The sequence below is a fragment of the Streptomyces mutabilis genome (assembly GCF_046628145.1).
Taxonomy (GTDB): Bacteria; Actinomycetota; Actinomycetes; order Streptomycetales; family Streptomycetaceae; genus Streptomyces; species Streptomyces mutabilis.
This window is the reverse complement of the sequence record NZ_CP176874.1, coordinates 1681084-1736074: the sequence shown is the minus strand read 5'-3', so window position 1 is coordinate 1736074 and position 54991 is coordinate 1681084. Positions and strand designations below refer to the sequence as shown.

Genomic DNA, 54991 nt, shown 5'->3' with positions numbered 1-54991 from the left:
CTGGAAGGGACATGAATGGTGAAGGTCGTGTGTGCACGCTGAAGTTGTCGTGCGCACGTCCTGAAGTCGACCTTGTGTGCCCACTGTGAGGTTGGAAGAGTTAGCGCTCGTCAACCAGCCTTCCGGCCCGCGAGGTCCCCACAACCTCTCGGGTCGACCCCCCACAGGAGGACGTGAGTTGAAGCACCGACGCATACCCAGGCGGCGGGCCGCCGTGGTTGGTGCGGGTATCACCGCACTGGTCGCCGCGGGAGTCACCTTCCAGAGTGCGAACGCCAGCGAGGCCCCGAAGGCCTCCGCCCCCGAGACCCTGTCGGTCACGGCGGCCGGAAAGCTCGCCTCCACGCTGCTCGGCGACCTCGGCGCCGACGCGGCGGGCACGTACTACGACGCACAGGCGAAGAGCCTCGTCGTCAACGTGCTCGACGAGGGCGCCGCGCAGACCGTCGAGGAGGCCGGCGCCAAGGCGAGAATCGTCGAGAACTCGCTCGCCGACCTGAAGAGCGCGCGCACCACCCTCACCGAGGACGCCACCATCCCGGGCACCTCCTGGGCGACCGACCCGACCACCAACAAGGTCGTCGTCACCGCCGACCGCACGGTCTCGAAGGCCGAGTGGGCCAAGCTGGCCAAGGTCGTCGACGGGCTGGGCGCCAAGGCCGAGCTCAAGCGGACCAAGGGCGAGTACAAGCCCTTCGTCGCGGGTGGCGACGCCATCACCGGCAACGGCGGGCGCTGCTCCCTCGGCTTCAACGTGACCAAGGGCGGGGAGCCGTACTTCCTCACCGCCGGTCACTGCACCGAGGGCATCACCACCTGGTCGGACTCCTCCGGGAACGTCATCGGCGAGAACGCGGCGTCCAGCTTCCCGGACGACGACTACGGTCTGGTCAAGTACACCGCCGACGTGGACCACCCGAGCGAGGTGAACCTCTACGACGGCTCCTCCCAGGCCATCTCGGGCGCCGCCGAGGCCACCGTCGGCATGGAGGTGACCCGCAGCGGCTCCACCACCCAGGTGCACTCGGGCACGGTCACCGGCCTGGACGCCACCGTGAACTACGGCAACGGCGACATCGTCAACGGCCTGATCCAGACCGACGTCTGCGCCGAGCCCGGCGACAGCGGTGGCTCGCTCTTCTCGGGCGACCAGGCCATCGGCCTCACCTCCGGCGGCAGCGGCGACTGCACCTCGGGCGGCGAGACCTTCTTCCAGCCGGTGACGGAGGCCCTGTCGGCCACCGGTACGCAGATCGGCTGAGCTGCGCCCGCACCTGTGAAGTACCTCTGAGGTGCCGCTGAAGTCCCGTCCCGCGCGCGAGGGGCGGGACTTCCGCGCGTCCGCGGCGGGTCAGCCGGCCTGCGTGGGCAGTTCCGTCTCCTGCCGCCGGCCGCGCAGCACCGCCGCCAGCAGCGTGATCACCGTCCCCGCGACCGCCCACGCCCACAGCACCAGCAGGGACACGGTCTCGGCGCTGCCCTTGAAGTAGGCGATCGAGCGGGCCGCCCAGGTGCCCGCGCCCGGCGGCAGCCACGGGCCGATCTCCTTCCAGAACGGCGGCAGCATCGGCAGCGGGAAGGCGCCGCCCGCGCTCGGGTTGCCGGCGATCACCACCAGCAGGATCGCCAGCCCGATGCCGACGACCCCGAAGACGCCCTGGAGGGCGAGTGTGGCGGCGCCCACCGCGAAGGTGATCAGCGCGCCGAGCCCCCACAGGTCCACCACGCTGCCGGGCAGCGCGCCCAGGATCGGCCCGATGATCACCGCGCCGCCCAGTCCGCCGACGATCGACACCAGCGCCATGGCGATGATCCGGATCGCCGCGCGGACCGGGTTGGCCGGCCGGGCCCCGGTGCTGATCGCCAGGATCGAGGCGCACAGGTAGCCGCCGACGCACCACCCCACGACCAGGTAGAAGGACGACAGCCCGTCGAAGTCCCGGGCCGAGGCGGGGGCCACGTCGACGGTCCGCACCGTGCGGTCCTCGGCCCGCTCCACCTCGGAGACGAGCCCTTCCAGGGTGGTGGCGAGGACGGTGCCGCCGCCGGAGGCGACCAGCAGGGTGTCCCTGGTGCCGTCCGGGTCCACGATCAGGGCGCCGTCGATCTCCCGGTCCGTGATCTGCCGCCGGGCGCTCTCCTCGTCGGCCACCTTGCGCGGGTCCAGCGGCGACCCGGGCAGTCGCTCCAGCCTGTCCACCGTCTGCCCGGCGGCCGCCGCCGGAGCTACCACCCCGAAGGGGACGTCCCTCGGCTTCGGGTCGTGCAGTGCGCCCACGTAGGAGGCGATGAACAGCAGCTGGAGCGCGATCACGCCGAGCACGAGCAGGGTGGCCCGCGGGGTGACGGCGTCCTTCACCTCACCGAGGAAGGAGCTTTTCCGGGGGCCGGCGACAGGGGTGTGCGACATGTCCCCACGGTCCGGGCCGACCGGCGTTTGCGCAGGTGGGGCGGGGCCGAACGGATGTCGCACACACATTCGAAAATTGGTCTATGGTGGGGGTGAGGCTGTTGGGAACAGACGTTCGATAGGGCGTCGGTTCATGAGATCGGGAGGTGCGTGTGCCGGGTTTCACGCATCTGCACACCGTCTCCGGGTTCTCCGCCCGCTACGGCGCCTCCCACCCGGAGCGGCTGGCCGAGCGCGCCTTCGAGCGGGGCATGGACGCCCTCGCGCTCACCGACCGCGACACCCTCGCGGGCACGGTCCGCTTCGCCAAGGCCTGCGCGAAGGCGGGCGTCCGTCCGCTGTTCGGCGCGGAGCTGGCGGTGGCCGCCCCCGAGCCGGAGGCGGAACGCACGGAGACCTCCGTGCGCCGGGACCGGCGCCGCGCCCCCGTGCGCGGAGGTGCCTTCGTCGACGAGTCGGCCCCGCGGGTGACCTTCCTCGCCCGCGACGGCGCCCGCGGCTGGGCCGGCCTGTGCCGCCTGGTCTCCGCCGCCCACACGGCCGAGGACACCCCGCTGCTGTCCTGGTCCGACAACCACGCCGACGGCCTGACCGTCCTGCTCGGTCCGGACTCCGACGTCGGCCGCGCGCTCGCCGCCGGCCGTCCCGACCGCGCGGCCCGCCTCCTCGCCCCCTGGCGGGAGGTCTACGGCGACGCCCTGCGCCTGGAGGCCGTCTGGCACGGCCGCACGGGCACCGGCCCCGGCTCCCTGCGCCTGGCCGCCCGCACCGTCGGCTTCGCCGCCGAACAGGGCATCCGGCCGGTGCTCTCCAACGCCGTCCGCTACGCCGACCCCGGCCAGGGCCAGGTCGCCGACGTCCTGGACGCCGCCCGCCGCCTCGTCCCGATCGACGCCACCAAGGAGCTGGACTCCGGCGAGGCCTGGCTCAAGGACGCCGGCGCCATGCGGCACGCCGCCGAGCGGATCGTCGAGGCCGCCGGCTTCCGGCGCGACACTGCCCACCGCCTGCTGGAGCAGACGCAGGCGACCGCCGCCGAGTGCCTGGTCGACCCCGAGGACGACCTCGGCATGGGCGCCGTCCACTTCCCCGAGCCGCACCTCGTCGGAGCCGGCCGCCGCACCGCCCAGCGCGCGCTCGCCTCCCGGGCGGCGGCGGGCATGGTGCTGCGCGGCTACGACCGGCGGCGCCACTACTGGGAGCGGATGCACCACGAGCTGGACATCATCGCCCACCACGGCTTCGCCTCGTACTTCCTCACCGTCGCCCAGGTCGTGGACGACGTACGGCACATGGGCATCCGGGTCGCCGCGCGCGGCTCCGGCGCGGGCTCGCTCGTCAACCACCTCCTCGGCATCGCGCACGCCGACCCGGTCGAGCACGGGCTGCTGATGGAGCGCTTCCTGTCCAAGGAACGGGTCGTGCTGCCCGACATCGACATCGACGTGGAGTCCGCGCGCCGCCTGGAGGTCTACCGCGCGATCATCGGCCGGTTCGGCACAGAGCGGGTCGCCGCGGTCGCCATGCCGGAGACGTACCGGGTGCGCCACGCCATCCGCGATGTCGGCGCCGCCCTGTCCATGGACCCGGCCGAGATCGACCGCGTCGCCAAGTCCTTCCCGCACATCCGCGCCCGCGACGCCCGCGCGGCGCTGGAGGAACTGCCCGAGCTGAAGGAGCTGGCGGGGGAGCGGGAGAGGTACGGCAGGCTCTGGGAGCTGGTCGAGGGCCTCGACGCCCTCCCGCGCGGTGTCGCCATGCACCCCTGCGGCGTCCTCCTGTCCGACGCCTCCCTGCTCTCCCGCACGCCGGTCATGCCGACCAGCGGCGAGGGCTTCCCGATGGCCCAGTTCGACAAGGACGACGTGGAGGACCTGGGGCTGCTCAAGCTGGACGTGCTCGGCGTGCGGATGCAGTCGGCGATGGCGCACGCGGTCGCCGAGGTGAAGCGGGCGTCGGGCGCCGAGGTCGACCTGGACGCCGTACCGGAGGGCGATCCGGCGACGTACCGGATGATCCGGTCCGCCGAGACGCTGGGCTGCTTCCAGATCGAGTCGCCGGGCCAGCGGGACCTGGTCGGACGGCTCCAGCCGTCGACCTTCCACGACCTCGTGGTCGACATCTCGCTCTTCCGGCCGGGGCCGGTCGCCGCCGACATGGTGCGGCCGTTCATCGAGGCCCGGCACGGGCGGGCGCCGGTGCGCTACCCGCACGAGGACCTGGCGGAGCCGCTGGCGGGGACGTACGGGGTCGTCGTCTTCCACGAGCAGATCATCGACATCGTGGCCATCATGACCGGCTGCGGGCGCGGCGAGGCCGACCGGGTGCGGCGCGGGCTGTCCGACCCGGAGTCGCAGGGGCGGATCAAGGTGTGGTTCGCCCAGCACGCGACGGCGAACGGGTACGACGCGGAAACGATCCAGCGGACCTGGGAGATCGTCGAGGCCTTCGGCAGCTACGGCTTCTGCAAGGCACACGCGGTCGCCTTCGCCGTGCCGACCTACCAGTCGGCGTGGTTGAAGGCCCATCACCCGGCCGCCTTCTACGCGGGGTTGCTCACGCACGACCCCGGCATGTACCCGAAGCGGCTGCTGCTGGCGGACGCGCGGCGGCGCGGGGTGCCGATCCTGCCGTTGGACGTCAACAAGTCGGGGGTCGCACACAGGATCGAACTGGTGTCTGAATCACGGAGGGAGAAGGTGTGGGGCCTGCGCCTCGCCCTCTCGGACGTGCACGGCATCAGCGAGGCCGAGGCGGAACGCATCGCCGAGGGGCAGCCCTACGCCTCCCTGCTCGACTTCTGGGAACGGGCCCGCCCCAGCAGGCCGCTGGCCGGACGGCTCGCCCAGGTCGGCGCGCTGGACGCGTTCGGCGCCAACCGCCGCGACCTGCAACTGCATCTGACCGAGCTGCACCGCGGCGCCCGGGGCGGACGCGGCGACCAGCTCCCCCTGTCCGGCGGCCGCAGGACCGCCTCCGCCGGACTGCCCGACCTCACCTCCGCGGAGAAGCTCAGCGCCGAACTGGGCGTGCTCTCCATGGACGCCTCGCGCAACCTGATGGACGACCACCGCACCTTCCTGCGCGAACTGGGCGTGGTGTCGGCCAAGCGGCTGCGCGAGGCCCGGCACGGGGAGACGGTGCTGGTCGCGGGCGCCAAGGCGGCCACCCAGACCCCGCCGGTCCGCTCCGGCCGCCGGGTCATCTTCTCCACCCTCGACGACGGCTCCGGCCTGGTCGACCTCGCCTTCTTCGACGACTCGCACGACGCCTGCGCGCACACCGTCTTCCACTCCTGGCTGCTGCTGGTGCGCGGGGTGGTGCAGCGGCGCGGCCCGCGCAGCCTCAGCGTGGTCGGCTCCGCCGCCTGGAACCTCGCCGACCTGCTGGAGGTGCGCCGGGAGGAGGGGCTGGAGGGCGTCGCCGCCCGGCTGGCGGGAACGGGCGGGAAAGGACAGGACGACGCCCCCGAGGGCGGCCCGGCACGCCGCCGTCTCGCCGGTTCGGACGGACGACCCGCGCCGGCCGGCTCCGCGGCCCAGGACCCGATGGAGCGGCGGAAGATCCGCATGTCCACCGGGTACGAGATGCACCCCTGGGCCGATCTGCGCCCCGCGGGCGAAGGGCCCGCGGTCGGAAGGAAGTTGTGGCACCAGAGCCCGGGGAGTGCGGGATGACCATCCTCTGCGTACGTTTCCAGCTGCCGCCGATGTACGAGGCGGCCCTGCCCCAGCTGCTCGGGTTGCTGGAGGAGTTCACGCCGGTCGTCGAGGCGCTGCCGCCCGACGGCGCGCTGGCCGACCTGCGCGGCGCCGAGCGCTACTTCGGGCGCGACGCCGTGGAACTGGCCTCCGTGATCCGCGTCCGCGCCCTCGCGCTGTACGGCGTCGACTGCGTGATCGGCGCCGGTCCGGGCCCGATGCTCGCCCGCATGGCCCTGCGGGACGCCCGGCCGGGACTGACCTGCGCGGTGCCGGAGGGCGAGGAGCGGGACTTCCTCGCCGGCAAGCCCGTCGCCGCGCTGCCCGGCGTCGGCACCGCGACAGCCCGCACCCTGTGCGAGTACGGCCTGGACACCCTCGGCCGCCTCGCCGCCGCGCCCCCTTCCACGCTCCAGCGCCTGGTCGGCGCGAAGGCCGGCCGCGAGCTGCACGAGAAGGCGCAGGGCGTCGACCGGGGCCGGGTGGTCCCCAACGGCGTCTCCCGGTCGCTGGCCGCGGACCGCCCCTTCGACCGGGACGAACTCGACCCCGGCCGCCACCGCCGCGCCCTGCTGTCGGCCGCCGAGGAGCTGGGCGCCCGGCTGCGCGCCGTGGACAAGGTCTGCCGCACCCTCACCCTCACCGTGCGCTATGCCGACAGGTCGGCGACCACCCGCAGCCGCACCCTGCCCGAACCGACCGCGCACTCGGCGGCGCTGACGCGGACCGCGTACGACATGTACCAGGCGCTCGGTCTCCAGCGCGCCCGGGTCCGCTCGATCGCCCTGCGCGCCGAGGGGCTGGCCCCCGCCGAGCAGGCCTCCCACCAGCTCACCTTCGACCCCGTGGACGAGAAGGTCCGCCGGATCGAGGAGGTCGCGGACCGCGCGCGGGCGAAGTTCGGGCCGCGGGCGGTGATGCCGGGGTCCCTGGCGGCGTGACCCCTGCGCGGGTCAGTTGGCCCACGGGGGAGTGAGCAGGGTGCCGTCGGCCAGCTCCGCCTCCAGGCCGACGGAGGTGGTGACCCAGGAGGTCGCGGTCCGGTCGGTGGGGTTCTCGACGGCGAGGGTCGCCCCCCGGTTGATGATCACGGTGTCGCCCGCGGTGACGTGCTCGGTGCGGCCGTCGAGGGTGATCAGGAGTTCGCCGGTGAGGAGGTGGAAGATCTCCTCCCGGCTGACGGTGTGCGCGGGTGCCTTCGTGCCCGCCGGTATCTCGCCCCGCCAGGCGCACAGCTCCTTGCTGCCGGTGCGGGGGGTGGCGTACGAGACGAAACGGGCGCCGTGGATCTCGTGGGTCACGGCCTCGGACGAGCGGACGATGGGCATGACTGTCTCCCCGGTCGATTATGGTCAAGCAGCTTGACCAAGCTGCACGGAGATATGGTCAATCTCCTTGACCGATTCGTCAAGGATGTTTCAATGCCCCCGTGCAGAACTCCGACGCCATGGCCCTGTCCGCCGCTCTGCTGGCCGCCGCCGGCGGGCTCACACAGCGGATTCACGAGGGTGTCGTCGCCCGGGGTTTCGAAGGGCTGCGGCCCGCGCACGGTTTCGCGTTCGCCCGGCTGGCCCCGGACGGCGCGACGGTCACCGACCTCGCCGTCCACCTCGGAATGACCAAGCAGGCCGCGAGTCAGCTCGTCGACGAGCTGGTCCGCAAGGGGTACGTCGAGCGCCGGCCGCATCCCGCCGACGCGCGGGCCCGGCTGGTCGTGCTGACCGAGACGGGGTGGGCCTGCACGCGGGCCGCGGAGGAGGCGGCGGCGGAGGCCGTGGGTGCGTGGGCCGACGTGCTCGGCGAGGGCGGGGCCGCGGAGCTGCGGGAGCGTCTGCTGCGGATCGCGCCGGGCGGGCCGATCCGGCCCGCTTGGTGAACCGCGCCGTCTGGTCCGCGTGGTGAACCGCGCTCGCGTGGCGACCGGACCCCGCATGCCGAGCGGGGCTCGTCCGGCCTGAGCCGCCGGACGAGCCCCGCGTTCCCCCCGCGTTCCCCCCGCGTTCTCCCGCGTTCCGGGTCAGCGGCCGTGCCGGCCACCCGTCAGCGCCCGCCGGCGCACGGACGCGAACAGCACGGCCGCGCCGAGGGCCAGGGCGGCGGCGCCACCGACCGCGAGGTAGGGCGTGCTGCTGTCCCCGCCGGTCTCGGCGAGGTTCCCGGTACCCGCGCCGGCGGCCCTGACCTCGTTGGGCTCACCGGCCGCGGCGGCTTCGGGGGCCGCGTCGGACGCCTCGTCCGGTGCCGCCGGGTCGGTCGGGTCCGTCGTCGTCGCCGCGTCCTGGTCGCCGTGGCCGTTGTGCTCGATCGTCGACCTGTCGGCCGCGGCCGCGATCTGCTCCTCGGAGGGAGCGGAGGCCTCGGGGGCCGGTGCGGCGGCGTCCGAGGAGTCACCGCCGGCGGAGTCGCCGGCCGCCGTGCCGTCGCCGCCACCGCTTCCGCCGGCGCCGCCGCCGAAGGAGACGTCGGAGCAGGAGTAGAACGCCTCCGGGCTGTCCGAGCGCTGCCACACCGCGTACAGCAGGTGCTTGCCGGAACGCTCGGGCAGCGTGCCGGAGAAGGTGTAGAAGCCGCCCGAGGCCGCCGGGTCGGTGGCCGTCGCCACCGGGGCGGACAGATCCAGGTCGCCCCAGCCCAGCGGTTTCGCCGGGTCGTAGCCGGGCTTGGTGATGTACACCTTGAAGGTGCCCTTGTGCGGGGCCGTCACGCGGTACTTGAAGGTGTACGAGCCGCTGCTCACGCCGGTCGCGGGCCAGTCGGCGCGCGCCAGGTCCATGCCCTTGAAGGCCGGGTCGTTCGCGCTGCACAGCTTGCCGTCCGGGATCAGCTCCTGGTGCTTGCCGGCGGCGTTGCCGATGCGGATGCCGTTCCAGTCGTACAGCGCCTGGGTGCCGCCGGCCGCGACGGCCGCCTTGCACGCGTCCGACTTCGGGTTCTCGGGGCCCTCGGCGTGGCACTGCGACACCCGGCTGACCGGGTCGCCCATCGAACCGTGCGCGGACGCGGGCGCGGCGGCCAGGGTGGTCAGGGCGAGCGGGGCGAGGCCGGCGACGGCGACGGCTGCGACCCTGCGGGGCGCGGAGGGTGCGGGCATGGGGAACTCCTCGAAACGGTCACTGGGGAAGCGCGGGGATGCGCGAACTCGGGCCGGAACCCGTGGGGTTGACCAGCAAGCTAGCCCCGGGAAACCGTGAAATCGCCTGTCGGAGGCGGGTGACGGAGATCCTTATGGTCGCGTTAAGGGAGTGCTCAGGCTGGGCTGAGGTAGCTACCGTTCGCGGCATGGAACGAGAGCAGATCCGGCAGGCGGTCACCGCGGACGTACCCGCGGTGAAGGCCGTCACCGACGCCGCCTACCGCCCGTACATCGAGCGCATCGGCGTGGTGCCGCAGCCGATGGAGGCGGATCACGCGGCGAACGTGGCCGCGGAGAAGGTGTTCGTCACGGGCGGGCCCGGTACGGAGGTCGCGGGCCTCGTCGTCGTGGAGGCGTACGCGGACCACCTGTTCCTCGACAGCATCGCCGTCCACCCCGACGCGCACGGCAGGGGCGTGGGGCGGCGGCTGCTGCGGTTCGTGGACGCGCACGCGCGTGCGCTGGGCCTGTCCGAGGTCAGGCTCTACACGAACGCCATGATGTGGGAGAACCAGGAGATCTACCCGAAGTACGGGTACGAGGCCGTGGAGCGCCGGGTGGACGGACCCTACGACCGTGTCCACTACCGCAAGCGGCTGCTCTGACGCGTCTCATGACGTGACCGGCCCGGTCAGCTGTCCGGCCACCACGTGCGTGCGATGTCCTTGCGGACCTCCGGGCGCCCCGAGGGGCGCTCGTCGGCCTCCTCGCGGACACGGCGGGCGTCGGTCTTCTTCAGGGGCTTGTGCACGGTCAGACGGCGCATGGCTGCCTCCTTACGGATCCACCGGGTTCCGCGTTCTCACGGAGGTAGACCCATTCCCCGAGACTTGCTCATCGAAGCGTCCCTGTCAGTGGCGGTTGTCACGTTCCCGCGCCCCGACCGCGTTGTCAGTGCCGGGTGTCACCCTGGGCGCATGGGCAATGACAGTGACGGCGCGAGCACGTTGAGCAGCGCACCGGACGTCGACTGGGACGCGCGGGCCGCCGGTTTCGACGACGAGCCGGACCACGGCCTGCGGGACCCCGAGGTGCGCCGGGCCTGGGCCGCGCGGTTGAGGTCCTGGCTGCCGGAGCGGCCCGGCGACCTCCTCGACCTGGGCTGCGGCACCGGCAGCCTGTCGCTCCTCGCGTCCGAGCAGGGACACCGCGTCACCGGTGTCGACCTGTCCCCGGCCATGCTGAGGCAGGCCAGGGCCAAACTGGCCGGGCGTGACGCGGTGTTCCTCACCGGTGACGCCGCGGCGCCCCCGGTGGGCGGGCAGCGTTTCGACGCCGTGCTCGTCCGGCACGTGCTGTGGGCGCTGCCCGACCCCGCCCGGGCCCTGCGGCACTGGCGGGAGTTGCTGCGTCCGGGAGGGCGGCTGGTCCTGGTCGAGGGCGTGTGGGGGGCCGTCGCCCCGGTCGGCATACCCGCCGCCCGGCTCACCTCCCTCCTCGCACCCCTCGCCGGACGGGTGCGCGTGGAGCGGCTGTCGGACGACCCGGTGCTGTGGGGGAGGGAGGTGGCGGACGAGCGGTACGCGGTGGTGGCGACACCCGGGTGAGCCGGGCCGCCGCTATGCCAGCAGGTCCTCGAAGTGCTCCCCGCGTGCCAGGCGTTCCAGTTCGTCCAGCGCGGCCACGGCGGCGGCAGCGGACTCCGGGTCGCGTTCCGCCAGGCCGCTCTCGGCGAACTCGTCCTCGTCCAGGCGCCGTACGTCCGTGCCGTCCGCCGAGCGCCACAGGTCCAGGTCGAGGTCCTCGACGGCCAGTTCGGTGCCCGTGAGCACGGCGGGGCGGGTGATGTCGCAGTACCAGCCCTTGAGCGCACCGGCCGCCGTCCGGACCTCCTTCACCGAGTACCACCGGTCGCGCCAGTAGTACTCGGTGAAGACGTCGCCGGCCTCGAAGCGCACGAAGCCGAAGTCGCGGACGCCGGCACCGGCCCAGGGGGCGCGGACGGCGAGGCGGGTGCCGTCGTCGTGCAGCAGCTCGCCCGCGTACCGGATCTTCGTGGCGCCCGCCTTGACCAGGACGACGTCCACCGACGCCGGTGCCTCAGCCGAGTTCGCGGACATGGCGCACCTCCGTCCCGCAGATCTCGTACCCGAGCCACTTGTTGACGGCGAGCATCGGGCCGTTGTCCGTGTCGTTGCCGGTGAGGGCCTCCGTGTACCCGGCGGCGCGGGCCCGGCGCAGGGAGTCGGTCTTGGTGAGCTTGGCCAGGCCCCGGCCGCGGTGGGCGCGGACGGTACCGGTCATCGCGGTGGAGTAGCGGGTGCCGTCCGTGTAGGCCACGCTGAAGGCGACGGGGCGGCCGTCGGCCACCGCGACCGAGGTCAGCTCACGGTTGAGCAGCGGGTGCCGCCAGGTCTCCGCGAGCCAGGCCTCGTAGTCCGTGAACTCGATGTCGACGTCGCTCGGTTCGTCCGCCAGCGTCTCCGCGTCCAGTTCGAACATCGGGCGGGGATCGTCCGCGAAGTCGGCGGCGGTGCGGAGTTCGACGCCCGGGGGAGGGGGCGGCGGGTCCGGCAGCGTCGCGTTCGCCAGGTCCAGCCGGAGGAAGTGGGCGGAGCGCCGCCGCGCATAGCCGTGCCGCTCGGCGAAGGCGAGGTCGGCGGGCTTGTCCAGCACCCACGCGAAGAGCTTCGTCGCGCCCTCGGCGGCGAGGTACTCCTCGGACGTGCGCACCAGCAGCCCGCCGGCACCGTGCCGGACCCTGTCCGGGCGGACGTAGACGTTGAGGTACGCCTGGCCGGGCTCCGGACTGTCGTGGACCAGCCCGATCTGGGCCGTGCCGATCGTCTCCCCGTCCTCCTCCGCGACCAGGGACCGGCTGCGGGCGTCCGGGTGCGTGTGGACGAGGCGGTGGACGACGGCCTCCGGCGTCCACAGGATGTACGGCAGGGCCAGGTGCCGGACATGTGCGAAGGCCGCGACATCGGCCGGATCGTCGGGACGCAGATCGCGTACGAGTACGGTCATGTGGGCGCACGCTACGGCGGACGGGCGGTCGGGTGCCTCTCATTTTTCCGGGGATACGGGACAATCGCCGGGTGACCTTGCAGATCCACATCGATGACGGCACCCCGCCCTACGAGCAGGTGCGGGCGCAGATCTCCGAACAGGCGCGGTCGGGGGCCCTGCCGGTCGGCTACCGGCTGCCGACCGTGCGCGGACTGGCCGAGTCCCTCGGGCTCGCAGCGAACACGGTCGCCAAGGCGTACCGGGCGCTGGAGGGGGACGGGGTGATCGAGACGCGGGGGCGCAACGGAACGTTCGTCGCCGCCGCGGGCTCGGCTGCGGAGCGGGAGTTGGCCTCCGCGGCCCAGGGCTATGCCGAGCGGGCCCGGCGGCTCGGGGTGGCGGAGGGGGACGCGGTGGCCGCGGTGCGGGATGCCCTGCGGGCGGCTTACGGGGACTGAGCGCCGGTTCGGCGGGGGCCGGTGGGCGGCCGCGGGTTCGTTGCGGCCGGTCGCGCCCGCGCGGCGGAGCCGCGAATGTCTCAGCCCCGCGCCCCCAGCGGTGTTCGGGTGACCGTGAGACCAGAGGTACGCGCCAGTCGGGCGAAAGTGCGTGCGTCGCTCACCGCCGCACCGTTCGGGTCGTTGTTGAAGTACGCGTAGACGTCCTGCCGGGGCCAGGTGTCCCGGATGCGCTGGACCCACGTCGCCAGCGACCGGCGGCCGTAGTGCGGCCAGGCGGCAGCCCTTCCCCGGTGGAAGCGGACGTATCCCCAGTCGGTGGTGCGCCACAGCGGGGTGACCGGGCGGGCCAGGACGTCCGCCCAGCACAGGGCCGCGCCCCGGGACACCAGGACCTCCCGCACCTCGGGTGTCCACCAGGACTCGTGCCGGGGCTCCACCGCCACCCGGGTGCCGGGCGGGAAGCAGGCGAGGCAGGTGTCCAGGAGGGCCGGGTCGCCCCGCAGCGTCGGGGGCAGTTGCAGCAGGACCGGGCCGAGACGGTCGCCGAGGCCCGCCGCGTGGGTCATCAGGCGGTCGACGGGCTCTTCGGGGTCCCGCAGGCGTTTGATGTGCGTGAGGTAGCGGCTGGCCTTGACCGCGACCGTGAAGTCCGCCGGCACCCGCTCGCGCCACGCCTCGAACGTCTCCCGGGACGGAAGCCGGTAGAAGGCGTTGTTGATCTCGACCGTGGCGAAGGCCTCCGCGTACCGCTCCAGCCACAGCCGTACGGGCAGGCCGGGCGGGTAGAGAACCTCCCGCCAGTCCCGGTACTGCCAGCCCGAGGTGCCGACGAACAGGGTCATACCCCCATCAAAGCAGCTACAGGTAGAGCCCGGCCTCCGCGCCGTCCCGCGGCTCCGGCAGCGTGGTCGGCGAGGTGCCCCGGCGCAGCGCGTACAGCTCCGCCAGCGTCGCGCCCTCGCGGCCGATCCCCTCCTCGGTGCCGAGCCACTCCACCGCCTCCCGACGGGTCAGCGGGCCGACCTCGATGCGGGCCAGGCAGCGGCCGGGACGGACGACCGCGGGGTGGAGGCGTTCCAGGTCCTCGTTGGTGGTGACGCCGACCAGCACGTTGCGGCCCTGCCCGAGCAGCCCGTCGGTCAGGTTCAGCAGCCGGGAGAGGGCCTGGCCCGCCGTGTGCTTGGCCTCGCCGCGGATCAGCTCGTCGCAGTCCTCCAGCAGCAGCAGCCGCCAGCGGCCCTTGCCCGCCGCGTCCTCCTCGCCGATGGCGATGTCCATCAGATAGCCCACGTCGGAGAAGAGCCGCTCCGGGTCCAGTACGCAGTCCACCTGGCACCAGTCCCGCCACGAGCGGGCGAGGGTGCGCAGCGCCGAGGTCTTGCCGGTGCCCGGCGGACCGTGCAGGAGCAGCAGCCGGCCCGCGATGTCCTCGGGCGTCGTCTTCATCAGGGTGTCCATCGCGTCCGCGACCGGGGCCGTGTAGTTGGTCCGGACCTCGTCCCAGGTGCCCGCGGAGATCTGCCGGGTGGTGCGGTGCGGTCCGCGGCGCGGGGAGACGTACCAGAAGCCCATCGTCACGTTCTCCGGCTGCGGCTCGGGTTCGTCCGCCGCGCCGTCCGTCGCGTCGGCGAGCACCTTCTCGGCCAGGTCGGCGGTGGTCGCCGTCACCGTGACGTCGGCGCCGCGGTTCCAACGCGAGACCAGCAGGGTCCAGCCGTCGCCCTCCGCCAGCGTCGCGCTGCGGTCGTCGTCGCGGGCGATCCGCAGCACGCGCGCGCCGGGCGGCAGCAGCGTCGCCCCGGACCGCACGCGGTCGATGTTCGCCGCGTGCGCGAAGGGCTGCTCGCCCGTCGCGAAGCGGCCGAGGAACAGCGCGTCGACGACATCGGACGGGGAGTCGCTGTCGTCGACGTTGAGCCGGATCGGCAGGGCGTCGTGCGGGTTCACGGACATGCCGCCATGATCCGGCACCCGGCCGCCGCGTGCACCCGGTTTCCCGGGCACACGCGGCACGCGGAGCGCGAACGGCGCAGGGCGAGGGGTGCCGGCGCCGGTGGTTCAGCCACCGGCACCCGGCATCCGCTCCCGCAGCCGTCCCCGTGCCCGCCGGGTCCCGCGCAGTACGGCGTACCCCTTGGTGAGGACCCGGTCCCGGGCGAAGGTGCGGGCGATCGCGCGGCCCTCGATCAGCCGGGCGAACTCGTCCGGCCCCGTGCTCCTGCGCACGGTGACCCGCCGCAGGGCGTACGGCCCCTGGGCCCGGCGGGCCAGGCCGTTGCCGACGGCGAGCGCCTGCGCGTACCCCGTCTCGCGCACGGCCCGCCGCACCCGGCGGTCGGAGTAGCCGTACGGGTAGGCGAAGGAGGCCGGTACGGCGCCCAGTTGGTCGGCGACGATCTCCTTGCAGTGGATCAGCTCGAAGCGCAGCCGCTCCTCGTCGAGCTGGTCGAGCTGCGGGTGGGTGTGGCTGTGCCCGCCGATCTCCACGCCGGCGGCGGCCAGTTCGCGGACCTGGTCCCAGTCGAGCATGGTGTCCAGGCCGCCCCCGGTGTCGTACGGGCCGCGCAGCCAGCCGGTGGAGACGAACAGGGTGGCCGGGAAGCCGTGCTTGGCGAGGGCGGGCAGGGCGTGCCGGTGCACGCCCTCGTAGCCGTCGTCGAAGGTGATGAGGACCGGCCGCTTCGGCAGCGGGCGGCCGGAGCGCCAGGCGGCGGCCAGTTCCGCCGTGCCGACCGGGGTCAGGCCCCGGTCGGCGATCGCCGCCATCTGCTCGGCGAAGGCGTCCGGGGCCACCGACAGCGCGCGGGTGGCGTCGCCCGGGTCGGCCGCGACCGCGTGGTACATCAGGATCGGCACGCGGGTGTCGGCCTCGTGGACATCCTCAGCCATGCGCGCCCCCCTCGACGGGCGCCACGGAGAACGAGTCCCCGCCCCGCCGCGCCCGCACGCTCCCCACCACGTAGCCGCCCGCCGCCGTGAGCACCCCGGCGACGATCGCGCCCGCCCGTCCCGCGCCGCCCGGCCGGGCCAGCACGGCGTCGCGCAGCCCGCGCGCCACACCGGCCGGCAGGACACGGGTGGCGTACCGGCGTTCGGACTCCAGGCCCTTGTCCGCGCCGACGCTGCGCGCCACCAGGGCCTTGGACAGGCCCTCGGCGTAGGTGCGGGTGCGGAAGTAGGCGAAGTGCTCGCGCGCCTCGGGCACCCGGTGGTGGATCACCGCGCGGTCGTCGATCAGCAGTACGGCGTCGGGCCGGGCGCGGGAGAGCCGGATGCACAGCTCGGTCTCCTCGCAGCCCAGCGGGCGCTTGTCGCCGTCGCGCCCGATGCCGGTGGCGAAGCCGCCCGCCGCCTCGAACGCCTCGCGCCGGAAGGAGGCGTTGCCGCCGAGCACGTTGCGCACCCGGACCCGGCCGGGCGGCAGGCCCCGGTACGTGCAGCCCACCACCCAGTCGAACTCCTCCGGGAACCAGACCGGCCGGCGCCCCGACGCCCAGATCGGCACCGTGCGCCCGCCGACGGCGATCACCGCCGGGTCGGCGTACCCCTCGGCGAAGTGCCGCAGCCAGTCGCGTTCGGCCACGGCGTCGTCGTCGAGGAAGGCGATCACCTCCCCGCGCGAGGCGGCGATGCCGGTGTTGCGGCCGGCGGACAGGCCGCGGGGGCCCGCGTTGGCGAGCACCCGCACGTCCTGCCGCTCCTTGTACTCCTTCAGCAGCCGTTCCCGCAGCGCCTCGTTGTGGTCGACGACCAGCAGCGTCTCCCGCGCCGGGTGGGACTGCGCCCGCACCGAGGCGACCGCCGCGAGGATGTCCTCCCAGCGGTCCTCGGTGTAGACGCAGATCACGACGGAGATCGTGAGGGAGGCGTCCGTACCGCTCAAGACGCCTTCCTCCGGACCGGGACGACCGGGGCGGCCGGGCCGACCGAGGCGAGCGTCGGCGCGTGCGTACGGCTGCGCAGCGCACGCCGGTTGGAACGCTCGTCGAGGATCACTCTGAGCACCCGCAGCCCGTCCCGCACGGCGCGCAGGTTGCTGACGCCGTGGATGCGCAGGTACTCGTGGCTGGGGATCTCCTGCACCTTCAGGCCGGCCTTGACGACCCGGATGTTCATCAGGGTCTCCACCTCGAATCCGGTGCAGTCGAGGTCGATCTTGTCCAGGCAGTGCCGCCAGAACGCGTTGTAGCCGTAGCACAGGTCGGTGTAGCGGGCGCCGAACTTCCGGTTGACGACCGCGCACAGGGCGCGGTTGCCGAGCTTGCGGATGAAGGTCATGTCGTCGGTGCCGCCGCCGTTGGCGAAGCGCGACCCCTTGGCGAAGTCCGCGCCCGAGACCAGCGCGGAGACGTAGGAGACGATCTCCTGGCCGTCGGCCGAGCCGTCGGCGTCGACCATCACGATGATGTCGCCGGTGCACGCCTTGAAGCCGGTGATCAGCGCGTCCCCCTTGCCCTTGCCGCGCTGTTCGACCACCTTGACGTCCGGCCACAGCTCCCGGGCGACCCGCACGGTGTCGTCCGTCGAGTTGCCGTCCACGAGGACGACCTCGTGGATCCAGTCGGGCAGCGTCTTGAAGACGTAGGGAAGGTTCTCCGCCTCGTTCATGGCGGGTATCACCACGCTCACCGGCGGCGCTATCGCCAGGTGCGAGGAGACGGGCCGGTACTTCTCGGCGGGAGACGGATCGGACGACGGTTCGTTGCCCGTCGACGCCGGCTGCAGAACTGAGCTCATGAGTCTGGTCCCTCTCGTCCGGCGGACCGCCCGCCCCAGGGGCGGTCCGGCTCTGTATCCGGTTCGAAAGGGGGGTTCTCACCCACGGCGCGACGGGACGGATCTCCGTGCGTGCCAGGTGAGCAGGCAAAGCCTGTCGGCGCCGCGAGAAAAACGGCGGCCGACCGCGCGGCGCGGCCCGGCCACCGAAACGGTCACCGGGCACGGCACCCCCCTACCGCGCGTCCCGCGCCGGTCCGCCGCGGCCTCGAGCCCTCCCCTGGGCCGCTTGCCGACGTACCGATGCGGGAGATGTATGACGGTATTGACGATTGAACCCCTATGGCAAGACCTGGAACCAAGTCTCACGTTTTTGTTGGTTTGCCGTCATCCGTTCTTCTTGAAGGGCGATTCCGTGCGGCGCGGGTCTCCCGGACCGTTCCGCTTTGCCCCCCGAAGCCCAAGATGCCGGGCCTCAATGTGGCCCAGTGCTCGGGGCACCGTCAAGACGGCACTGGCGTTCCCACCGGTTTTCGTCCGATTTTGAACGACCATCAGCCATTTATTGGCATGGACACTTCCTGTCAACACGCGTAGCTGCTACCACGGTTGACGGCAGAGATCCTGCTAAAGGAGGTTCCATGAGACGTTCCCGACTTGTCGGCTTCCTGAGTTCACTCCTCCTCGCCGCCGGCACCGCCCTCACCGGGGCCGCGACCGCGCAGGCCGCCCAACCCGCCGCCGCCGACGGCTATGTGGCGCTCGGCGACTCCTACTCCTCCGGAGTCGGAGCGGGCAGCTACATCAGCTCCAGCGGCGACTGCAAGCGCAGCACGAAGGCCCACCCCTACCTGTGGGCCGCCGCCAACTCACCCTCCAGCTTCGACTTCACCGCCTGCTCCGGCGCCCGTACGGGTGATGTTCTCGCCGGACAGCTCGGCCCGCTCGGCTCCGCCACCGGCCTGGTGTCGATCAGCGTCGGCGGCAACGACGCCGGCTTCGCCGACGTCATGATGACCTGCGTCCTCCAGTCCGACAGCTCCTGTCTGTCCCGGATCGCCACGGCGAAGGCGTACGTCGACTCGACGCTGCCCGGCAACCTCGACAACGTCTACTCCGCGATCCGCGACAGGGCCCCCAACGCCCATGTCGTCGTCCTCGGTTACCCGCGCTTCTACAAGCTCGGCACCTCCTGCGTCGGCCTCTCCGAGACCAAGCGGAAGGCGATCAACGACGCCGCCGACCACCTCAACACCGCGATCGCCAAGCGCGCCGCCGACCACGGCTTCACCTTCGGCGACGTACGTCCCACCTTCACCGGCCACGAGATCTGCTCCGGCAGCTCCTGGCTGCACAGCGTGAACTGGCTGAACATCGGCGATTCGTACCACCCGACGGCGGCCGGTCAGTCCGGCGGCTACCTGCCGGTCCTCAACGGCGCCGCCTGATCCGGCAGTCGTCACGGACCCGGACCGGAAGGAGACGGAGAAGAAGAGGAGGAGGCCCCGCCCGTCGGGGTCTCCGTCCCGGGCTCCGTCTCCGTCTCCGTCCCGCACGTCACGGAGAACGCCACCGCGTTCGACGTCGCCTCCACCGGCTCCCGCACCTCCACGCGGACCGCCCCCTCGAACGCGCCGCTCTCCTCGTCCGTCGTCACGACGACCGTGTCCCGGCGTGAACGGTCACCGCCCGCGGGGAAGGACAGCGTCCGCCACCCGGGATCGGACACCGACCCGTCCTCGGTCACCCAGCGGTAGCCGACCTGCGCCGGCAGCCGCCCCACCGTGATCGTCGCCGTGAAGGCAGGCGCCCGGTCGTGCGGCGGCGGGCAGGTCCCCTCGTACTCGGTGTGCGCGCCGGCCACGGACACCCGTACCGACTGGGGCGGCGGACTGCCGCGCCGGCTGTGACTCGCGGAGGAGGCCGGCGGGCTCGGCTCCGTACCGCTCCCGGTCGGGCTCGGCGCGGCCGTGCTCGTCCCCGGGCCCGGACTCCCGCCCGCCCCCTCGGTGCCGCCAGCGCCGTCCGAACGGTCGAGCAGCGCGTACGTCAGTCCGGCCAGCGCCAGCACGAGCACGGCCAGCCCCAGGACCAGCACGGCCCGCGCCCGCCGCTCCCGGCCGCCGGACCCGGTGGATGCGGCCCCCGTCGTGTCCGGTGCCGTCGAGGCCACGGGCACCGGGGGAGCCGGTGCGGCCCCCGGCTCGGGGAAGGCCGCGACCGTAGGGGCGTGGGCGCCGGCCGGCACCGTGTCCGCCCGGGACGTGCCCTCCCCGGCGACGGCGCCCCCGGCGGCCACGAGGCGCAGGTCCCGTTCGGCCCGCTCGGCGGGGAGCCGCTCGGCCGGGGCCTTGCGCAGCAGGCCCTCGATGACGGGCGCGAGCGCGCCGGCCCGGTGGGGCGGCGGCAACTCCTCGTCGACGATGGCCCGCAGGGTGCTCAGCGGGGTGTCCTGGCGGAAGGGCGAGGCCCCCTCGACGGCCGCGTACAGCAGTACGCCCAGGGACCAGAGGTCGGACTCGGGGCCGGGCGTGCGGCCCAGTGCCCGTTCGGGTGCCAGGAACTCGGGTGAGCCGACGACCTCGCCGGTCATGGTCAGCGCCGAGCTGCCCTCGACCATGGCGATCCCGAAGTCGGTGAGCACCACCCGGCCGTCGTTCGCCAGCAGCACGTTGGCCGGCTTCACGTCCCGGTGCAGCACCCCCGCCGCGTGCGCGGCCCGCAGCGCGGCCAGCACCTCGGCACCGACGTGCGCGGCGTGCCGCGGCTCCAGCGGGCCCTCGGCCTCCAGCCGGTCGGCCAGGGAGAGCCCGCGCACCAGCTCCATCACGATCCAGGGCCGACCGCCGTCGGTGGCCACGTCGTACACCGTCACCACGTTGTGGTGGGCGACCCGGGCGGCGGCCCACGCCTCCCGCTCCAGCCGCGCGTACATCCGCCGCACGTCGGCCTCCGGCAGTCCGGCGGGCGCGCGCACCTCCTTGACGGCGACCTCGCGGTGCAGCACCTCGTCGCGGGAACGCCACACCGTGCCCATGCCGCCCTCGCCGAGGGGTGACAGGAGACGGTAGCGACCGGCGATCACGCGCTCACTGCCGGGTTCCTGGGACACCGGCGCCCCCTCGAAGTCTCGCGCGGACATTCCCGGGAACGGGCCCGTAATTCTCCCGTGTTCACCCCAAAAGTAGCTCAGCCGAGTGCGGATGCGGCCCCCCTGAACACCAATCCGGCTCCGAGCGCCACCACCAGGCACGCCGACCCGAGGGGAGCGACCCGGCGCACCGTCCGGGCGGGCCGGCCCGAGGCCCACCGGGGGCGCCGCCGGAGCAGGCGGCTCGCGCCACCGCCCACGCGGACGACCGCGACACCGGCCGCGGTGAGGGTGAGGGCGAGACCGGCCCCGTAGGCGACCACGAGGAGCAGGCCGAACCAGGCCCGGCCGAGGGCCGCGGCACCGACGAGGACGACCACGGCGGACGGGCTGGGCACGAGCCCGCCGGCGAATCCGAGGAGCACCGTGCCGCGGAGGGTGGAGGCGGCGGGGTGGGTGTGGCGGCCGTGCGCGTCGTGGCTGTGCTCGTGCTCGGGCTCGCCATGTCCGTGCTCGCCGTGCCCGTGGCCGTGCTTGTGGCTGAGGCGGCCCTCGTGTTCGTGGTGGTGTACGTGTGCGTGCGCGTGCCCCCGGTTGCGCAGTGCGCGGCGGACGAGGCTCGCGCCCGCCAGGGTGACGAGGCCGCCGGAGGCGATGCCCAGCCACGCGACGACCGAGGGCGCCGCCGCCGAACCCGCGGTGACGAGCAGGCCGAGGGCGACCACGCCCAGGGTGTGCGTGACCGTCACCGAGGCGGCCATCGGCAGGACGTCCCGCAGCCGGGCCCCGCCGCCCCGGGCGGCCGCCGTCGCGGCCATCAGCGTCTTGCCGTGGCCCGGTGCGAGCGCGTGCGCCGCGCCCAGCACGACCGCGACGACGAGGGCGAGGCCCGCGAAGCCCAGGGTGAGGTCGCGGCGGGCGACCAGGGAGTCCAGCGCGCGGGTCCAGCGGTCGGCGCCGCGGGGCAGGACGGAGGCGGCGGGCGCGTCCTGCCCTTCCCGGCCGAGGGCGGGGCCGCCCGGCCGGACGCGCAGGGACGCGCTCGCGACGTCGGCCGGGGAGGTGAGCGACTCCTGCGGGTAGCGCGTGAGTTCGCGCGAGACCGATGTCTCCGGCACGTCCGACGCGGTGAGCGTCGTACGGTCGCCGCGTGCGGTGATCTCCCGCCAGCCGGGTCCGGACGAGGCACCGGCGGCCCGGAAGCCGACGGTCGCCCCGGCCGATTCCGGCAGCGGGGCGGTGAACCGGCACTCCAGGCGCAGGGTGTCGAGTCCGGCCTGACCGGGCCGCACGCGCGCGTGGCCGTCTCGCGCGGTGAGGGCGGCCGTACGGCCGTCCACGGTGAGCCGGCTGTCCCGCGCGGCCTTCGCGCAGCGCTGCCGGGCCCACTCGGCCAGGCCGAGCCGTTCGACGTCCGGGCCGGCCTGGGTCGCCGGGATCTCCGCGAGGTCCTCGACGTGGTCGACGCGCAGTTCACCCGGTGCCACGACCAGACCGTCGTACCGATTGACGGTGAAGTCGCCCAGCGGATGCGCGTCCGCCGCGGTCGGGGGCAGGAGGACGACGGCACAGGCGGCGGTGACGGCGGCGGCGCCGCGCATGACGGTACGGCGGGGGCTCAACGCGCGCCCTCCAGGTCCTTCAGCGCCGCCCGGGCCTCGCGGGCGCCCAGGGGGGAGAAGCCGGGGTTCAGGTCCAGCGCCGCGGTCAGGTGGCGGCGGGCGTCCCGCTCCCGGCCCACCGCGCGCTCGATCATGCCCAGATGGTGGAGGAACGACGCGTCGCGGTACCCCGTCGCCGTGGCCCGGCGGGCGTACGGCAGGGCCTCGTCGTCGCGGCCCGCCACGTGCAGTGCCCAGGCGAGGGCGTCCGCGGTGTGCACGGTGCGGCGGCGGTCCCACTCGGCGCGGGCCGCGCGCAGGGCCGCCTCGCCGTCGCCGTGGTCGGCGGTGGCGAGCGCGGTGTCCAGGTCGACGTTGACGCCGCCGGCCCGGGCGAGCGCCGTCCAGGCGTCGACGAGGGCGTACTGCTCGCGGGCCTTCACCTCCTCGCCGCGCGCCTCGTGGAGCTCGCCGAGTGCGACGAGCGGCCCGGGGAGCGGGGCCCGGGCGACGACGGCCTCCAGGTCCCGTGCCGCACCGTCCGGGTCGCCGCTCGCCGCCCTGGCCCGGGCGCGGCCCTCCAGGGCGGGCAGGTGGGTGTCGTCGGCGGCGAGCGCACGGGCGTAGTGGTGCAGGGCGGCCCGGTACTCGCCCTGGTTCCAGGCGAGCCGGCCGAGCTGGGTGGCGACGTGGGCCACGTCCGCGGGGGAGGAGGCGCCGGCGAGCGCCTGCTCCAGCACCCGGCGCGCGGTGCCCGCCTCCCCGCGCAGCTCCCGGACGTACGCGTAGCGCGTGAAGACCGGGATGCCCGGCCGCCGGGTGTCGGCGGTGTCGGCGGCGTGCGCGGCCTCGTCGTAGCGGCCGAGTTCGACCAGGGCGTCGATGCGGGAGCACAGGGCGTGTTCGTTGTACGGGTTCGCCCTCAGGGCCCGGTCGGCGGACGTCAGCGCGTCCGTGAAGTCGTGCCTGGCGGCGGCGAGCGCGGCTCGGCCGGCGAGCGCGTGGTCGTTGCCGGGTGCCAGCTCGAGGGAGCGCTCGAGAGCCCGCTCGGCCCGCGGGTAGCGCGAGGGGGCGCCGTCGGTGCGGGCCCGCTCGACGTGGGCAAGGCCCAGGGCGGCCCAGCCGACGAAGTCCCGGGGCTGGGACCGGAGTCGGGCCTCCAGCGCCGGGACGTCCGCGTCCGGGCCGATGCCGTTCAGCCGGCCCGGCCCGCCCCCGGGCGCGCCCGCCGCCGCGACGCCGTGGCCTTCCCGCGCCCCGTCGACCGCCACGGACCCCGCGGTCAGCGCCACGGCCAGCAGTACGGCGCACCCGGCGGCGTGCGCGCCCCGCCGACGCCGGGCGGACGAGGCGGGCCGCCGCACGGCGGCCACCGGCTGACCGGCGCCTTCAGGTGAGGACGTCCCGGTGCCCTCCGGGCCGGAGCCGTCGGTTCCGGGCGGGGTTCCGGGCTCCCCGGCCGGTTCAGGGGCCGGTGCGTTGTCGTGGTGCGGGGCCATGCCTCTCCTCGAAGGGGTCGAGCGACGGGGGACGGCGAGGCGGCGCGACCCGCCGTGGGGGAGGGGAAGGGAGCGGGCCGCGCCGGTCGGTGGGGCCGGGTCAGTGGGCCCGGCCTCGCATGCGGCGCCACCGGACCAGGGCGCCGCCGATCAGCAGGATGCCGACGGCCCCGGCGCCCGCGGAGGCGGCGATGAGGGCCGTGTCGTCGGAGCCGGCCGGCCGCAGCGCGTCGCCCAGCTGGTTGCGCACGTCGTTGCCCTCGCCCGTGCCGTCGGCGAGCGGGCCGCGCGAACCCTCCGTCGGATGCGCCACGTACGGGAACGCCTTCCCGAACTCCTTGTCGTTGGCGTCGACCGCGTCGCCCAGGTCGTTCGGGGAACCGGCCAGTTCGCCCTCGACCACCTGGAGCGCGGCGTCGATCACGTCGTCGGTGAGCCGGCGTCCGTTGGGGAACCCGGCGTTGTCGCCGTCGAGGACGCCGAGTCGCTCGGGGGCGGCGGCCGGTGCCACCGAGGTGTTGAGGCGCAGTTGCTCCGAGGGCGTGACGTGGGGCGGCCGGTTGAGGTCCTTGACGCCCTTGAGGAACACGTCGACGAGGTCGTCGCGCGGCTCGGCGGGCGCCTCGATCCCGTAGGTCGCCTCGATGAGCCTCGGCAGCTCGGGGGCGGTGACGTTCGGGAGGAACCGCGCGTCGTCGGCCGGTGCGGAGGCGTTGAACGCGTCCTTGTCCTTCAGCGGGTTGACGACCTCGTTCACCAGTGGGTTGCCGAGCCGCGAGACCTGAGTGAACCCGCCCTGGGCGTTCTTGCGCCGGGTCGTCGACCAGACGCCCACGACCGGCTGCTCCGCCGACTCCACGATCATGTCGTTCGGGACCTGGAGGGCGATCGAGTTGACGTTGTAGCCCTTGAGGGTGTCGTTGCCGACCTCGGACAGGTCGCCGCCGTACAGCAGGTCGAAGACGCGCAGGTCCAGGAAGAACGGGTCGTCGGCCTGCCCGGCGAACGTCCGGGCCCCGCCGGCCAGCTCGTGGACGGCCTGGTCGCGCAGCGCGCCGTAGTCCGGCATCGACGCCTTGCCGACGTTCGACGGGGCCACCGGCACGTCGTGGGCGATCGCCGTCCGGGAGGTCTCCTTGCCGCCGTGCAGCTTGATCAGCTCGAGGTCGTAGGTCTGCGTGATGTTGAGGTCCGGGTCGTCGAGGCTGCTGACCGGTCCGGTGTTGTAGAGGAACGTCCTGTCGTTCTTCGTGTGGGTGGTGAACGTGTACCGGAAGACCAGGTCGCCGAGCGCGTCGCCGTCGTTGTCGACGTTCAGGTCGTACTGGGCGTCCTCGGCGAACGTGAAGAAGTTCGGTCCGCCGGCCGGTTCCTCGAAGGGGATCCAGTTCGCGACGAGGGTCGTGGTGTCCGGCCGGTCCGGGCTCACGAAGGCGTACAGGTCCGTGTTGTCGTACTGCGGGGTGCCCGATGTCAGCGGGGCCTCCCGGTGGCTGGAGGCGGACGCCGCCCCCGGTCGCAGCGCGGTCACGCCGGCCGCCGCGAGCCCCCCTGCGGCCAGCGCGCCGCAGACCAGCGTGGCCAGGCCCCGGCGCCCCGCGCCGACGCCTGCGGAGTTACGTGTCATGCCGTCCGTCCTCTGTGCCGATGTGCCGACTTCCCTGACGCACCGGCATTCGGAGCGGCGTCCGGGCCGGATTGGCCGGACCTTGAGAACGCCGGAATCCGGCCGCGCCGGCACCGAGTACTCGGCCGACCCGCGTTTTCGGCCCGCCGATCCGTAACTCCAGCCGGAGGGCGCGCCGTCGCGCGCGCCCGGCGGTGACGTCGGCGGGCCGGTACGGCCCGCGGAGAGGGGGGACGGGGTGGAGGCGGACGAGCTGCTGATGCTTGTGGCGGACGGCGACCAGAAGGCCTTCGAGGAGCTGTACGGGCTGATCTCCGGCCCGGTGTTCGGACTCGTCCGGCGCGTGGTGCGCGACCCCGCCCAGTCCGAGGAGGTGGCGCAGGAGGTACTGCTCGAACTCTGGCGGTCCGCCGCGCGGTTCGACCCGCGCCGGGGAAGCGCCCTGTCCTGGATCCTCACCGTCGCCCACCGCCGCGCCGTCGACCGGGTGCGCAGCGCCCGCGCGGCCGGCGAACGCGAGCGGCGCGAGGCCCGGCGCGCCCACCACCCCGCCTTCGACCAGGTCTCCGAGGAGGTCGAGGCGGGTCTCGAACGGGAGTGGGTGCGCCGGTGCCTGGACCGCCTGACCGCCTTGCAGCGCCAGTCGGTCACCCTCGCCTACTACGACGGCTACACGTACCGGGAGGTCGCCGAGCGCCTCTCCCTCCCCCTGGGCACGGTGAAGACACGGATGAGAGACGGACTGGGCCGCCTGCGCGACTGCCTGGGAGGTGCCGCGTGAGCCTCTTCGGCCGGCTGCCGCGCCGCGGCGGTCTCCACTCGCTCGCCGCCCCCTACGCCCTGGACGCCCTGGAAGGCGCCGAACGGGTCCGCTTCGAGCGGCACCTGGAGGGCTGCGACCGCTGCGCCGCCGACGTGCGGGCGCTGTCCGAGGACGCCGTCCGGCTGGCCTGGTCCACGGCCGCACCTGCCCCGGACGCCCTGCGCGACCGCGTCCTGGCCGCCGTACGCACCACCGCGCAGGAACCCGCGCCCGGGCGGGGGCCCGCCCGCCGGCTGCCACCCCACGTGTGGGGCGGCCGGCCGGCGCCGGAACGTTCCCGCCCGTTCCGGCCGCGCGCCTTGCCGGTGCCCTTCGCCACGGTGACGGCCGCCGCGGCGCTCGTGATCGCCTCGCTCTTCGCCGTGCAGGCGCACCGGACGCAGGGCGAACTGGACACCGCGCGGGACCGGGCACGTGAGATCGCCCACGTTCTCGCCGCTCCCGACACCCGCGCGACCAGCGGGGAGGACGGCCGGGGCGGGAGTATCGGAGTGGTCGCTTCCGCATCCGAGGGGCGCGCGGTCGTCACCCTGAGCGGATACGGCGAGCCGCCCGACGGCCGCGTGCACCAGCTCTGGCTCGTGCGCCCCGGCGCCGGAACGCGCTCCCTGGGCCTCTTTGACGCCGACACGCCCCTGATCGCCTCCGGCCTGGACCGGTCGGCCACCTCACTCGCGGTGACGGTCGAACCCGGCGGGGGCTCGGACCGGCCGACGAGCAGGCCGGTCGTTCAACTCACCCTGGAATCTGTCGGATTCGGAGAGTAATCGTCAACCCCCTTACGGGGAAGGTGAATCCTGCGACCGCGATACACGCATGCCGTACCGGGGCGATAGGGTTACCCTGCCCGGGCCGGGTGGACTCGTACGGGTGGGGAGTGACATGGAACAGATAACAGTGCGCAGCAGGGCCAGGGTCCCTGCGATCACCTGCGGCAGCAGCGCGACCAGCTCGCGCCTCGACCGCCATCTCGCGGTGCTCGGAGGGCCTGCCCTCCCGCAGCGGGAGACGGTGGAGGCGACGTCGCTGATGCGTGAGCTGACCGCGCGTGAGCCCGCGCACAAGCGCAGCGGCAGGGGCGCCAGGGTGCGCCGGGTCTCGCTGTTCGCGCCACTGCGCCGACTGCGCCGCTCGCTGTTCGGCGGCAACTGAGGCCCGCGCTCCGGGGGTCACACCGTCCCGGCGCGGCGCCGCGCACTCGTCCGTCATCCCCACGGCACGCAGCGGCGCCCCGGTGTGGTCCCGAGCGCGGGTGTCACCCGTAGGTCCGGCTCCGCGGACGTCCGCTCCGTGCGCCTGTCTCTCGCGTACGTCCGTCCTGTCCGTACGTCTGTCCCGTCCGTACGTCCGCGTTCTCACGGCGTCCCACGCCCGCCGCTCCCGCATGCCGGTCCCGCCGACTCCCCGCCCGGCGGTGACGCCCACCGGCCCGCTCAGTCCTCCCCGCGCGCGTACCGGCGGACGGCGAGCGGGACGAACACCGCCAGCAGGACCGCACACCAGGCCAGCGACCCGGCGACGGGGTGTGCCACCGGCCAGGCGGCCCCCTCCGGCACCGGCGCGTTGCCGAACAGGTCCCGCAGCGCCGTGGTCACCGCGCTGATCGGATTCCACTCGGCGACCGTGCGCAGCCAGCCCGGCAGCCCCTCGGTCGGGATGTACGCGTTGGACAGCAGCGGCAGGATGAAGGTCGCGCCGCCCAGTTGACCGGCGGCCTCCTCGTTGCGGGTGAGCAGCCCCAGGAAGACGCCGATCCACGTCGTGGCGAACCGGAACAGCAGCAACAGCCCCACGGCGCCCGCCGCGCCCAGCGCGCTGCCCTCCATCCGCCAGCCCACCGCCAGCCCGACCAGCAGGAAGGGCACCATGCCGGCGGCCGTGACGAGCAGGTCCGCGACCGCCTGTCCCAGCGGCACCGCCGCCCGGCTCACCGGCAGTGTCCGAAGCCGGTCCGTGACGCCCCGGTGGGTGTCCTGGGCGGCCTGGAACATGCCCGTCATCAGCCCGTTCGCGGCCGTCGCGACCAGCAGGCCCGGGACCAGGAAGGCGCGGTACTCCTCACCCGGCATCGCCAGCGCGCTGCCGAAGACGTAGCCGAAGAACAGCAGCATCGTCACCGGCATGGTCTGGGTGAGGATCAGCAGCCCCGGATTGTTCCGCAGCCGCTGAAGCTGCCGGCCCAGCATCGCGGTGCCGTCGTGGGCCAGGTCGTGTGCCACGGCGCTCATGCCGCAAACTCCTTGTTCTCGCCGGTGAGGCGGAGGAAGACATCGTCGAGGGTCGGCGGCCGCAGGCTCGCGTCCAGCAGGGGGACGCCCGCCGCGTCGAGTTCGCGCACCAGGCGCGGCAGGGTCAGCGTCGGGTCGGTGCTGGCCGCGCCCACGGTCCGCCGGTCGGGGTCCAGCACGGGTTCGGTTCCCGTGAGCCGGTCGAGGACCGCCGCCGCCGGCCCCATGGCCTCCGGGTCCGCGACGACGGCCTCCGCGTACGCCCCCACCAGTGCCTTGAGTTCGGCGGGCGACCCGGTGTGCGCGACCCGTCCCCGGTCCACCAGGGCGATGTCGTCGGCGAGGCGGTCGGCCTCCTCCAGGTACTGCGTGGTGAGGAGCACGGTCGTGCCCTCCTCCTTGAGGGCGCGCACGGCGTCCCAGATCCGGTTCCGGCTGGCCGGGTCGAGTCCCGTCGTCGGCTCGTCCAGGAACAGCACCTCCGGGCGGCGGACCAGGCTCGCGGCCAGGTCGAGGCGGCGTCGCATGCCGCCGGAGAAGGTGGAGGCGGGACGGTCCGCGGCCTCCGTCAGGCCGAAGCGGTCGAGGAGTTCGTCGGCCCGCGCCGAGGCGTCCCGCAGCCGGTGCAGCCGGGCGAACAAGCGCAGGTTCTGGCGGCCGGTGAGGTCCCCGTCGACCGACGCGTACTGCCCGGTGACGCCGATCCGGCGCCGGACGGCGGCGGCCTCGCGGACCAGGTCGTGCCCGGCGACCCGCGCGGACCCCGCGTCCGGCCGCAACAGCGTGGTCAGCAGGCGTACGGCCGTGGTCTTGCCCGCCCCGTTCGGCCCGAGCAGCCCGCACACGGTGCCCTCGGCCACCGCCAGATCCAGGCCCCGGAGCGCGCGCACCTCGCCGAAGCGCTTCTCCAGACCTTCACTAAGTACAGCGTACGTAGTAGTCATGGGTCGACCATAGCGCACTACGTACGCTGTACGTAACTAGGATGGTGGCCGAGGTGATGACGATGGCGGGCCGAGCGGCCGTACCCGAAGTGATCTGGGCGCGCCCCGAGCGCACCGGCCGGGGGCCGAGACCGGCGTACACCCGCGCCGACATCGCCGCCGCCGCGGTGCGGATCGCCGACGCGGAGGGGCTCGACGCGGTCTCGATGCGCCGCGTCGCCGCCGAGCTGGGCTGCGGCACCATGTCGCTCTACAACTACGTCCCCCGCAAGGAGGACCTGTACGAGCTGATGATGGACGCCGTCAGCGGCGAGCACGAGCTGTGGGAGCCGAGCGGCGACTGGCGCGCGGACATGATGCGAGTGGCCCACCAGACCCGTGCGCTGATGCACCGCCACACCTGGCTGCCGCGCCTGATGTCCCCCGTCTACGGCTTCAGCCCCAACGCACTGCGCTTCCTGGAGCACTGCCTCGCCTGCCTCGACCCCTTCGACGAGCCCTACGGCACGAAGATGGAGCTGGTGGCGATGGTGAACGGCGTCGTGACGACGTACGTCACCAACGAGATCTCCACGGCCGAGCGCACCCGTTCGCTGCCCTGGTCCGAGGAGCAGGAGAACGCGACACGCATCGCCTACCTGGGCGCGCAGCTGGCGAGCGGCGCCTATCCGCGGCTGGCGGCGTCCTTCGGGGCGGACGCCGGGCCCATCGACATGGAGGCGGTCTTCGAGCGGGCGCTGACGCGGGTGCTGGACGGGTTCGGCTGATCCGGGGAGAGCGGGGGTGCAAGAGGGCGCAAGGTGCCCGACGCGCTACAGCAGCGCCAACTGTCCCTCCGGCCCCTCCTCCTGCCCGTCCAGCACGGACGCCGGCCTGCGGGCCGCCGCGGGAACCGGCAGTACGCCCGCCGCGCGCAGCTCGGCGGCGGTGACCTCCTCCGTCACCTCCAGTTCCCCGCACCGCGGGCGCGCTTCGGCGAGCAGCGCGAGGACCGTGACGGTCTCCAGCAGTTCCGACGTCCAGGTCTGCGGCCAGGTCGCCGGGCGGACGGCCGACAGTGTCCCGGGCTCGCCCTCCGCGGTGCGGGCCGCGAACCACTGCTCCAGCACCCGGGCCCCGCTCACCTCGAAGTCCCAGGCGCCGGGCGGCACGGGGGAGACGCGGCCCTCGTCCAGGTACAGGGCCTCCTCGTCCCGGTCGTAGCGCAGCGTCAGCGGGCGCGCGGGCAGCGGGGCGCGGACGTAGGGGCGACGGCCGCCGGGCAGCTTGGGGCGTTCACCGTCGCGGCGCATCAGCCACAGGACGCGCCGGCCCAGCTCCACCCCGCGCTCCCACAGCGCCGGGTCCGCGGTGAGCGGGACGCGTGAGCCCTCCCGTACGGTCACCACCGCCCAGGCCAGGACGTCGAGCGGCTCGGGACGCCGGCCGAGGCGGGCGCCGAGGTGGTCGAGGAGGCCCGGTGCGAGATTCGGCTCCGTTCCGCCGGGACGGCGGTACAGCGGGCGGACGCGGGCGGGACCGAACAGGGGTGGCCGGGAGGTCGCGAGGAGCAGGGGAGGGCCGGCGGCGCCGGGTGTTTCCACGGCGAACACCTGCCGCTCGTCCGCCACCCGCCACAGCTCCGGACGGGCCGCGTCGATCAGCCGCTGGTCCGGGATCAGCCACTGCTCGTCGAAGGGCGCGCGCAGGACACGGACCGGTTCCGGGCACGGTCCCGAGGCGCGCACGAGCTTCTCCGTGCCGCCGGACGTGCCCGGCAGCCGCCCGACCGCCGTGTGCAGCGTGCGGGATCGCGTCGGTTCCAGCAGGGCCTCGCGGTCGGCTCCCTCGGCCTTCATCAGGGCGTCCCAGCGGGCCTTCAAGGATGCCGCGTCGGGGGCCGCCGGCCACCCCCGGCCGAGCCGCGGCGGTGCGACGGACCACGGCATGAGGTCCGCCAGGTGCGGAGCGTCGTCGTGCGTCACGCCGGGCATCGTACGACGGAGCGGCACGGCCTCACGTGGCATCCAGGGTGACCGTGAAGGAGAAGCGGTCGCCCCGGTAGTGGATGACCGCCACGTCCAGCACCCGGCCCGCGGTGTCGTAGGTGATGCCGGTGTAGTGCAGGATCGGGCTGAGCAGCGGCACTTCGAGCAGCCGCGCCGTCTCCGGGTCGGCGAGCCGTGCCTCCACGGTGTCCGTGATCCGGCTGATGTCCACGCCCACCACGTCCCGCAGCACCTTGGTCATCGGCGCGCGGACCAGGTCGTCGGGGTCGATACGGGCGGCCACTTCGGGACGGACGTAGTTGCGGGCGTGGTTGGTGGGCTCGCCCGTCTGCTCGTCGCAGCGCAGCCGGTGGTACGTCCCCACCTCGGACGACTGCGGGAAGTACTCGGCGACTTCGGGCGGCACCGGGCCCGTGCCGTGGTCCAGCAGCTCGGCCTTCATGCCGGACTGCTGGGCCACGATCGCGTCCACCGAGCCCAGCAGCCGCACCGGGGCGCCCCGCCGGGCGTCCGGCTCGATGAACGTGCCGCGCCGCCGGTGCCGGGTGATCAGGCCCTCGTCCTCCAGCTCCTTGAGCGCCTGCCGCATGGTCAGCACGCTCACCCCGTAGTGCCCCGCCAACTGCTCCTCCGTGGGCAGGCGCAGCGGGTCCCGGGGCGAGCGGCCCAGTATCGACGCGCGCAGCGACTGCGACACCTGATACCAGAGCGGCAGCTTGCGGTTCAGGACGATGGAGTCCGGGGCGAAGGAGGTCACGGGCCATCCGTACCGGTAGCGAATCCTCAGTGCAAGGGGCGGAAGTGACGCTCCATGCCCTGCCAGACGTCGTCGTAGCGCGCTTGCAGGTGCTCGGCGCGGGCCGCCTGGGGCGTGAGCGTCACCGGCCAGCGGGTCTCGAACATGAACGCCAGCCCGTCGTCGATGCGCTGCGGCTTCAGCTCGGCGGCGCTCGCCCGGTCGAAGGTCTCCCGGTCCGGGCCGTGCGCCGACATCATGTTGTGCAGCGAGCCGCCGCCCGGCACGAAGCCCTCCGCCTTCGCGTCGTAGGCGCCCTCGATCAGGCCCATGTACTCGCTCATCACGTTCCGGTGGAAGTACGGCGGCCGGAAGGTGTCCTCGCCCACCAGCCAGCGCGGCGCGAACACCACGAAGTCGACGCCCGCGAGGCCCGGGGTGTCGGAGGGGGAGGTGAGCACCGTGAAGATCGACGGGTCCGGGTGGTCGTACGAGATGGTGCCGATGACGTTGAAGCGGCGCAGGTCGTAGACGTACGGCACGTGGTTGCCGTGCCAGGCGACCACGTCGAGCGGGGAGTGGTCGTAGGTCGCCGTCCAGAGGTTGCCGCAGAACTTGTTGACCACCTCGACCGGCCCCTCGACGTCCTCGTACGCGGCGACCGGCGCACGGAAGTCCCGGGCGTTGGCGAGCCCGTTGGCGCCGATCGGGCCGAGGTCGGGGAGCTGGAAGGGGGTGCCGTAGTTCTCGCAGACGTAGCCGCGCGCGTCGGCGTCCAGCAGCTCCACGCGGAAGCGGACCCCGCGCGGGATCAGCGCCACGTGGCCCGGCTCGGCGTGCAGCAGCCCGAACTCGGTGCGCAGCAGCAGGCCGCCGCGCTCCGGCACGATCAGCAGCTCGCCGTCGGCGTCGCTGAAGACGCGCTCCATGGACGACGTGGCGTGGTACAGGTGCACGGCCATGCCCGTGCGCTGCGTGGCGTCGCCGTTGCCGCCCAGCGTCCACAGTCCCGCCAGGAAGTCGGTGCCGGCCCCGGGCTCGGGCAGCGGGTTCCACCGGAGGCGGTTCGGGTCCGGGACCGCCTGGGTGAAGGGCGCCGTGCGGATCGCCCCGTTGCCCGTGCGGGTGAAGGGCGGGTGCGCGGCCGACGGGCGGACCCGGTACAGCCAGGAGCGGCGGTTGTGCGCCCTCGGCTCGGTGAACGCCGTACCGCTCAGCTGCTCCGCGTACAGCCCCAGCGGGGCCCGCTGCGGCGAGTTCCGGCCCTCGGGCAGCGCGCCCGGAACCGCCTCCGAGCTGTGCTCGTTGCCGAAGCCGGACAGGTAGGCCAGCCCCTCCGCGGTCTTCCGCGCGTCCCCGCTCATCGATCGCTCCCTCGCAACCCGTGTCCCACCCGATTCCTATGGGACACCGTAGGATTGCGGTTTCCCGGGCGCAAGAGGTCGTGCGTGCCTCGGCTCTCATACTGGTCCCTCCGGAGGAGGATGGCGGGAACCAGACCCCCGGGGGATCCGCACCGTCGGACCGGTGTTCTAGTCTCCCGTCATGTCGTGGACGCGGGGAGTGCTCGCCGTGCTCGCGGTCTGTGTCCTGCTGGTGACCGGATCCGCGGGCTGCGGCTCCAGTGATACGGGCGAACCGGAGACCCGGGATTCGGTCACGCCGGTGGGCAGGCTGCTCGACGCCACCGACGAGGAGGGCCGGCGCTACCGGGAGGTGGACGCCGAGCAGGCGCCGGAGGTCGGCATCGAGGTGCAGCCGGCCGGCGACGACAGCTGGGACGTACGTCTGACCGTGCGCGACTTCAGGTTCTCGCCGGCGGGCACGGCGGCCGGGGCGGTGGCCGGCCGCGGCCTCGCCCACCTCTTCCTCGACGGCGACCTGATCACCCGCCTGCGCGGCCCCTACCACCGCCTGGACGCGGCCCTCGTCCCGCGCGGCACCCACCAGCTCACGGTCCGTCTGTACGCCGACGACGGCACCGTCTGGGCCGTCGACGGCAAGCCCGTCGAGAGCACGGCCGACATCACGGCGTCGGACGCGGAGCCGACCGAGGCGACGCAGCCGGAGGAGATACCGCAGGGCGCGGGGAGCCGGACGCCGCCCGGCCCCGCGGCGGCCCGATGAGTACGGTCAGCCCTTCCCCGCGTACCGGAGGGCGCAGTTCACCGGAGCGCGGCAGGAGGGCATCATGAGGACCGTGTCCCAAGCGACCCCGCTCCGCCGCGCCCCCGTGCAGCGGCGCAGCGCCGAACGGCTGACCAGGATCCTCGACGCCTGCGCCGACCTCCTCGACGAGGTCGGCTACGACGCGCTGAGCACCCGGGCCGTGGCGCTGCGCGCGGACGTCCCCATCGGCTCGGTGTACCGCTTCTTCGGCAACAAACGGCAGATGGCCGACGCACTGGCCCAGCGCAACCTGGAGCGCTACGCGGAGCGCGTCACCGAGCGGCTGACCGAGTCGGCCGACGACGGCTGGCGCGGGGCGCTGGACGCGGTGCTCGACGAGTACCTGGCGATGAAGCGCACCGCGCCGGGCTTCTCCCTGATCGACTTCGGCAACCAGATCCCGGTGGGGGACCGCCACGCCGTCCCCAACCACCGCGTCGCCGACCGGCTCACCGAGCTGCTCTCCGGCTACCTGGGCCGCCGCCCCGACGACGACCTGCGCCGCACCTTCCTCGTCGCCGTGGAGACCGCCGACACCCTCGTGCAACTCGCCTTCCGGGTCGCGCCCGACGGCGACGAGAAGATCATCGAAGAGGCCCGTGAGTTGCTGCGGGCGTATCTGGGCCGGGTCCTGGACTGACGGGCCGCTGGCGTCCGGCTGTTCACACAGCCGTCGGCGCAAGGTCTCCCCAACATGCCTACCGGTCGGTATGCTCGCGGCGAAGAGCGCCACCGCCGCCGCCCTCCCGGGAGGACCCCGTGTCCCGCACCGCCCTGCGTATCTGCCCCCTGTGCGAGGCCACCTGCGGCCTGACGCTCACCGTCGACGGCACCACCGTCACCGCCGCCCGCGGCGACCGCGAGGACGTCTTCAGCCGCGGTTTCATCTGCCCCAAGGGAGCCTCCTTCGGGGCCGTCGACTCCGACCCCGACCGGCTGCGCACGCCCCTGGTGCGCAGGGACGGCGAGCTGCGCGAGGCCACCTGGGAGGAGGCGTTCGACGCGGTCGCCGCCGGTGTCCGGCCCGTCGTCGAGCGGTACGGGCCGCACTCCGTCGGCGTGGTCCTCGGCAACCCCAACGTGCACACCATGGCCGGCGCCCTCTACCCGAACCTCCTGCTCGGCGCCCTCGGCACCCGCAGCCTCTTCACCGCCTCCACGCTGGACCAGATGCCCAAGCACGTCTCCAGCGGCCTGCTCTTCGGCGACGCGAACGCCATCCCGGTCCCCGACCTCGACCGCACCGACCACCTGCTGCTCATCGGCGCCAACCCGATGGAGTCCAACGGCAGCCTGTGCACGGCGCCCGACTTCCCCGGCCGGCTCAAGGCCCTCAAGGCCCGCGGCGGCACCCTCACCGTCATCGACCCGCGCCGCACCCGCACCGCGAAGCTCGCCGACCGGCACGTGGCGATCCGGCCCGGCACCGACGCCCTGCTCCTGGCCGCCATGGCGCACGTGCTCTTCGAAGAGGACCTGGTGGACCTCGGCGCCCTCGCCCCGCACGTCGAGGGCGTCGGTGAAGTCGGGGAGGCCCTGCGCGACTTCACCCCCGAGGCCGTCGTCGCCGCCTGCGACGTGGACGCCGGCGTGACCCGCGCGCTCGCCCGCGAACTCGCCGCCGCCCCCACCGCCGCCGTCTACGGCCGCATCGGCAGCTGCACCGTCCCGCACGGCACGCTCGCCAGCTGGCTCGTGGACGTCCTCAACATCCTCACCGGCAACCTCGACCGGCCCGGCGGTGCCCTCTTCCCGCAGGCCGCCACCGACAGGACCCCGCGCCCCGCCGGGCCCGGCCGCGGTTTCGCGCTCGGCCGCTGGCACTCCCGGGTGAGCCGCCACCCCGAGGCCAAGGGCGAACTGCCCCTGTCCGCCCTGGCCGAGGAGATCGACACCGCCACCGACGAGGGCGAACCGGTCCGCGCGCTGCTCACGATCGCCGCCAACCCGGTCCTCTCCGCCCCCGACGGCGACCGCCTCGACAAGGCGCTGGCCTCGCTCGACTTCATGGTGAGCGTCGACCCGTACCTCAACGAGACCTCCCGCCACGCGCACGTCGTCCTGCCGCCGCCCCCGCCGGCCCAGAGCCCGCACCACGACTTCGCCTTCAACACCCTGGCGGTGCGCAACCAGGTCCGCTACACCCGCCCCGCCGTCCCGCTGGAGCCGGGCCGGATGGCCGAGACCGAGATCCTGGCCCGCCTCACCCTGGCCGTCACCGGCGGGCACGGCACCGACCCGGCGGCCGTCGACGCCATGGTCGTCCGGCAGACCCTCGACAAGGCCGTACGGGACCCGCACTCACCCGTCCACGGACGCGACCCCGGCGAACTGGCGGCGCAGCTCACCGGCGAGAGCGGCCCCGAACGGCGCCTCGACCTGATGCTGCGCCTCGGCCCCTACGGCGACGGCTTCGGCGCACGACCCGACGGGCTGACCCTCCAGCGGCTGCTCGCCCACCCGCACGGCATCGACCTCGGCCCGCTGCGCCCGCGCCTCCCGCAGCCGCTGAAGACCCGCAGCGGCAAGGTGGAGCTGCTGCCTGGACCGATCGCGGGCGACCTGCCGCGTCTGGGGCGCGCCCTGGCCGAGCGCCCCGCAGGGCTCGTCCTCGTCGGCCGCCGGCACCTGAGGTCCAACAACAGCTGGATGCACAACGTCCCGGCCCTCACCGGCGGCTCCAACCGCTGCACCCTGCACCTCCACCCCGACGACGCCGAACGGCTCGGGGTGCGCGACGGGCAGCCCGTGCGCGTGAAGGGCGCCGGGGGACAGGTGACCGCACCCGCCGAGGTCACCGACACCGTCCGCCCCGGCGTGGTGAGCCTGCCGCACGGCTGGGGCCACGACCGCCCCGGTACGCGCCTGACCCACGCCGCCACCGTCCCCGGCGTCAACGTCAACCAGCTCCTCGACGGCAGCCTGCTCGACCCGCTCTCCGGCAACGCGGTCCTCAACGGCGTACCCGTAACGCTCACGCCGCTGACCGACGCACAGCTGTGACCTGGAGTTTTGCGCTTATTGCTCGCGTGTCAACATCTTGTTAACGCCGCTTCACGGCACCTAACGTCGCTCGCACCGCCTGCCCCGGTGGGATGTTCAAGGGCGAACGTTAGGTACTCACTCATGCTGACCATCCTCGGCTTCGCCATGATCGCGACCTTCCTGGTCCTGATCATGATGAAGAAGATGTCGCCGATCGCGGCGCTCGTGCTGATTCCCGCGCTGTTCTGCGTGTTCGTCGGCAAGGGCGCCCACCTCGGTGACTACGTCATCGACGGCGTGTCCAGTCTCGCCCCCACCGCGGCGATGCTCATGTTCGCGATCGTCTACTTCGGGGTGATGATCGACGTCGGGCTCTTCGACCCGATCGTCCGGGCCATCCTGAGGTTCTGCAAGGCCGACCCGATGCGGATCGTCGTCGGTACCGCCCTGCTCGCCGCCATCGTCTCCCTGGACGGCGACGGCTCCACCACCTTCATGATCACGGTCTCGGCGATGTATCCGCTGTACAAGCGGCTGAAGATGAGCCTGGTCGTGATGACCGGTGTCGCCGCGATGGCCAACGGCGTGATGAACACCCTCCCGTGGGGCGGCCCGACCGCCCGCGCGGCCACCGCGCTGAAGGTCGACGCCACCGACATCTTCGTCCCGATGATCCCGGCCCTGGCCGTCGGCCTCCTCGCGGTCGTGGTCCTGGCGTACGTGCTCGGTCTGCGCGAGCGCAGGCGGCTGGGCACGCTGACGCTGGACGAGGCGCTGGTGCGCGAGGCGGAGAGCGAGACGGTGCTGGTCGGGGCGGGCTCGGGCGCGAAGTCCGGTGCGAAGTCCGGTGCGAAGTCCGGTGCGAAGTCCGGTGCGAAGTCCGGTGCCGAGTCCGGGTCCGGCACGGGTCCGGGCGCGGGTACCGGCGCGGCTTCCGGCAGCGACGGCTCCGATGGCGACGCCGCCCGGGGCGCCGGGTCCGACGACGACTTCCAGGGCCTCGACCCCAACCGCGCCACCCTGCGCCCCAAGCTGTACTGGTTCAACGCGCTGCTCACGGTCGCGCTGCTCACCGCCATGATCATGGAACTGCTGCCGATCCCGGTGCTGTTCCTGCTCGGCGCCGCGCTCGCGCTCACCGTCAACTTCCCGCACATCCCCGACCAGAAGGCCCGGATCGCGGCCCACGCCGACAACGTCCTCAACGTCTCCGGCATGGTCTTCGCCGCCGCCGTCTTCACCGGCGTCCTCACCGGCACCGGCATGGTCGACCACATGGCCAACTGGCTCGTGGACACCATCCCCGACGGCATGGGCCCGCACATGGGCCTGGTCACGGGTCTGCTGAGCCTGCCGCTGACCTACTTCATGTCCAACGACGGCTTCTACTTCGGCGTCCTGCCGGTGCTCGCCGAGGCCGGCCAGGCGCACGGCGTGTCGACGCTGGAGATCGCCCGCGCCTCGATCGTCGGCCAGCCGCTGCACATGTCCAGCCCGCTCGTCCCGGCCGTCTACGTCCTGGTCGGCATGGCCAAGGTCGAGTTCGGCGACCACACGAAATTCGTCGTGAAGTGGGCGGTCCTGACATGCCTGGTCATCCTCGCGGCGGGCATCCTGTTCGGCATCATCTGATCATCGGTCCGGTTCCGGCTCCCTGGGGCCTCCGTGGAGGAGGCGCCCGGGGCTTCGGCGGTCCGGACACCGGCATCGCGGGAAGGGAACGATCATGGCGCCCGGTGGGAACCGCGGCTGGCTGCTCCGCCTCGTCATCGCCTTCGGCTTCGCCCAGGGGGCGGTGTCGATGGCCCGGCCCGCCGTCTCCTACCGCGCCCTCGCACTGGGCGCGGACGAGCGGGCGGTCGGCGTCATCGCCGGTGTCTACGCGCTGCTGCCGCTGTTCGCCGCCGTCCCGCTCGGCCGCCGCACCGACCACGGCCGCTGCGCGCCGCTGCTGCCCGTCGGCGTGGTGCTCATCGCCGGCGGCTGCGCGCTGAGCGGCGTCGCCGGTTCCCTGTGGGCGATGGCCCTGTGGAGCGGCGTCATGGGCCTCGGCCACCTCTGCTTCGTCATCGGCGCCCAGTCGCTGGTCGCCCGCCAGTCCGCGCCGCACGAACAGGACCGCAACTTCGGCCACTTCACCATCGGCGCCTCGCTCGGCCAGCTGATCGGCCCGATCGCCGCCGGCGCCCTGATCGGCGGCCACGACATGGCGGGCAGCAGCGCGCTTGCCCTGGTGGTGGCGGGCGCGGGCGCGGCGGTCGCGTTCACCTCGCTGTGGCGCATAGAGCACCCGGGCGCCGCCAAGTCCCGTACGGAGGCGGGCGCGCGCGTGCCCGTGGGCAGCATCCTGCGCGCCCGGGGCGTACCCGCGGGCATCCTGATCAGCCTGTCCGTGCTGTCCGCCACCGACATCCTCACCGCCTACCTGCCGGTGGTCGGCGAGCACCGGGGGATCTCCCCGGCCGTGATCGGCGTCCTGCTCAGCCTCCGGGCGGCGGCCACCATCGCCTGCCGGCTGGTGCTGACGCCCCTGCTGCGGCTGCTCGGCCGCACCGCGCTGCTCACCGTCACCTGCCTGCTGGCCGCCCTGCTGTGCGCGGGTGTCGCGCTGCCGGTGCCGGTGTGGGCACTCGCCCTGATGCTGGTCGTCCTCGGCTTCTGCCTCGGCGTCGGCCAGCCGCTGTCCATGACGACCGTCGTCCAGGCGGCCCCCGAAGGAGCCCGCTCCACCGCCCTCGCCCTGCGCCTGACCGGCAACCGCCTCGGCCAGGTCGCCGCACCCGCCGCCGCCGGCCTGATCGCCGGCGTCGCGGGCGTCGCCGCGCCGTTCGTGATGCTCGGCGCGCTGCTGCTCCTGTCCTCGGGCGTCGCCCTGCGCTCCCCGTCCGCCGAGGCGGACGCCGATGGTGGGAACCGGCGACGGACCGGCAGGATGGCGCGGACCGCCTCGGAAAGCAGGGAACGAGCATGATCCTCATCCTCTTGTCCGCAGTCCTCCTCCTGGTCGTGGGCGGCTGCGTCTGCGTGGTGTGGGCGGCCCGGGGCGGCCCCCGCTGGACGCGGGCGGTGGCCAAGGGGACGCTCCTGGCGGGCGAACTGGTGCGCGCGCCGGGCCGCGGCAAGGGTGGCGGCTCGGACGACTGAGGCGCGGTCGCTCACCGCCCCTGAATCCAGCCGTCCGCTTTCTCACCAGATGGACACCCGCACCGAGATTGAGTCCGGCGTCTTCCCCCGGCCGCGCACATTCCGTTAACTTCCGTGACTCACACGCCCCGTACGACCCGCACGAGGGCGTCCGACCGCGGAGCACCAGCGCTCAGTGAGCCCCCGGGGGACCTCTCATGACACGCGCCATCTCCCTGCACGACGTGAGCAAGACCTACGCGCGAGGCGTCCGCGTGGTGGACCGGCTGTCGCTGGACATCGCGCCCGGCGAGTTCCTCGTCCTGCTCGGGCCCTCCGGCTGCGGCAAGTCCACCGTGCTGCGCATGATCGCCGGCCTGGAGGAGATCACCGAGGGCCGGCTGCTGCTGGACGGGGCCTACGCCAACGACCTGCTCCCCTCCGAGCGGAGCATGGCGATGGTCTTCCAGAACTTCGCCCTCTACCCCAACATGACGACCCGCGGGAACATCGGCTTCCCGCTGCGCGTCGAGGACCCGCAGGGCGACCACGGCCCCCGCGTGGACGCCACCGCCCGCCTGCTGGGCATCGAGGACCTCCTCGACCGCTTCCCCGCCCAGCTCTCCGGCGGCGAACGCCAGCGTGTCGCCATGGGCCGGGCCATCTCCCGCCACCCCAGCGTCTTCCTGATGGACGAGCCCCTGTCCAACCTCGACGCCAAGCTCCGCAACCACCTGCGCGCCGAGATCACCAAGCTCACCCGCGAACTGGGCGTCACCACCGTCTACGTCACCCACGACCAGTCCGAGGCCATGTCCCTCGGCGACCGCGTCGCCGTCCTGCGCGGGGGCGTGCTGCAACAGGTCGACAGCCCCCGCGCCGTGTACGCCCTGCCGCGCAACGTCTTCGTCGCCGCCTTCATCGGCACCCCGCGCATCAACCTGCTGCGCGGCCTGGTCCGGGCCCCGCTGGACGGCGCGATGACCATCAGTCTGGGCAAGCAGTACCTGCGCCTGCCCGAACCGCTCTCGCTGGACCACCAGTTGCTCCGGGTCCAGCAGGGCCGCGAGGTCATCGTCGGCCTGCGCTCGGAAGCCGTGCGGATCGCCAAGCCCTCCTCCGCCCGCCCCGGTGAGGTGCTGCTCACCGGTCTGGTGGAGCACGTCGAGTTCCAGGGCCACGAGGTCCTCGTCCACTTCAACACCGGTTCGCGGCCGGCCGTCGTCCCCGAACTGGAGGCTCCCCGCCCCGCCGCCCGCCGCCCGGCCCGCCGCCGTCGCGACGGCACCGTCCTGGACCGGCTGAGGGAACGCGCGGGCGCCCTGCGCGCCGGTCCGGTGGTGGTCATGGACGAGCCCGTGTCCGGCCCCGACGCCGAGCCCGCGGTCGCCGCCCCCGACGGCCGCCTCCCCGGCGACCTGATCGTCCGGACCACCCCCGACATCGACCTGCGCCACGGCATGCAGGTCCCCCTCCTGGTCGACCTCGCCCACCTGTTCGTCTTCGACCAGCACGGCGACCGGATCTGCCCCGCCCCGGCACGGCTGCCGGACCTGGAGGAGTGAGACCGCCGGGATTCCCGCCCGCCGGGAGGGTGAGCCGCGCCACCATGGCGGCCGCCCCTGGTGCCGTAAAACTATCGGCGCTAGTTTGGGCTCGGACGACGAGGCCCGCCCGGAAGGAACCCGATGAAGGCACACGACGGCATGTACATCGACGGCGCCTGGCGAGAAGCCGACGGACGGGACACGATCGACGTCGTGAACCCGGCCGACGAGCAGGTCATCGGCCGGGTCCCCGCCGGCACCGCCCTGGACGTCGACACCGCCGTACGGGCCGCCCGCGCCGCCCTGCCGGGCTGGGCCGCCACCCCGCCCGCCGAGCGTGCCGCACGCCTGGCCGCCCTGCGGGACGTGCTGGTGGCCCGCAAGGACGAGATCGCCGGGACCGTCACCGCCGAGCTGGGCTCACCGCTGAAGTTCTCGCAGGCCGTGCACGCCGGCGCCCCCATCGCGGTGGCCGGTTCCTACGCCGAGCTGGCGGCGACGTACGCGTTCGAGGAGAAGGTCGGCAACTCCGTCGTCCACCACGAGCCGATCGGCGTCGTCGGCGCCATCACCCCCTGGAACTACCCGCTCCACCAGATCGTCGCCAAGGTCGCCCCGGCCCTCGCGGCCGGCTGCACCGTCGTACTGAAGCCCGCCGAGGACACCCCGCTCACCGCCCAGCTCTTCGCCGAGGTGGTGCACGAGGCCGGCGTCCCCGCCGGCGTCTTCAACCTGGTGACCGGCCTCGGACCGGTCGCCGGACAGGCACTCGCCGAGCACCCGGGCGTCGACCTGGTCTCCTTCACCGGCTCCACCGCCGTGGGCCGCCGGATCGGCGCGGCCGCCGGCGCCGCCGTCAAGAGGGTCGCCCTCGAACTCGGCGGCAAGTCCGCCAACGTCATCCTCCCGAGCGCCGACCTCGCCAAGGCCGTGAACGTCGGCGTCGCCAACGTCATGTCCAACTCCGGCCAGACGTGCAGCGCCTGGACCCGCATGCTGGTCCACCGGGATCAGTACGACGAGGCCGTGGAGCTGGCCGCCGAGGCCGCCGCCAAGTACGGCGACCGGATCGGCCCCCTCGTCAACGCCAAGCAGCAGGAGCGGGTGCGCGGTTACATCGACAAGGGCGTCGCCGAGGGCGCCCGCCTCGTCGCCGGCGGCCCCGAGGCACCGCGCGAGCGGGGCTACTACGTCAGCCCGACCGTCTTCGCCGACGTCACCGAGGGGATGACGATCGCCCAGGAGGAGATCTTCGGGCCCGTCCTGTCCGTCCTCCGCTACGACGACGAGGACGACGCCCTGCGGATCGCCAACGGCACTGTCTACGGCCTCGCCGGCGCGGTCTGGGCCGGCGACGAGGCCGAGGCGGTCGCCTTCGCCCGCCGCATGGACACCGGCCAGGTCGACATCAACGGCGGCCGCTTCAACCCGCTGGCCCCCTTCGGCGGCTACAAGCAGTCCGGCGTGGGCCGCGAGCTGGGCCTGCACGGCCTCACCGAGTACCTCCAGACCAAGTCCCTCCAGTTCTAGCCAGGGGAGCAGCCCACGTCATGGCCGTCCGCACCGCTGTCCGCGCCGCCGTCGTACCCGCCACAGGTGCCCCGCTGGAGGTCACCGGGATCGAGTTGCCGGAGCCCGGCCCGGGCCAGGCCCGGGTGAAGCTCGTCGCCGCAGGGGTCTGCCACTCCGACCTCTCCCTGTCCAACGGCACCATGCGCGTGCCGCTCCCCGCCGTCCTCGGTCACGAGGGCGCCGGCACGGTCCTCTCCGTCGGCGAGGGCGTCACCCACGTCGCCCCCGGTGACGACGTCGTCCTCAACTGGGCCCCCTCCTGCGGCGCCTGCCACGCCTGCTCGCTCGGCGAGGTCTGGCTCTGCGCCGACGCCCTGGCCGGCGCCGCGAACACGCACGCCCGCCGCGCCGACGACGGCACCGACCTGCACCCCGGCCTCAACGTCGCCGCGTTCGCCGAGGAGACCGTGGTGGACGCCCGGTGCGTGCTGCCGTGCCCCGACGGCATCCCGCTCACCGACGCCGCGCTGCTGGGCTGCGCCGTCCTCACCGGCTACGGCGCCGTCCACCACTCGGCGCGGGTCCGCGAGGGCGAGACGGTCGCGGTGTTCGGCGTCGGGGGAGTGGGCCTCGCCACCCTCCAGGCGGCCCGGATCGCGGGCGCCTCGAAGATCGTCGCCGTCGACGTGTCCCCGGAGAAGGAGGACTTGGCCCGCGCCGCCGGCGCCACCGACTACCTGATCGCCTCCGACACCACCGCCCGCGAGATCCGCGCCCTCACCGGCAAGCAGGGCGTGGACGTCGCCGTCGAGTGCGTCGGCCGCGCGGTCACCATCCGCACCGCCTGGGAGTCCACCCGGCGCGGCGGACGCACCACGGTCGTCGGCATCGGCGGCAAGGACCAGCAGGTCACCTTCAACGCCCTGGAGATCTTCCACTGGGGCCGCACCCTGTCCGGCTGCGTCTACGGCAACGCCGACCCGGCCCGCGACCTCCCGGTGCTGGCCGAGCACGTCCGCGCCGGCCGCCTGGACCTCGGCGCCCTGGTGACCGAACGCATCGCCCTGGAGGGCATCCCGGCCGCCTTCGAGAACATGCTGGCGGGCAAGGGCGGGCGGGCGCTGGTCGTCTTCTAGCGCCGGTCCTCCGCGTCCTCGCGGCGCGGTTCCGGGGCTTTCGCCGGCCCCGGAACCGCCGCGCGCCGACGGGAGCGCGACACCGCCACGCCGGCCAGGCACAGCGCGCCGCCCGCCAGCGTGAGCAGCCCCGGCACCTCGCCCAGCGCCAGCCACGACATCAGGACGACGAGGGCGGGCACGGCGTACGTGGTCGCCCCCATGCGGCCCGCGGTCGTACGGGCCAGGGCGTACGCCCACGTCGTGAACGCCAAAGCGGTCGGGAACACGCCCAGGTACACCATGTTGAGCGTCGCCGTGACCGGCGCGTCGGCCGCCTCGTGCACCAGCTGCCCCAGGAACGGCAGGCAGAGCACCGCCCCGACCAGACATCCGAACGTCGTCACCTGGAGCGCGCTCGCGTGGCCCAGCGCGGGCTTCTGCGCCACGACGCCACCCGCGTACGCCACGGCCGCCAGCAGGCACAGCACCACCCCGAACAGCGAGGAACCGCCCTCGCCGGACATCGACAGGCCCACGGTCACCGCACCGGCGAACGACACCGCCATCCCCGCCAGCAGCCTCGGTGGCAGCGCGTCCCCGAGCAGCCGGGCGCCGAGCAGGGCGATGAGGATCGGCCCGACGTTCACCACCAGGGCGGCCGTACCGGCGTCCACCTGCTGCTCGCCCCAGTTCAGGACGACCATGTAGAAGCCGAACCACAGCAGCCCCGATACCGCGATGCCCCGCCAGGCGGAGCGCGGCGGCAGCCCTTCCCGGCGCACCGCACAGATCACCCCGAGCGTCAGGACCCCCGACAGCAGCCGCCCGAGCGCCAGCGCGCCGGGCGAGTACGCCTCGCCGGCGCTGCGGATCGAGACGAAGGCGGAGGCCCACAGGACGACGGTGACCGTGGCGGCGCCGGCCGCGAGGAGGTCCGGGCGGCGGGACGGGGCGGTGCTCATCATGCTCCCGAGGCTAGGAAGGAAGGGACGGGACGACCGGCGGATTCCGGACGGGGGACCGGCGCCGCTCAGCGCAGCACCACGGGATCGATGCCCAGCAGCCCGGACAGCGCCTCCTCGCCCGCCGCCGTCACCTTCACCGCCCGCTCGGACCCGATGCGCACGCACCAGCCCGAGTCCAGGGCGTGCCGGCACAGCGCCGCGCCCGCGACGCCCGCGAGATGGGGGCGGCGTTCGGTCCAGTCGAGGCAGGCGCGGGCCAGGGGCCGGCGACCGGTGGGCTTCAGGGCGATCCCGGCGCCGTCGAACCAGTCGAGCCCCGCGTCCGTGAGCGCGAAGCCGGTGTCCTGGCGCAGCAGTCCGCGCCCGGTCAGCGCGTCGGTCACCGCGATCCCGAGGCGCCCGGCGAGATGGTCGTAGCAGGTGCGGCCCCGGGCCATCGCCGAACCGGCGCTCGACGCCCGCAAGGTGCGCGGACGCCGTGCCTCGGGCGCCACCTGCGCGGCCAGGTCCTCCACGAGCTGTGCGACCCGCTCGTCGGCCAGCCGCACGTACCGGTGCCGTCCCTGGCGCTCCTCGGCGAGCAGCCCGCCCGCGACGAGCTTGCCCAGGTGCTCGCTCAGCGTCGACGCGGCCACCCCCGCGTGCCGGGCCAGCTCACCGGCGGTCCACGCCCGCCCGTCGAGCAGGGCCAGCAGGCAGGCGGCCCTGGTCTCGTCGGCGATCAGCCCGGCCAGCCGCGCGAGTCCCGGCGCTTCGGCGTCCTTGTCGGTCATGCCCCCAGGATGCGCTACGCACGGTTCGGCCGGCGCCGAAGTGTCCTCAGGCGTCCCGCGCCACCTGCGCGTACTGCTGCGCCAGCCCGTCCAGCAGCGCCGTCAGACCGGTCTCGAACGCCCGCTCGTCGATCTTCTCCTGCTGCTCGGCCAGCAGGTGCGCCTTGCCGAGGTGCGGGTAGTCGGCGGGGTCGTACGCGCTCGCGTCGTCGGGGAAGCCCCGGGCGAAGGAGCCGAGCGCCGAGCCCATGACGAAGTACCGCATCAGGGCGCCGATGGAGGTGGCCTGGGCCGGCGGCCAGCCCGCCTCGACCATCGCCCCGTAGACGGCGTCAGCCAGGTGCAGCGCGGCCGGCCGGCGGCCGGGGCCGTGGGCCAGTACCGGGACGATGTTCGGGTGGTCGCGCAGGGCCGCCCGGTAGGAGACCGCCCAGTCGTGCAGCGCGGTCCGCCAGTCCCGGCCGTCCTCGAACATCGACAGGTCGACCTGCGCGCTCACCGAGTCGGCGACCGCCTCCAGGATCTCGTCCTTGGTGCGGAAGTGGTTGTAGAGCGAGGGGCCGCTGACCCCTAGCTCCGCCGCGAGCCGACGGGTGGAGACGGCCGCGAGGCCCTCCGCGTCCACCAGCGCGCGGGCCGTCTCGACGATCCGGTCGGTGCTCAGCAGGGGCTTGCGCGGTCGGGCCATGGCGCACATAGTAGGGCTGCGGACAGAAACTAGCAGTGCTAATTTAAATGTACGGCTTTCAAGATCCTGAAGTCTGCCGAGATTTCGGCATTCAAGATTCCTTTCCTGTGGGGTGACTCGGCATGAACCTGGAGCTCAGCGAGGAGCAGACCGCCGTGCGGCAGCTCGCCCGGGACTTCGTGGAGCGCGAGATCGCCCCGAACGTCGTCGCCTGGGACCGTGCGGAGGAGGTCGACCGGGCCCTCGTGAAGAAGCTCGGCGAGGTCGGCTTCCTGGGGCTGACGATCGACGAGGAGTACGGCGGCTCCGGCGGTGACCACCTCGCCTACTGCCTGGTCACGGAGGAGCTGGGCCGGGGCGACAGCTCCGTGCGCGGCATCGTCTCCGTCTCCCTCGGCCTGGTCGCCAAGACCATCGCCGCCTGGGGCGACGAGGAGCAGAAGCGGCGCTGGCTGCCCGGCCTCACCTCCGGCCAGTACGTCGGCTGCTTCGGCCTGACCGAGCCCGGCACGGGGTCGGACGCCGGGAACCTGTCCACCCGCGCGGTGCGCGACGGCGACCACTACGTCATCAACGGCACGAAGATGTTCATCACCAACGGCACCTGGGCCGACGTGGTGCTGCTCTTCGCCCGCTCCACGGACGCCCCCGGCCACAAGGGCGTCTCCGCCTTCCTGGTCCCCACCGACACTCCCGGCCTGACCCGCCGCACCGTCCACGGCAAGCTCGGGCTGCGCGGCCAGGCCACCGCCGAACTGGTCCTGGAGGACGTCCGCGTCCCCGCCTCCGCGATGCTCGCCCCCGAGGGCAAGGGCTTCTCGGTCGCCATGTCGGCCCTCGCCAAGGGCCGGATGTCGGTCGCGGCGGGCTGCGTCGGCATAGCCCAGGCCGCGCTGGACGCGGCCGTGCGGTACGCGGGGGAGCGCGAGCAGTTCGGGAAGACCATCGCCCACCACCAGCTGGTGCAGGAGCTGATCAGCGACATCGCCCTCGACGTGGACGCGGCCCGGCTGCTGACCTGGCGGGTCGCCGACCTGATCGACCGGGGGCAGCCCTTCACCGTCGAGTCCTCCAAGGCCAAGCTCTTCGCCTCGGAGGCCGCGGTGCGCGCCGCGAACAACGCCCTCCAGGTCTTCGGCGGCTACGGGTACATCGACGAGTACCCGGCCGGCAAGCTGCTGCGCGACGCCCGCGTCATGACCCTCTACGAGGGCACCAGCCAGATCCAGAAGCTGGTCATCGGCCGTGCGCTGACCGGGGTCTCGGCCTTCTGAGGCATGCGCGGCGGCTCTCTGAGTACGGGAACTGAGTACGCCGACGGATGTGGCCCGTGCCACATCCGCCGATCCTTGTCCCCATGAGTGACACACCGGTCAAGCAGCAGAGCACGGCCGCCTTCTACGGGCAGGCCGTGGCCTCGTTCGCGGTCGCGATGATCGCCACCGCCGTCGGCATCTACAACCTCCAGGCCGACGCCTGGGTGCGTGCCTTCCTCGCCATCGCCGTCCTCTACCTGGTCACCTCGGCCTTCACGCTGGCCAAGATCATCCGCGACCGCCAGGAGGCCGGCCAGATCATCAGCCGCGTCGACCAGGCCCGGCTGGACAAGCTCCTCGCCGAGCACGACCCCTTCGAGAAGCTGGGCTGACGTGCCCGCCGGGCGTCGCCGCTAAGCGACCGCTCATACTCGACGGTATGGTGGTGCTCCTGTCACCGAGAGGGGCGAACGAGCGATGAGTACGGCGGCCGAGACGACGGGCGGCGACATCGAGCCGTGGGAAGAGGTCACCCCGGACGCGGCCCGGCGGCTCCTGGTCGCAGCCGTGGAGGCCTTCGCGGAGCGCGGTTACCACGCGACCACGACCCGCGACATCGCCGGGCGGGCCGGCATGAGCCCGGCCGCGCTCTACATCCACTACAAGACCAAGGAAGAGCTGCTGCATCGGATCAGCCGCATCGGTCACGACCGGGCGGTCGGCATCCTGCGCACCGCGGCCCAGGGTGAGGGCGGCGCCACCGAGCGGCTCGCCGACGCCGTGAGCTCCTTCGTGCGCTGGCACGCCGGGCGGCGCACGACCGCGCGGGTGGTCCAGTACGAGCTGGACGCGCTCGGCCCCGAGGCCCGCGACGAGATCCTCACGCTTCGCCGACAGTGCGATGCCGCCGTGCGCGGCATCATCGAGGACGGTGTGGCGACGGGCGAGTTCGACGTGCCGGACGTCAAGGGAACCACCCTGGCCGTGCTGTCGCTCTGCATCGACGTCGCCCGCTGGTTCAACGTCAACGGCCCCCGCACGCCCGACGAGGTCGGCGCGCTCTACGCCGACCTCGTGCTGCGGATGGTGGGAGCCGAACCGGCCGGCTCCGCTCAGAGGTAGTAGCGGGAGACCGACTCGGCGACGCAGACCGGCTTGTCGCCGCCCTCGCGCTCCACGGTGAAGGCGACGGCCACCTGGATGCCGCCCTTGACGTCCTCGACGCCGGTGATCGTCGCCGTGGCGCGCAGGCGCGAGCCGACGGGGACGGGGGAGGGGAAACGGACCTTGTTGGTGCCGTAGTTGACGCCCATCTTCACGCCCTCCACCTTGATCAGCTGCGGCCCGAAGAGCGGGAGCAGCGACAGGGTCAGGTAACCGTGCGCGATGGTGGTGCCGAACGGCCCGGCGGCGGCCTTCTCCGGGTCCACGTGGATCCACTGGTGGTCGCCGGTCGCCTCGGCGAACAGGTCGATCCGCTTCTGGTCGACGTCCAGCCAGTCGGTGTACCCCAGTTGCTCGCCGACCGCCGCCTTCACCTCGTCGGCGGATGTGAAGATCCTCGGCTCTGCCATGTCCCGGCCTCTCTGCTCTCGCACGACTGCGAACGTCTTCCTAAGCGACTGCTTAGCATGGTCGCCGGCGGGGCCGCTGTCAACGGACCGGAGCCGCCCACGCGGGTGACGGGGTCGGTAGGGTTCGGGGAGTGCCTCAGATTCCCGAGAAGATTCACGAGCTCACGGTCGGCCAGCTCGCCGCGCGCAGCGGCGCCGCCGTCTCCGCCCTGCACTTCTACGAGTCCAAGGGCCTGATCAGCAGCCGCCGCACCTCGGGCAACCAGCGCCGCTTCAGCCGTGACGCGCTGCGCCGGGTCGCCTTCGTGCGCGCGGCCCAGCGCGTCGGCATCCCGCTCGCCACGATCCGCGAGGCGCTCGCCGAGCTGCCGGAGGAGCGCACGCCCACCGAGGAGGACTGGGCCCGCCTCTCCGCGTCCTGGCGCTCCGAACTGGACGAGCGCATCAAGCAGCTGAACCGGCTGCGCGACCACCTCACCGACTGCATCGGCTGCGGCTGCCTGTCCCTGGAGACCTGCGTCCTGTCCAACCCCGACGACGCCTTCGGCGAACGCCTCACCGGCTCCCGCCTGCTGGTGGAACGCCGCGACAACCCGGCCCCCGAGCCCGCGAGTCGCGCCCGCGAACGGGAGAAGGAGTGCTGCGACTGACGCGCGGGCCGGAAGCGGGCGGGAGCGACCGGCCGGCCTGACGACGAGCACGCCCCGACGCCCGGCCGACCTGCCCGCCGCTACCGCGCGCCCCCGCACCCGTACCGCCGCGCCGACGCCCATTCCGCCGACGCGGCGGCGACCAGCTCGGCGTTGGACGCGGCCCGGCGGCCGTCGGGCAGGCGCAGGGTGTCCTCCAGGCCGATGCGGGTCGGCAGGCCCAGCCGGCCCGCCAGGCGCAGTACCGGCCAGGTGCCGTCCTCCTCGCCGTGGAGCAGGACGGGGCGGCCGTGGGCCGCGCCGATGCCGCTCAGCAGGGCGCGCGCGGAGTCCCGCGCCGTCGCCGGGTCGGTGTCGGTGACCTCCGCCAGTACGCGCAGCACCCTCGGCGCGAGGGGCGAGCGCAGGAACCGGGCCGTCCCGTCCGTGCCGGACCACAGGCCGGCCTCCACGCCCACCCCGCGCTCGATCAGCGCGGCGGCGACCTCCTCGGCGCCCGGCTCGTGCCAGTTGACCGAGGCGTGGTCGGGCAGGACCGTCCAACCGCGGATCCGCGCGGCCCGGGCGGCCGGATCGGGCTCGGCCCACGCTCCGGTCGTGACACCGACCGGCACCGGTGCCGGCACCCGTGCCCGTATCGCCTCGAGCGTCACCGCCAGCACGCGCGGCGACAACGTGTCCTGCCCGCACGGCGTCTTGGGATGGACGTGGACATCCGTGGCCCCGGCGGCGACCGCTTCGGCCGCCGAGTCCGCGACGGCCCGCGGCGAGAGCGGCACGGCGGCACCGTCCGCGCTCCCGCGGGCTCCGTTCACACAGACCTGCACCATTCCCCCATGGTGCCGGTCACCACTGACAACACTCGTCGGCCGCGACCCCGTCCGGGCCGTCGGGGGTGCGGCATCCCCTGCACACCCCCGGGCCGGCTACGCCGACATCAGCAACCGTCCCCGCCGGGCGTCCGCCAGCGCGTCGGGGGTGAGGACGGGCCGCGGAACGAGGATTCCGCAGTCCGTGCAGACGGGGCCCGCCGAGGGCTCGCGGTCGAGGTCGTACTTCCAGACGAGGCGCTCCCCCTCGCAGACCGGGCACACCGACCCCGGCTCACGCTCCAGCGCGGAGATCAGGCGGCGCAGCACCTCGGCCAGCGGCCCGTCCGGGTGGACCCGGGGATCGTCGCACCAGGCGACCCCGAAACCGCCCCAGGTCAGCCGGTGCCAGTCGTCCACACTGCCCGGCCTGCGCAGGCCGTCGTGCTTCTCCTTCCTGCGCCGCTCGGCGAACTCGACCTCGTAGGCCAGCCACACCGAACGCGCCGCCTCCAGCTCCTCCAGTGCGGCCACGAGCCGCACTGGGTCCGGGGAGCGGTCCTCGGGGCCGAACCCGGCCCGGGCACACAGGTGGTCCCAGGTCGCCCTGTGCCCGTAAGGGGCGAACCGTTCAAGGCACTTGCGCAGCGAATAGCGCCGCAGTGCCAGGTCACACCGTGGATCGCGGACCTGTCTCGCGAGACTCCGGAAACCGGCCATCGCCCTGCACCTCCGTCACACCTGCACCTGCACTTCGGTCACTTCGGCGTCGTCCAGCGGACGTCGCCGAATAGACGTATCGACAGGCGATTCGGCTCCATCCGATTTCCGATGCCCCTCATAAGCCGATCCACCCGCTCCGAAAAGTGACGCATGTTCATCTTCCAACTCGGGGATACCGGCGGTAACGTCCGGCCCACCCCCGTCGGGAGGAGCTGCCATGCCACGGCGCACCCCACGCAACGCCCTCGACAGACTGAGAACTCCCCGCGGCTTCCACGGGTTCCTGAAGCGCGCATCCGTATGCGCTCTCGTTGCCGGCCTTTTGTCACCGCTTTCCCCGGCGACGGCCGCCGACACGAGCACACCCGCCGCAACCACCGCGCAGGCGGCGGCGGACGACCACTGCGGCGGCCGGTGTTCCGACATCCTGCCGCCCGGCCAGAACGGCAACGCCACCCTCGCCCAGATCCTCCTCAACCAGGCGTTCGGCACCCAGCCCGCCCACGCCGACGACCAGCTCGGGCCCTACGCGAACCTCGCCACCGGCTACTCCGGCCTCACCGACGACAAAATCAACACCTTCTTCAACGACGCCTCCTTCGGCGTCCCCGAGGACCAGGTCGCCTCCACCGTCCGCCCGGCCGGCCGCACCGACGTCACCATCGTCCGCGACAAGAAGACCGGCGTGCCGCACATCACCGGCACCACCCGCTACGGCACCGAGTTCGGCGCCGGCTACGCGGCCGCCCAGGACCGGCTGTGGCTGATGGACCTCTTCCGGCACGTCGGACGCGGCCAGTTGACCCCCTTCGCCGGCGGCGCCCCCGCGAACCAGGGCCTGGAGCAGCAGTTCTGGCGCAGCGCCCCCTACACGGAGGCCGAGCTGGAGGCCCAGATCGTCAGCGCCGCCGCCAAGGCCGGCGAGCGCGGCGAGCTGGCCCTGGCCGACGTGGACGCCTACGTCGCCGGCGTCAACGCCTACATCGACGCCTCCGACAAGGGCCGTTACTTCCCCGGCGAGTACGTCCTGACCGGCCACAAGGACGCCATCACCAACGCCGGCACCATCGAGCACTTCAAGCGCACCGACCTGATCGCGCTGGCCTCCGTCATCGGCTCCCTCTTCGGCGCGGGCGGCGGAGGCGAGGTCGGCAACGCCCTCTCCCTGCTCGCCGCCCAGGAGAAGTACGGCGTCGCCGAGGGCACGAAGGTCTGGGAGTCCTTCCGCCAGCGCAACGACCCCGAGGCGGTCCTCACCCAGCAGACCGGCAGCTTCCCGTACCTGACCAGGCCCGAGGACCCGCAGGGCCGTGCCCTGCCCGACGCCGGCTCGGTCGAGGCGGAACCGCTGGTGCACGACCGCACGGGCAGCGCCGCCGCGCCGGGCGCGACCGGTGCCTCCGCCACTGCCGCCGACGCGGCCCTCTCCTCGGCCCGGCGCGGCATGTCCAACGCCCTCGTGGTCAGCGGCGACCACACCGCGAGCGGCCACCCGGTCGCCGTCTTCGGCCCGCAGACCGGCTACTTCGCGCCCCAGCTCCTCATGCTCCAGGAGATCCAGGGCCCCGGCATCAGCGCCCGCGGCGCCTCCTTCGCGGGCCTGAGCATGTACGTCGAACTCGGCCGAGGCCAGGACTACGCGTGGAGCGCGACCACGTCGGGCCAGGACATCATCGACACCTACGCCGTGGAGCTGTGCCAGGACGACTACCACTACCTCTTCCGCGGCACCTGCACGCCGATGGAGAAGGTCGAGCGCAAGAACGCCTGGACGCCCACCGTCGCCGACGGCACGAAGGCCGGCTCCTACACGATGCGCGTCTGGCGCACCAAGTACGGCCCGGTCGAGTACCGCGCCACGGTCGGCGGCAAGAAGGTCGCGTACACCTCCCTGCGCTCCTCGTTCCTGCACGAGGCCGACTCGATCATCGGCTTCCAGATGCTCAACGACCCGGAGTACCTGAACGGTCCCGAGCGCTTCCGGAGCGCGGTGCAGCACATCAACTACACCTTCAACTGGTTCTACGCCGACTCCGAGCACACCGCGTACTACAACAGCGGCGACAACCCGGTACGGGCGGACGGCGTCGACGCCGACTTCCCGGTCCGGGCGCAAGCGGCGTACGAGTGGCGCGACTGGGACCCGGCCGCCAACACGGCCCGGTACACCCCCGCGGCGGCCCACCCGCAGTCACTGGACCAGGATTACTACGTCTCCTGGAACAACAAGCAGGCCAGGGACTACACCACCGCGCCCTGGGGCAACGGCTCCGTCCACCGCGGCAACCTGCTCGACGACCGCGTGAAGGAACTGGTCGCCGAGGGCGGTGTCACCCGGGCCGCGCTGGTGAAGGCGATGGCCGAGGCGGGCCTCGCCGACCTGCGGGCCGAGGACGTCGTGCCCGACCTGCTGAAGGTGATCGAGTCGGCGCCGGTCACCGACCCCGCGGTGAGGACGGCCGTGGACCGGCTCAAGGCGTGGCGGGCGGCGGGCGGCCTGCGCACGGAGGCGTCGGCAGGGTCGAAGGAGTACGCCCACTCCGAGGCCGTCCGCACTCTGGACGCCTGGTGGCCGCTGCTGGTGAAGGCCGAGTTCGAACCCGGCCTCGGCAGCGACCTGTACACCGCCTTCACCCGCAACCTGCCCGTCGACGAGTCCCCGTCCGCCGCCCACGGCCCGACCGGCGCCCACGCCGGCAGTGCCTTCCAGTACGGCTGGTGGAGCTATGTCGACAAGGACATCCGGTCCGTGCTCGGCGAGCCCGTCAAGGGGCCGCTGGCACGCGAGTACTGCGGCGGAGGTGACCTCGCCGCCTGCCGGGACACCCTGGCAGCCACCCTGAAGGAGGCGGCGGGCCGGACGGCCGCCCAGGTCTATCCCGGCGACGACAACTGCGCGGCCGGCGACCAGTGGTGCGCCGACTCGGTGATCCACCGTACCCTCGGCGGCATCGAGCACGGCGGCATCAGCTGGCAGAACCGGCCGACCTACCAGCAGGTCGTGGAGTTCACGTCCCACCGGTGACCGGCCGTTCTCACGGTCACCGGTAGAGGAGGTACTGGCGGCGTGTCCCGCGGAACGCCGCCAGTTCCCCCTGCCAGGCGCCCACCACCTCGTCGGTGTCCGCGCCGGCGTCGATCATCGTGCGCACCTGGGTGGAACCGGTCAGCTTGTCGATCCAGTTGTCCGGC

At 73.4% G+C, this 54991-nt stretch carries 53 protein-coding genes (1 of these 53 cut by a window edge); 26 read left to right on the top strand and 27 right to left on the bottom strand.

The genetic code is table 11. From position 1 onward, the window contains the following. Positions 1–178: 178 nt before the first annotated feature. Positions 179–1261 carry a S1 family peptidase gene (locus tag ACLIN4_RS07635; RefSeq protein ID WP_107479521.1) on the top strand — a complete coding sequence of 361 codons (1083 nt, stop codon included), beginning with the start codon at positions 179–181 and terminating at the stop codon, positions 1259–1261. Between the two features lie 90 nt (positions 1262–1351). On the opposite strand, the gene ACLIN4_RS07630 is transcribed toward ACLIN4_RS07635, so the two are convergent. Continuing rightward, positions 1352–2410, bottom strand: a complete 1059-nt coding sequence (locus ACLIN4_RS07630; RefSeq protein WP_107479522.1) for an ABC transporter permease — start codon at positions 2408–2410, stop codon at positions 1352–1354. A gap of 152 nt (positions 2411–2562) precedes the next feature. On the opposite strand from ACLIN4_RS07630, the gene ACLIN4_RS07625 reads away from it, so the two are divergent. Together ACLIN4_RS07625 and ACLIN4_RS07620 are read left to right on the top strand one after the other, a co-directional pair. Continuing rightward, the gene (locus tag ACLIN4_RS07625; protein WP_382086673.1) at positions 2563–6087 is read left to right on the top strand and encodes a DNA polymerase III subunit alpha; all 3525 of its coding nucleotides are present in this window, start codon (positions 2563–2565) and stop codon (positions 6085–6087) included. Continuing rightward, positions 6084–7052 carry a DNA polymerase Y family protein gene (locus ACLIN4_RS07620; RefSeq protein ID WP_107479523.1) on the top strand — a complete coding sequence of 323 codons (969 nt, stop codon included), beginning with the start codon at positions 6084–6086 and terminating at the stop codon, positions 7050–7052. The genes ACLIN4_RS07625 and ACLIN4_RS07620 overlap by 4 nt, the downstream gene beginning before the upstream one ends. Before the next feature lie 12 nt (positions 7053–7064). On the opposite strand, the gene ACLIN4_RS07615 is transcribed toward ACLIN4_RS07620, so the two are convergent. Beyond that, the gene (locus ACLIN4_RS07615; protein WP_107479524.1) at positions 7065–7439 is read right to left on the bottom strand and encodes a cupin domain-containing protein; all 375 of its coding nucleotides are present in this window, start codon (positions 7437–7439) and stop codon (positions 7065–7067) included. Positions 7440–7540: 101 nt separating this feature from the next. On the opposite strand from ACLIN4_RS07615, the gene ACLIN4_RS07610 reads away from it, so the two are divergent. Next, complete coding sequence (locus ACLIN4_RS07610) at positions 7541–7987, top strand: MarR family winged helix-turn-helix transcriptional regulator (protein ID WP_107479525.1); 447 nt, start codon at positions 7541–7543, stop codon at positions 7985–7987. Positions 7988–8128: 141 nt separating this feature from the next. Here the strand turns inward: ACLIN4_RS07610 and ACLIN4_RS07605 are convergent, their stop codons facing one another. Next, the gene (locus ACLIN4_RS07605; protein ID WP_382023076.1) at positions 8129–9202 is read right to left on the bottom strand and encodes a lytic polysaccharide monooxygenase auxiliary activity family 9 protein; all 1074 of its coding nucleotides are present in this window, start codon (positions 9200–9202) and stop codon (positions 8129–8131) included. Between the two features lie 188 nt (positions 9203–9390). On the opposite strand from ACLIN4_RS07605, the gene ACLIN4_RS07600 reads away from it, so the two are divergent. Then, a complete protein-coding gene (locus tag ACLIN4_RS07600; protein ID WP_107480209.1) occupies positions 9391–9849 on the top strand; it encodes a GNAT family N-acetyltransferase in 459 nt (152 codons plus the stop codon). Positions 9850–9875: 26 nt separating this feature from the next. Here the strand turns inward: ACLIN4_RS07600 and ACLIN4_RS07595 are convergent, their stop codons facing one another. Continuing rightward, positions 9876–10010 carry a hypothetical protein gene (locus ACLIN4_RS07595; protein ID WP_100047231.1) on the bottom strand — a complete coding sequence of 45 codons (135 nt, stop codon included), beginning with the start codon at positions 10008–10010 and terminating at the stop codon, positions 9876–9878. Positions 10011–10161: 151 nt separating this feature from the next. Here ACLIN4_RS07595 and ACLIN4_RS07590 point away from each other — a divergent pair, with 151 nt between their 5' ends. Next, the gene (locus ACLIN4_RS07590; RefSeq protein WP_289911134.1) at positions 10162–10791 is read left to right on the top strand and encodes a class I SAM-dependent methyltransferase; all 630 of its coding nucleotides are present in this window, start codon (positions 10162–10164) and stop codon (positions 10789–10791) included. Between the two features lie 12 nt (positions 10792–10803). Here ACLIN4_RS07590 and ACLIN4_RS07585 read toward each other — a convergent pair whose 3' ends face one another. After that, the gene (locus tag ACLIN4_RS07585) at positions 10804–11304 is read right to left on the bottom strand and encodes a DUF402 domain-containing protein (protein WP_107480211.1); all 501 of its coding nucleotides are present in this window, start codon (positions 11302–11304) and stop codon (positions 10804–10806) included. Continuing rightward, entirely contained in the window at positions 11285–12211 is a 927-nt protein-coding gene (locus tag ACLIN4_RS07580) for a GNAT family N-acetyltransferase (protein WP_411575609.1), read from the bottom strand. Before ACLIN4_RS07580 ends, ACLIN4_RS07585 begins: the two co-directional genes overlap by 20 nt. Positions 12212–12282: 71 nt before the next feature. Between ACLIN4_RS07580 and ACLIN4_RS07575 the strand changes: the two genes are divergently transcribed. Then, on the top strand, positions 12283–12651 hold the full coding sequence (locus ACLIN4_RS07575; RefSeq protein WP_179342769.1) for a GntR family transcriptional regulator: 369 nt from the start codon (positions 12283–12285) through the stop codon (positions 12649–12651). An 80-nt stretch (positions 12652–12731) separates the two neighbouring features. Here the strand turns inward: ACLIN4_RS07575 and ACLIN4_RS07570 are convergent, their stop codons facing one another. The 5 genes from ACLIN4_RS07570 to ACLIN4_RS07550 all read right to left on the bottom strand — a co-directional run bounded on the left by ACLIN4_RS07570 (position 12732) and on the right by ACLIN4_RS07550 (position 17391). Continuing rightward, positions 12732–13496 (bottom strand): DUF72 domain-containing protein, encoded by a 765-nt coding sequence (locus ACLIN4_RS07570; protein WP_411575608.1) that lies wholly within the window; start codon positions 13494–13496, stop codon positions 12732–12734. A 16-nt stretch (positions 13497–13512) separates the two neighbouring features. Further along, positions 13513–14607: a DUF5925 domain-containing protein gene (locus tag ACLIN4_RS07565; protein WP_100047237.1), complete on the bottom strand. Its 1095-nt coding sequence runs from the start codon at positions 14605–14607 to the stop codon at positions 13513–13515. 105 nt (positions 14608–14712) lie between these two features. After that, positions 14713–15543 carry a polysaccharide deacetylase family protein gene (locus ACLIN4_RS07560; RefSeq protein WP_411575607.1) on the bottom strand — a complete coding sequence of 277 codons (831 nt, stop codon included), beginning with the start codon at positions 15541–15543 and terminating at the stop codon, positions 14713–14715. Continuing rightward, positions 15536–16537 carry a glycosyltransferase family 2 protein gene (locus ACLIN4_RS07555; RefSeq protein ID WP_179350408.1) on the bottom strand — a complete coding sequence of 334 codons (1002 nt, stop codon included), beginning with the start codon at positions 16535–16537 and terminating at the stop codon, positions 15536–15538. Before ACLIN4_RS07555 ends, ACLIN4_RS07560 begins: the two co-directional genes overlap by 8 nt. Beyond that, the gene (locus tag ACLIN4_RS07550) at positions 16534–17391 is read right to left on the bottom strand and encodes a glycosyltransferase family 2 protein (RefSeq protein WP_411575606.1); all 858 of its coding nucleotides are present in this window, start codon (positions 17389–17391) and stop codon (positions 16534–16536) included. Before ACLIN4_RS07550 ends, ACLIN4_RS07555 begins: the two co-directional genes overlap by 4 nt. Positions 17392–18011: 620 nt before the next feature. Here ACLIN4_RS07550 and ACLIN4_RS07545 point away from each other — a divergent pair. Beyond that, positions 18012–18818 carry an SGNH/GDSL hydrolase family protein gene (locus ACLIN4_RS07545; RefSeq protein WP_100047239.1) on the top strand — a complete coding sequence of 269 codons (807 nt, stop codon included), beginning with the start codon at positions 18012–18014 and terminating at the stop codon, positions 18816–18818. Between the two features lie 11 nt (positions 18819–18829). On the opposite strand, the gene ACLIN4_RS07540 is transcribed toward ACLIN4_RS07545, so the two are convergent. The 4 genes from ACLIN4_RS07540 to ACLIN4_RS07525 form a co-directional block, all read right to left on the bottom strand. After that, a complete protein-coding gene (locus ACLIN4_RS07540) occupies positions 18830–20482 on the bottom strand; it encodes a serine/threonine-protein kinase (RefSeq protein WP_411575605.1) in 1653 nt (550 codons plus the stop codon). Between the two features lie 77 nt (positions 20483–20559). Then, positions 20560–22083: a nickel transporter gene (locus ACLIN4_RS07535; RefSeq protein WP_411575604.1), complete on the bottom strand. Its 1524-nt coding sequence runs from the start codon at positions 22081–22083 to the stop codon at positions 20560–20562. Continuing rightward, entirely contained in the window at positions 22080–23561 is a 1482-nt protein-coding gene (locus ACLIN4_RS07530) for a tetratricopeptide repeat protein (protein ID WP_411575603.1), read from the bottom strand. Before ACLIN4_RS07530 ends, ACLIN4_RS07535 begins: the two co-directional genes overlap by 4 nt. Positions 23562–23661: 100 nt before the next feature. Continuing rightward, positions 23662–25188, bottom strand: coding sequence for a DUF4331 domain-containing protein (locus ACLIN4_RS07525; protein ID WP_411575602.1), 1527 nt, complete (start codon positions 25186–25188; stop codon positions 23662–23664). A 238-nt stretch (positions 25189–25426) separates the two neighbouring features. Between ACLIN4_RS07525 and ACLIN4_RS07520 the strand changes: the two genes are divergently transcribed. From ACLIN4_RS07520 to ACLIN4_RS07510, 3 genes are all read left to right on the top strand, one after another. Then, positions 25427–25969 carry a sigma-70 family RNA polymerase sigma factor gene (locus tag ACLIN4_RS07520; protein ID WP_364912750.1) on the top strand — a complete coding sequence of 181 codons (543 nt, stop codon included), beginning with the start codon at positions 25427–25429 and terminating at the stop codon, positions 25967–25969. After that, positions 25966–26778 (top strand): anti-sigma factor, encoded by an 813-nt coding sequence (locus ACLIN4_RS07515; RefSeq protein ID WP_411575601.1) that lies wholly within the window; start codon positions 25966–25968, stop codon positions 26776–26778. The genes ACLIN4_RS07520 and ACLIN4_RS07515 overlap by 4 nt, the downstream gene beginning before the upstream one ends. A gap of 115 nt (positions 26779–26893) precedes the next feature. Beyond that, positions 26894–27163 (top strand): hypothetical protein, encoded by a 270-nt coding sequence (locus ACLIN4_RS07510; RefSeq protein ID WP_269958475.1) that lies wholly within the window; start codon positions 26894–26896, stop codon positions 27161–27163. A 281-nt stretch (positions 27164–27444) separates the two neighbouring features. Here the strand turns inward: ACLIN4_RS07510 and ACLIN4_RS07505 are convergent, their stop codons facing one another. Both ACLIN4_RS07505 and ACLIN4_RS07500 read right to left on the bottom strand, forming a co-directional pair. Next, entirely contained in the window at positions 27445–28239 is a 795-nt protein-coding gene (locus tag ACLIN4_RS07505; protein ID WP_290013681.1) for an ABC transporter permease, read from the bottom strand. Further along, positions 28236–29183, bottom strand: coding sequence for an ATP-binding cassette domain-containing protein (locus tag ACLIN4_RS07500; RefSeq protein ID WP_289911107.1), 948 nt, complete (start codon positions 29181–29183; stop codon positions 28236–28238). The genes ACLIN4_RS07505 and ACLIN4_RS07500 overlap by 4 nt, the downstream gene beginning before the upstream one ends. A 62-nt stretch (positions 29184–29245) precedes the next feature. Here ACLIN4_RS07500 and ACLIN4_RS07495 point away from each other — a divergent pair, with 62 nt between their 5' ends. Then, complete coding sequence (locus ACLIN4_RS07495) at positions 29246–29950, top strand: TetR/AcrR family transcriptional regulator C-terminal domain-containing protein (protein WP_381913994.1); 705 nt, start codon at positions 29246–29248, stop codon at positions 29948–29950. A 45-nt stretch (positions 29951–29995) separates the two neighbouring features. Here the strand turns inward: ACLIN4_RS07495 and ACLIN4_RS07490 are convergent, their stop codons facing one another. From ACLIN4_RS07490 to hmgA, 3 genes are read right to left on the bottom strand one after another with little or no spacing between them, the layout of a single operon-like run. After that, positions 29996–31156, bottom strand: coding sequence for a type ISP restriction/modification enzyme (locus tag ACLIN4_RS07490; protein WP_381913995.1), 1161 nt, complete (start codon positions 31154–31156; stop codon positions 29996–29998). Between the two features lie 22 nt (positions 31157–31178). Then, positions 31179–31928, bottom strand: a complete 750-nt coding sequence (locus ACLIN4_RS07485) for a GntR family transcriptional regulator (protein ID WP_100049039.1) — start codon at positions 31926–31928, stop codon at positions 31179–31181. 26 nt (positions 31929–31954) lie between these two features. Beyond that, positions 31955–33271, bottom strand: a complete 1317-nt coding sequence (hmgA, locus tag ACLIN4_RS07480) for a homogentisate 1,2-dioxygenase (RefSeq protein ID WP_107477012.1) — start codon at positions 33269–33271, stop codon at positions 31955–31957. A 181-nt stretch (positions 33272–33452) separates the two neighbouring features. Here hmgA and ACLIN4_RS07475 point away from each other — a divergent pair, with 181 nt between their 5' ends. The 9 genes from ACLIN4_RS07475 to ACLIN4_RS07435 all read left to right on the top strand — a co-directional run bounded on the left by ACLIN4_RS07475 (position 33453) and on the right by ACLIN4_RS07435 (position 44379). Next, complete coding sequence (locus ACLIN4_RS07475; protein WP_290013674.1) at positions 33453–34034, top strand: hypothetical protein; 582 nt, start codon at positions 33453–33455, stop codon at positions 34032–34034. A gap of 64 nt (positions 34035–34098) precedes the next feature. Continuing rightward, on the top strand, positions 34099–34716 hold the full coding sequence (locus ACLIN4_RS07470) for a TetR/AcrR family transcriptional regulator (protein ID WP_100049042.1): 618 nt from the start codon (positions 34099–34101) through the stop codon (positions 34714–34716). A 119-nt stretch (positions 34717–34835) separates the two neighbouring features. Beyond that, the gene (locus tag ACLIN4_RS07465; protein ID WP_411575600.1) at positions 34836–37079 is read left to right on the top strand and encodes a molybdopterin oxidoreductase family protein; all 2244 of its coding nucleotides are present in this window, start codon (positions 34836–34838) and stop codon (positions 37077–37079) included. A 123-nt stretch (positions 37080–37202) separates the two neighbouring features. Next, positions 37203–38693 carry a CitMHS family transporter gene (locus ACLIN4_RS07460; RefSeq protein ID WP_411575599.1) on the top strand — a complete coding sequence of 497 codons (1491 nt, stop codon included), beginning with the start codon at positions 37203–37205 and terminating at the stop codon, positions 38691–38693. Positions 38694–38787: 94 nt separating this feature from the next. Continuing rightward, complete coding sequence (locus ACLIN4_RS07455; RefSeq protein ID WP_107477015.1) at positions 38788–40032, top strand: MFS transporter; 1245 nt, start codon at positions 38788–38790, stop codon at positions 40030–40032. Next, positions 40029–40205 carry a hypothetical protein gene (locus tag ACLIN4_RS07450; protein ID WP_269958465.1) on the top strand — a complete coding sequence of 59 codons (177 nt, stop codon included), beginning with the start codon at positions 40029–40031 and terminating at the stop codon, positions 40203–40205. Before ACLIN4_RS07455 ends, ACLIN4_RS07450 begins: the two co-directional genes overlap by 4 nt. 197 nt (positions 40206–40402) lie before the next feature. Continuing rightward, entirely contained in the window at positions 40403–41749 is a 1347-nt protein-coding gene (locus tag ACLIN4_RS07445) for an ABC transporter ATP-binding protein (RefSeq protein ID WP_289911092.1), read from the top strand. Between the two features lie 123 nt (positions 41750–41872). Continuing rightward, entirely contained in the window at positions 41873–43261 is a 1389-nt protein-coding gene (locus tag ACLIN4_RS07440; protein WP_411575598.1) for an aldehyde dehydrogenase family protein, read from the top strand. Positions 43262–43281: 20 nt separating this feature from the next. After that, positions 43282–44379, top strand: coding sequence for a Zn-dependent alcohol dehydrogenase (locus ACLIN4_RS07435; RefSeq protein WP_307653047.1), 1098 nt, complete (start codon positions 43282–43284; stop codon positions 44377–44379). Here ACLIN4_RS07435 and ACLIN4_RS07430 read toward each other — a convergent pair. The 3 genes from ACLIN4_RS07430 to ACLIN4_RS07420 form a co-directional block, all read right to left on the bottom strand. After that, on the bottom strand, positions 44376–45323 hold the full coding sequence (locus ACLIN4_RS07430; RefSeq protein ID WP_373429115.1) for a DMT family transporter: 948 nt from the start codon (positions 45321–45323) through the stop codon (positions 44376–44378). The genes ACLIN4_RS07435 and ACLIN4_RS07430 overlap by 4 nt on opposite strands. Before the next feature lie 68 nt (positions 45324–45391). Continuing rightward, on the bottom strand, positions 45392–46099 hold the full coding sequence (locus ACLIN4_RS07425) for an ArsR/SmtB family transcription factor (RefSeq protein ID WP_100046331.1): 708 nt from the start codon (positions 46097–46099) through the stop codon (positions 45392–45394). Between the two features lie 46 nt (positions 46100–46145). Continuing rightward, positions 46146–46787, bottom strand: a complete 642-nt coding sequence (locus ACLIN4_RS07420; protein ID WP_100046332.1) for a TetR/AcrR family transcriptional regulator — start codon at positions 46785–46787, stop codon at positions 46146–46148. A gap of 122 nt (positions 46788–46909) precedes the next feature. On the opposite strand from ACLIN4_RS07420, the gene ACLIN4_RS07415 reads away from it, so the two are divergent. The 3 genes from ACLIN4_RS07415 (at position 46910) to ACLIN4_RS07405 (ending at position 49165) form a co-directional block, all read left to right on the top strand. After that, complete coding sequence (locus ACLIN4_RS07415) at positions 46910–48061, top strand: acyl-CoA dehydrogenase family protein (RefSeq protein WP_307653049.1); 1152 nt, start codon at positions 46910–46912, stop codon at positions 48059–48061. Positions 48062–48144: 83 nt separating this feature from the next. Beyond that, the gene (locus ACLIN4_RS07410) at positions 48145–48435 is read left to right on the top strand and encodes a YiaA/YiaB family inner membrane protein (protein WP_100046334.1); all 291 of its coding nucleotides are present in this window, start codon (positions 48145–48147) and stop codon (positions 48433–48435) included. An 85-nt stretch (positions 48436–48520) separates the two neighbouring features. Further along, on the top strand, positions 48521–49165 hold the full coding sequence (locus ACLIN4_RS07405) for a TetR/AcrR family transcriptional regulator (RefSeq protein ID WP_043374735.1): 645 nt from the start codon (positions 48521–48523) through the stop codon (positions 49163–49165). Here ACLIN4_RS07405 and ACLIN4_RS07400 read toward each other — a convergent pair. After that, complete coding sequence (locus tag ACLIN4_RS07400; RefSeq protein WP_107477022.1) at positions 49156–49617, bottom strand: MaoC family dehydratase; 462 nt, start codon at positions 49615–49617, stop codon at positions 49156–49158. The two genes, ACLIN4_RS07405 and ACLIN4_RS07400, sit on opposite strands and share 10 nt — an antisense overlap. 131 nt (positions 49618–49748) lie before the next feature. Here ACLIN4_RS07400 and soxR point away from each other — a divergent pair, with 131 nt between their 5' ends. Next, complete coding sequence (soxR, locus tag ACLIN4_RS07395; protein ID WP_269958458.1) at positions 49749–50267, top strand: redox-sensitive transcriptional activator SoxR; 519 nt, start codon at positions 49749–49751, stop codon at positions 50265–50267. Positions 50268–50347: 80 nt separating this feature from the next. Here soxR and ACLIN4_RS07390 read toward each other — a convergent pair whose 3' ends face one another. Continuing rightward, on the bottom strand, positions 50348–51097 hold the full coding sequence (locus ACLIN4_RS07390; protein WP_382023102.1) for a 3-keto-5-aminohexanoate cleavage protein: 750 nt from the start codon (positions 51095–51097) through the stop codon (positions 50348–50350). Between the two features lie 96 nt (positions 51098–51193). After that, entirely contained in the window at positions 51194–51796 is a 603-nt protein-coding gene (locus ACLIN4_RS07385) for a hypothetical protein (protein ID WP_411575597.1), read from the bottom strand. A 220-nt stretch (positions 51797–52016) separates the two neighbouring features. Here ACLIN4_RS07385 and ACLIN4_RS07380 point away from each other — a divergent pair, with 220 nt between their 5' ends. After that, positions 52017–54824, top strand: coding sequence for a penicillin acylase family protein (locus tag ACLIN4_RS07380; protein WP_411575596.1), 2808 nt, complete (start codon positions 52017–52019; stop codon positions 54822–54824). Positions 54825–54840: 16 nt separating this feature from the next. Here the strand turns inward: ACLIN4_RS07380 and ACLIN4_RS07375 are convergent, their stop codons facing one another. Next, positions 54841–54991, bottom strand: partial view of a DUF1343 domain-containing protein gene (locus tag ACLIN4_RS07375; protein WP_289911075.1) — the 3' portion only. Its footprint extends 1106 nt past the window's final position; only the last 151 of its 1257 coding nucleotides appear in the window; its start codon lies off the right edge, out of view; it ends in the stop codon at positions 54841–54843.

Coding starts and splice junctions, on each gene's coding strand:
- ACLIN4_RS07590 (WP_289911134.1), top strand. CDS start 10,162: ATGGGCAATGACAGTGACGGCGCGAGCACGTTGAGCAGCGCACCGGAC.
- ACLIN4_RS07585 (WP_107480211.1), bottom strand. CDS start 11,304: ATGTCCGCGAACTCGGCTGAGGCACCGGCGTCGGTGGACGTCGTCCTG.
- ACLIN4_RS07440 (WP_411575598.1), top strand. CDS start 41,873: ATGAAGGCACACGACGGCATGTACATCGACGGCGCCTGGCGAGAAGCC.
- ACLIN4_RS07455 (WP_107477015.1), top strand. CDS start 38,788: ATGGCGCCCGGTGGGAACCGCGGCTGGCTGCTCCGCCTCGTCATCGCC.
- ACLIN4_RS07415 (WP_307653049.1), top strand. CDS start 46,910: ATGAACCTGGAGCTCAGCGAGGAGCAGACCGCCGTGCGGCAGCTCGCC.
- ACLIN4_RS07385 (WP_411575597.1), bottom strand. CDS start 51,796: ATGGCCGGTTTCCGGAGTCTCGCGAGACAGGTCCGCGATCCACGGTGT.
- ACLIN4_RS07510 (WP_269958475.1), top strand. CDS start 26,894: ATGGAACAGATAACAGTGCGCAGCAGGGCCAGGGTCCCTGCGATCACC.
- ACLIN4_RS07450 (WP_269958465.1), top strand. CDS start 40,029: ATGATCCTCATCCTCTTGTCCGCAGTCCTCCTCCTGGTCGTGGGCGGC.
- ACLIN4_RS07435 (WP_307653047.1), top strand. CDS start 43,282: ATGGCCGTCCGCACCGCTGTCCGCGCCGCCGTCGTACCCGCCACAGGT.
- hmgA (WP_107477012.1), bottom strand. CDS start 33,271: ATGAGCGGGGACGCGCGGAAGACCGCGGAGGGGCTGGCCTACCTGTCC.
- ACLIN4_RS07560 (WP_411575607.1), bottom strand. CDS start 15,543: ATGGCTGAGGATGTCCACGAGGCCGACACCCGCGTGCCGATCCTGATG.
- ACLIN4_RS07620 (WP_107479523.1), top strand. CDS start 6,084: ATGACCATCCTCTGCGTACGTTTCCAGCTGCCGCCGATGTACGAGGCG.
- ACLIN4_RS07565 (WP_100047237.1), bottom strand. CDS start 14,607: ATGTCCGTGAACCCGCACGACGCCCTGCCGATCCGGCTCAACGTCGAC.
- ACLIN4_RS07445 (WP_289911092.1), top strand. CDS start 40,403: ATGACACGCGCCATCTCCCTGCACGACGTGAGCAAGACCTACGCGCGA.
- ACLIN4_RS07500 (WP_289911107.1), bottom strand. CDS start 29,183: ATGACTACTACGTACGCTGTACTTAGTGAAGGTCTGGAGAAGCGCTTC.
- ACLIN4_RS07495 (WP_381913994.1), top strand. CDS start 29,246: ATGGCGGGCCGAGCGGCCGTACCCGAAGTGATCTGGGCGCGCCCCGAG.
- ACLIN4_RS07430 (WP_373429115.1), bottom strand. CDS start 45,323: ATGAGCACCGCCCCGTCCCGCCGCCCGGACCTCCTCGCGGCCGGCGCC.
- ACLIN4_RS07490 (WP_381913995.1), bottom strand. CDS start 31,156: ATGCCCGGCGTGACGCACGACGACGCTCCGCACCTGGCGGACCTCATG.
- ACLIN4_RS07390 (WP_382023102.1), bottom strand. CDS start 51,097: ATGGTGCAGGTCTGTGTGAACGGAGCCCGCGGGAGCGCGGACGGTGCC.
- ACLIN4_RS07405 (WP_043374735.1), top strand. CDS start 48,521: ATGAGTACGGCGGCCGAGACGACGGGCGGCGACATCGAGCCGTGGGAA.
- ACLIN4_RS07550 (WP_411575606.1), bottom strand. CDS start 17,391: ATGAGCTCAGTTCTGCAGCCGGCGTCGACGGGCAACGAACCGTCGTCC.
- ACLIN4_RS07605 (WP_382023076.1), bottom strand. CDS start 9,202: ATGCCCGCACCCTCCGCGCCCCGCAGGGTCGCAGCCGTCGCCGTCGCC.
- ACLIN4_RS07420 (WP_100046332.1), bottom strand. CDS start 46,787: ATGGCCCGACCGCGCAAGCCCCTGCTGAGCACCGACCGGATCGTCGAG.
- ACLIN4_RS07505 (WP_290013681.1), bottom strand. CDS start 28,239: ATGAGCGCCGTGGCACACGACCTGGCCCACGACGGCACCGCGATGCTG.
- ACLIN4_RS07630 (WP_107479522.1), bottom strand. CDS start 2,410: ATGTCGCACACCCCTGTCGCCGGCCCCCGGAAAAGCTCCTTCCTCGGT.
- ACLIN4_RS07600 (WP_107480209.1), top strand. CDS start 9,391: ATGGAACGAGAGCAGATCCGGCAGGCGGTCACCGCGGACGTACCCGCG.
- ACLIN4_RS07460 (WP_411575599.1), top strand. CDS start 37,203: ATGCTGACCATCCTCGGCTTCGCCATGATCGCGACCTTCCTGGTCCTG.
- ACLIN4_RS07400 (WP_107477022.1), bottom strand. CDS start 49,617: ATGGCAGAGCCGAGGATCTTCACATCCGCCGACGAGGTGAAGGCGGCG.
- ACLIN4_RS07530 (WP_411575603.1), bottom strand. CDS start 23,561: ATGGCCCCGCACCACGACAACGCACCGGCCCCTGAACCGGCCGGGGAG.
- ACLIN4_RS07545 (WP_100047239.1), top strand. CDS start 18,012: ATGAGACGTTCCCGACTTGTCGGCTTCCTGAGTTCACTCCTCCTCGCC.
- ACLIN4_RS07570 (WP_411575608.1), bottom strand. CDS start 13,496: ATGACCCTGTTCGTCGGCACCTCGGGCTGGCAGTACCGGGACTGGCGG.
- ACLIN4_RS07525 (WP_411575602.1), bottom strand. CDS start 25,188: ATGACACGTAACTCCGCAGGCGTCGGCGCGGGGCGCCGGGGCCTGGCC.
- ACLIN4_RS07470 (WP_100049042.1), top strand. CDS start 34,099: ATGAGGACCGTGTCCCAAGCGACCCCGCTCCGCCGCGCCCCCGTGCAG.
- ACLIN4_RS07595 (WP_100047231.1), bottom strand. CDS start 10,010: ATGCGCCGTCTGACCGTGCACAAGCCCCTGAAGAAGACCGACGCCCGC.
- ACLIN4_RS07410 (WP_100046334.1), top strand. CDS start 48,145: ATGAGTGACACACCGGTCAAGCAGCAGAGCACGGCCGCCTTCTACGGG.
- ACLIN4_RS07475 (WP_290013674.1), top strand. CDS start 33,453: ATGTCGTGGACGCGGGGAGTGCTCGCCGTGCTCGCGGTCTGTGTCCTG.
- ACLIN4_RS07425 (WP_100046331.1), bottom strand. CDS start 46,099: ATGACCGACAAGGACGCCGAAGCGCCGGGACTCGCGCGGCTGGCCGGG.
- ACLIN4_RS07615 (WP_107479524.1), bottom strand. CDS start 7,439: ATGCCCATCGTCCGCTCGTCCGAGGCCGTGACCCACGAGATCCACGGC.
- ACLIN4_RS07580 (WP_411575609.1), bottom strand. CDS start 12,211: ATGACCGTACTCGTACGCGATCTGCGTCCCGACGATCCGGCCGATGTC.
- ACLIN4_RS07380 (WP_411575596.1), top strand. CDS start 52,017: ATGCCACGGCGCACCCCACGCAACGCCCTCGACAGACTGAGAACTCCC.